Source organism: Streptomyces sp. NPDC019443 (assembly GCF_044389785.1).
In the GTDB taxonomy this organism is placed as follows: Bacteria; Actinomycetota; Actinomycetes; order Streptomycetales; family Streptomycetaceae; genus Streptomyces.
This window is the reverse complement of record NZ_JBIRYJ010000028.1, coordinates 1-48,022: the sequence shown is the minus strand read 5'-3', so window position 1 is coordinate 48,022 and position 48,022 is coordinate 1. Positions and strand designations below refer to the sequence as shown.

The following is a 48,022-nucleotide window of genomic DNA, read 5'->3' as shown; positions in this document are numbered from 1 at the left end:
GGTCCTGAGAGAGGTCTCGGCCGAGTTGCTCGCCGGTGCCCGCAACGGATACCGCGACGGACTCTTCCAACTCGACTGGATCACATCGCCGACACTCGACGCGCCCGCCGTGTCCGAGGGTGAGTGGGCTGTGGTCGGAGAGTCCGCGGCAGAGGACGGCCCTGCCCTGCAAGACGCGCTAGCTGTCCCCGTACAGGCGTGGGCCGACCTGGCCACGGTCGCCGACGACGAAGGGGATGCTCCTCAGACGGTTCTCTTCGTCTGCGGACTGCCTGCCTCCCGGACCGGTCTGGCCGAGGCGACCCATGCGGTGACCCGGCAGGTGCTGACGCTGGTACAGGAATGGCTGGCCGAGCGGCGTTTTGAGGACTCCCGCCTGGTCGTGGTCACCGAGGGCGCGGTGGCCTTCGATGAAGGTGCGCCCGATCCCGCCCTGGCCTCCGTCTGGGGTCTCGTACGGTCGGCACGGACCGAGAACCCCGGCAGGTTCGTTTTGGTGGATGTCGACGCGACAACGGAATCCTGGGGCGTGCTCCCGGCGGCGCTCGCCTCGGGAGAGCCGGAGTTGGCCCTGCGTGGTGGGTCCGTCCATGTGCCGAGGCTGGTGCGAGCCGGCTCCCGGCCGACGCCCGTGTCCCTGCCTGGCGCTGTCGGCAGCCGACCGACAGAAGAGAAGACCCGGCGCACCCTCTCCCACGGAACGGTGCTGGTTACCGGTGGGACAGGCGGTCTGGGCGCATTGGTGGCGCGGCATCTGGTGACCGAGCGGGAGGTGCGGCACTTGGTGCTGGCCAGTCGGCGCGGGGCAGACGCCCCGGGCGCCGGGGAGCTGGTGACGGAACTGACCGGCCTGGGCGCCGAGGTGACCGTCGCGGCCTGTGATGCGGGGGACCGTAAGGCCCTCGAAAACCTTCTGTCCTCGATCCCTTCGAAGCATCCCCTGACGGCGGTGGTGCATACGGCCGGCGTGATGGACGACGGAGTCGTCTCCTCGCTGACGGCGGAGCGTCTGGACGCCGTGCTGCGGCCGAAGGTGGACGCCGTGGCCAACCTCGACGAGCTCACGAGGACAATGGACTTGTCGGCGTTCGTGGTGTTCTCCTCTGCGGCCGGGACGCTAGGTGGTGCGGGCCAGGCCAACTACTCGGCGGCGAACGCATTCCTGGATGCCCTGGCGCAACGGCGCCGCGTTCTCGGTCTGCCGGCCACGTCGTTGGCGTGGGGCCCCTGGGCACCGGACGCAGGCATGACGAGTGACCTGAGTGAGGTGGATCTGCGCCGGATGGCGCGAGGCGGCGTCCTGCCGCTGAGCGGGGAACAGGGGCTGGGCCACCTCGACACCGTGCTGGACGGCGGACCGGACCTGGACCTGGATCTGGCACGGGCCGTACTGCTGCCGGTGAACCTGGACATAGTGGCGCTCCGGGAACTGGGGGAAGAGATCCCCGCGCTGATGCGGGGTCTGTTCCGCGCTTCACAGCGCCGTACCGCCGGATCCGGTGCACTGGGCGGCGGGGCCGACGACCTGGTCCAGCGCCTTGTCCCGATGTCCCCGGCCGACCGCGAACGATTCATGCTGGAACTGATCCGTGCTCAGGCCGCGTCGGTGCTCGGGTATTCCTCGGCCGCGGACATCGAGCCGGATCAGTCGTTCAAGGTTCTGGGCTCGGACTCGCTGACGTCGGTGGAATTGCGCAACAGGGTGAACGCAGTGACGGGGCTGCGGCTGTCGGCGACCTTGGTGTTCGACTATCCGACTCCGGCGGCGCTGGCTCGGCATGTGCTGGGCGAGTTGGTGGGCGGCAAGGAAGAGCTCTCCGGATCTGCACTGCCCGCCATGGCTGGGGTGGAAGACGATCCGGTGGTGATCGTCGGAATGGCCTGCCGGTACCCGGGCGGCGTGGAGTCTCCTGAGGATCTGTGGCAGCTGGTCGTGGACGGCGGTGAGGGAATCGGCGGGTTCCCGGGCGACCGCGGGTGGGACCTGGAGGGCCTGTTCGACCCGGATCCGGGGAAGCTCGGCAAGACATATGTGCAGAAGGGCGGGTTCCTCTACGACGCGGCGTCGTTCGACGCGGGGCTGTTCGGGATTTCGCCGCGTGAGGCGCTCGCGATGGATCCTCAGCAGCGGATGCTGCTGGAGACGTCGTGGGAGGTCTTCGAACGAGCCGGCATCGACCCGGAAACGCTCCGAGGGAGGCGGACCGGCGTCTTCGCGGGCGTCATGGGCCAGGACTACGGCTCCTGTCTGCGGGAGGGCGTGCACGAGTCCGACGGCTATCTGCTGACCGGCAACACGGGCAGCGTCGCCTCCGGCCGGATCTCCTTCGCCTTCGGTCTGGAAGGCCCGGCGATGACGGTGGACACGGCGTGCTCCTCGTCCCTCGTGACTCTGCACCTGGCCGCGCAGTCGTTGCGGTCGGGCGAGTGTGATCTGGCGCTGGCCGGTGGTGTGACCGTGATGTCGACGCCTGACACCTTCGTCGACTTCAGCCGGCAGCGGGGGCTGGCTGCGGACGGGCGCTGCAAGGCGTTCGGCGCGGGCGCGGATGGTACGGCGTGGTCCGAGGGCGTGGGTGTGCTGCTGGTGGAGCGGCTGTCGGACGCTCGCCGCAACGGGCATCGGGTGTGGGCGGTGGTCCGTGGTAGTGCGGTGAATCAGGACGGTGCGTCGAATGGTCTGACGGCGCCGAACGGTCCGTCGCAGGAACGGGTGATCCGGCAGGCGCTGGCTGGTGCGGGCCTGTCGGCGGCGGACGTGGACGCGGTGGAGGGCCACGGTACCGGCACGCCGCTCGGGGATCCGATCGAGGCGCAGGCGTTGCTGGCCACGTACGGGCAGGGCCGGCCTGAGAATCGGCCATTGTGGCTGGGGTCGTTGAAGTCGAACGTCGGTCACACGCAGGCGGCCGCGGGTGTGGGCGGCGTGATCAAGATGATCATGGCGATGCGGCACGGGGTACTGCCGCGCACCCTGCACGTGGACGAGCTGTCGCCACATGTGGACTGGTCCGCCGGGGCCGTGAAGCTGCTGGCGCAGAACACGGAGTGGCCGGAGGTGGACCGGCCGCGCAGGGCGGGTGTGTCCTCGTTCGGGATCAGCGGGACGAACGCGCACGTGATCATCGAGCAGTCCCCGGTCGAGGTCCAGGGAGTGCCGGAAGCACCGGAAGCACCGGAAGCACCGGAAGCACCGGAAGCACCGGAAGCACCGGAAGTACCGGAAGGGCCGGCAGCGACCGGGGACGGCCCGGAGCCGGAGGCCGAGTTCGAGCTTCCTGTGACGCCGGTAGTGATTTCGGCGGCCGACGTTTCAGCCTTGCAGGGCCAGGCAGAGCGGCTGTGGGCCCGGGTGGACGCCGACCCGGGGCTCCGGCTCTGCGATGTGGCGCTGTCGTTGGTCACGACCCGGTCGCTGACCGAGCACCGTGCGGTCGTCCTGGCCGAAGGCCGGGCGGAACTGCTGCGAGGTCTGCGGGCACTGGCCGTGGGGCAGCCCGATCCAGGTGTCGTCCTGGGGACGGGCGGGCCGTCCGGTCGCCGTACGGCGTTTTTGTTTGCGGGTCAGGGTTCGCAGCGGTTGGGGATGGGGCGGGAGTTGTACGGGGTGTTCCCCGCGTTTGCCCGGTCGTTCGATGAGGTCTGTGAGCGGTTCGAGGGTGAGTTGGGTTGTTCGTTGCGGGGGGTGGTGTTCGGTGATGATGCGGAGCTGTTGAACCGGACGGAGTTCGCTCAGCCTGCGTTGTTCGCGATCGAGGTCGCCTTGTTCCGGTTGGTGGAGTCGTGGGGTGTGCGGCCGGATGTGTTGTTGGGGCATTCGGTCGGTGAGTTGGCGGCGGCCTATGTGGCGGGGGTGTGGTCGCTGGAGGATGCGTGTCGTCTGGTGGCCGCGCGTGGCCGGTTGATGCAGGGTCTTCCTCCGGGCGGGGCGATGGTCGCTGTCCAGGCGTCGGAGGCGGAGGTGCTGCCCCTCCTCGCGGGCCGGGAGGGCGAGGTCGGCCTGGCGGCGGTCAACGGTCCGGATGCGGTGGTGATCTCCGGCGTTGATGAGGCGGTCGGGGAGATCGCCGAGTACTTCCGTGCTCTGGAGCGTAAGACGACGTTGTTGCGGGTGAGTCATGCGTTCCACTCGCCGTTGATGGACCCGATGCTGGAGGACTTCCGGCAGATCGCGGAGAGCATTTCGTACGAGTCGCCGCGGATCGCGGTCGTGTCGAATGTGACCGGCGAGCCGGCCACATCGGAGGAACTCACCTCGCCCGAATACTGGGTGGGGCATGTCCGCCACGCGGTGCGGTTCGCCGACGGCATTCAGCGCCTGGAGGAGCAGGGCGTCAGCCGGTTCCTGGAGTTGGGCCCCGACGGCACGCTGACCGCCATGGCCCAGGGGTGTGTTGAGGACGCCGAGCAGTTGCTCGTACCGGTCCTGCGCAAGGACCGGTCGGAGGCGGGCGCGCTGCTGTCGGCCGTCGCCGGGGTGTTCACCCACGGTGTGCGGGTGGACTGGAAGACAGTGTTCGATCGTGCGCGACCGTCGAGGGTGGACCTGCCGACGTATGCGTTCCAGCGTGAGCGTTTCTGGCCGGACGGCGCGCAGCCGGGTTCCGGACCGGTCGCTTCCGATGGGGCGGACGCGGGCTTCTGGGACGCGGTCGAGCGTGGAGACGTCGAGTCGTTGGCGGGTTCGCTGGGCGTCGACGAGCAGGTGCTGGGCGGCTTGGTACCGGCCCTGTCGTCGTGGCGGCGCGGGCAGCGCAAGCGGTCGCGGGTGGACGAGTGGCTCTACCGGGCAAGCTGGAAGCCCTTGGGCACGGTTTCCGGCGCCGTATCAGGGCGCTGGCTGGCAGTGGTTCCGGCGGGCCTGCAGGACGCCTGGGCCGGATCCGTGATCGAGGCCCTGGCTTCCAGAGGGGCCGGCCTGGAACTGGTGGCGTACGAGCCCGGCATGAGCAGGCCGGAGCTTGCCGCCGCCCTCGGTGCAGCCGGGAGCGAGGGGCCGGTCGTGGGTGTGCTGTCGTTCCTGGGGCTCTCCGGTGTCGGTGAGGACGGGGTGCCGGCGGGTCCGGCGGCAACGGCGGCGTTGGTTCAGGCGCTGGGCGACGCCGATGTCCGCGGGCGGGTATGGGTGCTGACGCGGGGAGCCGTGTCGGTGGGGCGCTCGGACGGGGCTCCGGATCCGGCCCAGGCGGCAGTGTGGGGTCTGGGCCGGGCGGCGGCGCTGGAATACCCGGACCGCTGGGGCGGTCTGGTGGATCTGCCCGAGGTGGTGGACCGGCGGGCGGCGGCTCGTCTGGCAGGGCTGCTCGCAGGTGCGGAAGGTGAGGACCAGGTCGCGGTCCGGGCGTCCGGTGTGTTCGGGCGTCGGCTCGGACGGGTCTCGCCCGGCGGCCTCGGTGGGGGATGGAGGCCGTCAGGGACGGTGCTGGTCACCGGTGGTACGGGTGCGCTCGGCGTACGAGTGGCGCGGTGGGCCGCGGCGGGAGGTGCGGAGCATCTCGTGCTGGTGAGCCGTCGTGGCCTGGAGGCGCCCGGCGCTCCCGAGTTGCGCGACGAGCTGGCCGCTTCGGGTGTGCGCGTGTCGGTGGTGGCGTGCGATGTGGCCGATCGTGACGCGGCGGCGGGTCTGCTGGCGGAGTATCCGGTGGATTCGGTGGTGCACGCGGCCGGTGTGCTCGACGACGGTGTGATCGAAGCACTGACGCCGGAGCGGTTCGCCGCGGTGCTGCGGGCAAAGACCGCTGTGGCCACGCACCTGGACGAGCTGACACGAGAGCGTGACCTGTCGGCGTTCGTACTGTTCTCGTCGTTCGCGGGAAGCATCGGTTCTCCGGGGCAGGGCAACTACGCCGCAGCGAACGCGTATCTGGATGCGCTGGCGGAGCAGCGCCGGGCGCTGGGGCTGCCGGCGACGTCGGTGGCCTGGGGACCGTGGGCCGATGGCGGCATGGCGGTTGACGAGGGACTGGGAGATTACCTGCGCCGACGGGGTCTGAGCGCGCTGGATCCGGAGTCCGCGTTGGTGGCCCTGGACCGGATCGCCGGCGGTGAGGAGCCTGCCGCCGTGGTGGCCCAGGTGAACTGGTCGCAGTTCATACCGGCGTTCACCGCCGGCCGGGTGAGTCCGTTGCTGGCGGATCTTCCCGAGGCGCGCGCCGCATGGGAAGTGGCGCGGTCGACGGCAGGAGCCGATGGGCTGCGGGAACGGCTGGCGGCATGCCCGGCAGAAGAACGTGGCCGCATGCTGGTGGATGTGGTGCGGGAGCAGGCTGCTCTGGTGCTGGGACACGCGAATGCTGAGTCGGTCGACGCGGCCCGTGCCTTCAGGGAATCGGGTTTCGATTCACTGACGGCGGTGGAGTTCCGGAACCGGCTGAATGCGGTGACGGGGCTGCGCCTGCCCGCCACCCTCGTGTTCGACCATCCGGCTCCGCTCGACCTCGCCTCGTTCCTGCACGGCGAGCTTCACGGTCCTGACACTGATACTCCGGAAAGCACCGGGGTCGTGGCCGACGTCGACAAGCTGGCAGCTGTGCTGGCCGCGGCCGGGCCGGCGGAGACGAACGGGGAAACGCACCTCAGGGTCACCGCCAAGTTGAGGGAACTCCTGGCCCTTTGGACGGGCGTCGAGGCTGCGGACGATGCGGGCCGCAAGGTGGCGAAGCTCGACGAAGCCACCGATGACGAGATGTTCGATCTCATCAACAAAGAACTGGGAATCTCCTGACCCCAGTCTCTGTAACGCTCGCTCATACCTCACCTCGGGAAAGTGGTAGACGATGGCGAACAACGAAGAGAAGCTGCGGGAATACCTCAAGCTGGTCACAGCAGATCTTCGGCAGACCCGCAGCCTCCTTCAGGAGGCGGAGACACGTCGGCAGGAGCCGGTCGCGATCGTCGGTATGGGGTGCCGGTTCCCGGGCGGAGTGGATTCGCCCGAGAGCTTCTGGCGGCTGCTGACCGAGGGAGAGGACGCGGTTTCGGAGTTCCCGGCGGACCGCGGGTGGGACCTGGACGGGATCTACGACCCGTCAGGCCGGCAGGGGACGACGTATACACGCCAGGGCGCCTTTCTCTACGATGCGCCGCGCTTCGATTCGTCCTTCTTCGGGATATCGCCGCGGGAGGCGGCGGCGATGGACCCGCAGCAACGGCTGCTGCTGGAGACGTCCTGGGAGGCGCTGGAGCGGGCGGGCATGGAAGCAGGCGCGCTGCGGGGAAGCCGCACCGGCGTCTTTGTGGGATCCAACGGCCAGGATTACCTGGCCCTCATGCTTAACCGGCCCGAGGACGCCGACGGGTATCTCGCCACGGGCATCACGGCGTCCGTGATGTCGGGCCGGATCGCGTACGTACTGGGTCTGGAGGGCCCAACGCTGACGGTGGACACGGCGTGCTCGTCGTCGCTGGTGGCGCTGCATCTGGCCGCACAGGCCCTGCGGTCGGGGGAGTGCGACCTCGCGCTCGCCGGTGGTGTGACCGTGATGTCGACGCCGAATGTGTTCGTGGAGTTCAGCCGGCAGCGCGGGCTGTCGGCGGACGGCCGGTGCAAGGCGTTCTCCGAAGACGCGGACGGCACGGGGTGGGGCGAAGGCGTCGGCGTGCTCGTGGTGGAGCGGCTGTCGGACGCGCGGCGCAACGGCCATCAGGTGCTGGCGGTGGTGCGGGGCAGTGCGGTGAACCAGGACGGTGCGTCGAACGGCCTGACCGCTCCCAACGGGCCGTCGCAGCAGCGGGTGATCCGGGCCGCCCTGACGGGCGCGGACCTTGCGCCGTCCGATGTGGACGCGGTGGAGGCGCACGGCACCGGCACCACGCTGGGCGATCCGATCGAGGCTCAGGCGCTGCTGGCCACGTACGGGCAGGACCGGGATGAGGACCGGCCGTTGTGGCTGGGTTCGGTGAAGTCGAACATCGGTCACACGCAGGCGGCTGCGGGTGTGGCCGGTGTGATCAAGATGGTGCTGGCGCTTCAGCACGGAGTGCTGCCCCGCACCCTGCACGCGGACGTGCCGTCCTCGAGCGTGGACTGGTCGGCAGGCGCGGTGGCACTGCTCCGGGAGAACACGGACTGGCCGGTGGACGGGCGTCCGCGCCGGGCCGGGGTGTCGGCGTTCGGGGTGTCCGGGACCAACGCGCACGTGGTCCTGGAGCAGGCTCCGGCCGATGTTCCAGCCGAGAGCGACGAGCAGAGCGACGAGCCCGCGGCGTCCGGGCCGCTCCCGGTGGTGCCGTGGGTGGTGTCGGGGCGCAGCCGTGCGGCGCTGCGCGCCCAGGCGGAGCGGCTGTCGGAATGGGTGGGTGCCCGCCCTGAGCTGGATCCGGTGGAGGTCGGCGGATCCCTGGTGACGACGCGGTCGGCGTTCGAGCACCGGGCGGTCGTGCTGGGCGCGGACCGGGCGGAGTTGCTGGCGGGACTCGATGCGCTGGCGGCCGGTGGGGCCGCGCCATCCGTGGTCACCGGTACGGCGGGTGGCGCGGGGAAGACGGCTTTCCTGTTCGCGGGAGGCGGGTCACAGCGGCTGGGGATGGGCCTGGAGCTGTACGAGGAGTTCGAGGTGTTCGCGGACGCCTTCGACGCGGTGTGCGCGCACGTGGACGTGGAGCTGGAGCGCCCGCTGCGGGACGTGGTCTTCGGCGAGGACGCCGGACTGCTGGACAGGATCGACTATGCGCTGCCCGCGCTGTTCGCCCTCGAAGTGGCTTTGTTCCGGCTCGTGGAGTCGTGGGGCGTGCGGCCGGATGTGCTGCTGGGGCACTCGACCGGTGAGTTCGCGCTGGCGCATGTGGCGGGGGTGTGGTCACTGGAGGATGCGTGCCGTCTCGTGGCGGCACGCGGCCGGTTGATGCAGGCCCTCCCGGCAGGCGGCGCCATGGTCGCTCTCCAGGCGTCGGAGGCGGAGGTGCTGCCGTTGCTGGCAGGCCGCGAGAGCGAGGTGGGCATCGCCGCGGTGAACGGTCCCGACGCGACCGTCATCGCCGGCACCGAGGACACGGTCACCGAACTGGCGGAACGCTTCCGTGAGCTGGGCCGCAAAGCGACGCGGCTCCGGGTGAGCCTTGCGTCCCATTCGCCGCTCATGGAGCCGATGCTGGAGGACTTCCGGCGGGTGGCGGAGAGCGTGACCTTCGAGACGCCGCGGATCGCGATCGTCTCCACCCTCACCGGGGAGTCCGCCAGGCCCGAGGACATCGCGTCTGCGGACTACTGGGTACGCCACGTCCGGCAGGCCGTGCGGTTCGCCGACGGCATCCGCCGGTTGGAGGCGGAAGGCGTCACCCGCTACCTCGAGGTGGGCCCGGACGGCACCCTGACCGCCATGGCCGCGCAGAGCCTGTCTTTGGACGGCGGGCTGCTGGTCCCCGCCCTCAGCAAGAACCAGCCCGAGGACCGGGCGTTCACGGCGGCGATGGCGGGCCTGTACGTCCACGGGGCGGCCGTGGCCTGGCCGGCGCTGTTCGCCGGGGCCGGGACCCATCCGGCCGGGACCCAGCGGGTGCAGCTGCCGACGTACGCCTTCCAGCGTCGGCACCACTGGCTGCCGACCTCGGGCCCCGCCTCGGCCGGGCTCGCGGCGGCGGGCCTGGGCGCCACGCGCCACCCGCTGCTGGGAGCCGCCGTCGAACTCGCCGATGCGCGCGGCATCCTGCTGACGGGCCGGCTCTCCCTGCAAGCTCAGCCCTGGATCGCCGATCGCAAGGTGGCGGGGGCGGTGGTGATGCCGGAGACGGCGCTGGTGGAGCTTGCGGTCCGGGCCGGGGACGAGGTGGGATGCGGCCTCCTCCAGGAGCTGACGGTTCAGACCCCGCTGCTGCTGCCCCCCAGGGGAACGGTCCAGCTGCAGATCCTCGTCGGTGCCGCGGACGAGGCCGGGCGGCACGCGGTGACGATCCATTCCAGGCCGGGCGACGAGGAGTTGGAGCCCGCCTGGACGCGCCATGCCGCGGGGGTGCTGGCACGCGAGGCACCGGTCCCCTCCTTCGATCTCGGTGTGTGGCCGCCGGAAGGCGCAGAGCCCGTCTCCGTGGACCGGCTCCACGACCGGCTCGCCGCAGCCGGGTACGAGTACGGCCCGGCGTTCCAGGGACTGCGGGCGGTCTGGCGGCTCGGCGGGGACTACTTCGCCGAGGTGTCCATGGAGGAGCCGGGGCAGGAAGCCGGTACGTTCGGGCTGCACCCGGCGCTCCTGGACGCGGCCCTGCAGACGATGCTGACGGCCCTCCCGGAGGCCGACGCCGCAGAGATGGCTCTGCCCTGTGCCTGGAGCGGCGTGTCCCTGTTCGCCTCGGGTGCCACGGCCGCGCGGGTGAAGCTCTCCGGCGTGGGGACGGACACGGTCTCACTCGCCCTCGCGGACACCATGGGCCGTCCCGTGGCCACGGTGGATGCGCTCTCGGTGCGGCCTGTCCCCACGGAGGCGCTGGCGGGAGCGGGAAGCGCCCAGCGGGATGCGCTGTTCACACTGGACTGGAAACCGGTGACCGTCGTTGCGGACGCCGCGCCGATCGAGACGGCGGCGGACGCATGGGCGGTCCTGGACACGGGCGGTGCGCCGATGGCGGCCGGGCTCGCGGGGTCCGGAGTATCCGCGCAGGCGTACGCGGACCTGGCAGCCCTGGGTGCGGCCCTGGACGCGGGTGCCGCGAAGCCCGGGGTGGCGGCGCTGGTCCTCGGGCCGGACGCAGACGCAACGGGGTCCGGTGTCGCTGCGGCGGCGCAGGAGGCCACGGCGGACGTACTGGCGTTTCTTCAGGCATGGTTGGGCGACGAGCGCTTCGACGCGACGCTGCTGGCCGTGGTGACCTGCGGGGCTGTTGCCGCCGGAGCGGACGACCCGGTGTCGGACCTGGTGCATGCCCCGGTGTGGGGACTGGTGCGTTCCGCACAGTCCGAGCATCCGGGGCGCATCGTGCTGGTCGACCGGGAATCCGCGGAGGAGCTGCCGACCCAAGCGCTGCTGAGCGGTGAGACGCAGGTCGCGGTGCGGGCAGGTGAGTTGCTGACGCCTCAGCTGGCCCGGATGCGCCCGCCCGCGGACGAGGGAACGGACCCGCGGTTCAGTGCCGAAGGGACCGTGCTGATCACGGGCGGCACCGGAGGACTGGGCCAGGTGTTCACCCGCCACTTGGTGAACGTGTACGGCGTCCGGCGTCTGCTGCTGACCAGTCGCCGCGGGCCGGATGCACCCGGGGCGGCGCAGCTCCGGGACGAGTTGACCGCCCTCGGGGCCGATGTGACGGTCGAGACCTGTGACGTGGGCGACCGGGAGGCGCTGGCGGCGCTGCTGGCGCGGATACCGGCCGAACACCCGCTGACCGCCGTGGTCCACACCGCGGGGACGTTCGACGACGGGTTGCTGACATCACAGACGCCCCAGAGCGTTGCCAACGTCTTCCGGGCGAAGGTGGATGCGGCGGTGAACCTGCACGAGTCGACCCGTGGGCTCGACCTGTCGGCGTTCGTGGTGTTCTCCTCCGTCGCCGGTCTGGAGGGGAACCTGGGACAGGGCAACTACGCGGCTGCGAACACCTTCCTCGACGCCCTGGCGCATCACCGGCGGGCGGCCGGCATGCCGATGACCTCGCTCGCGTGGGGGCCGTGGGAGCAGGCCACCAGCGGGATGACCGCGCAACTGGCCGAGGCGCACATCGCGCGTATGACCCGGGGCGGCGCGCTGCCGCTGTCGACCGAGCAGGGGGTGGCCCTGTTCGACGCCGCAACAGCGGCCGACGGGGCGTTGTTCGTGGCGACCCGGCTGGACATCGCGTCGCTGCGGTCGCGTGCGGAGGCCGGCGAACTGCCCGGTCTGCTGCGCGGTCTGCTGCGAGCCCCCACCCGTCGGGCCGCCGAGTCCGGCGTCGGGGCGGCTGATTCCGGGCTCGCCAGGCGACTGGCCGCGATGGGGCAGGCACAGCGGCGCCGGGTGGTCTCGGATCTGGTGCGTACGCAGGTGGCCACGCTCCTCGGATACGACACGGCCGAACTGGTCGAGTCCGAGCGGCCGTTCAAGGAGCTGGGTTTCGACTCGGTGACCACGATCACCCTGCGGAACCGGCTGAGCCAGGAGACCGGTCTCCGGTTGCCTGCCACGCTGGTGTTCGACCATCCCACCGCAGGCGCCCTGGTGGGGCATCTGCTGTCCGCGCTCGGTATGGACGGCGACGGCGCAGCGGAGGACGTGTCCGCGGCAATGCCGCCGCTCGTGGCGGTGAACGACGACCCGGTCGTGATCGTGGGGATGGGGTGCAGGTACCCCGGCGGAGTGGACTCCCCTGAGTCGCTCTGGCAACTGGTCGCCGAAGGCCGGGAAGGGCTCGGGCCGTTCCCGACCGACCGCGGCTGGGACATCGAGGCACTGTACGACCCGGATGCGGACCGGCCCGGCACGACATACCTGCGGCAGGCCGGATTCCTCTACGACTCCGGAGAGTTCGACGCGGAGTTCTTCGGGATATCGCCGCGCGAAGCCCTGGCCATGGACCCGCAGCAGCGGCTGATGCTGGAGACATCGTGGGAGGTGTTCGAGCGGGCCGGCATCGCCCCCGCCTCACTGAAGGGCAGCCGGACCGGGGTCTTCGCCGGTGTGACGTACCAGGACTACGTGTCGGGCATGCAGATGGGGACGGCCGGCAACGTGACAGCCGGGCGGGTGTCCTACGCCTTCGGCCTGGAGGGGCCGTCGGTCGCCGTCGATACCGCGTGCTCGTCCGCGCTGGTGGCACTGCACCTGGGTGCCCAGGCGCTGCGGTCGGGCGAGTGCGACCTGGCTCTCGCCGGTGGGGTCACCGTCATGTCGCAGCCCGATCCCTATCTGGCGTTCAGCCGGGAGAGGACGCTGGCCTTGGACGGGCGGTGCAAGCCGTTCGCCGCGGGCGCGGACGGGACGAACCTCTCCGAGGGCGTCGGTCTGCTGCTGCTCGAACGACTCTCCGACGCCCGGCGCAACGGTCACACAGTGCTGGCCGTTGTCGCAGGTAGCGCGGTGAATCAGGACGGAGCCTCCCACGGGCTCACCGCGCCGAACGGCCTGGCCCAGCAGCGGCTCATCCGGCAGACGCTGGCGAGCGCGGGGCTGTCCGCCTCGGACATCGATGCGGTGGAAGCCCATGGAACGGGTACGCCGCTGGGCGACCCGATCGAGGCGCAGGCACTGATGCTGACGTACGGACAGGGCCGTGAGCCCGGCCGGCCGTTGTGGCTGGGATCGATGAAGTCGAACTTCGGGAACAGCCAGGCGGCGTCGGGTGCGGGTGGCGTCATAAAGATGATCATGGCCATGCGTCATGAGCTGCTGCCGGAGAACCTGCACACGGACGAGCCCACGCCGCACGTGGACTGGTCCCAGGGCGACGTCCGGCTGCTGTCCGAACAGACGGCCTGGCCGAGCAGTGGCCGGCCCCGCAGGGCCGGGGTGTCGGCGTTCGGTATCAGCGGCACCAACGCGCATGTGATCATCGAGCAGGCTCGCGACGAGGACGGCTCCGCAGCCGGCTCGTTCGGTACGCAGAGCACGGGCGGGCAGTCCGGCTCGGGAGATGACTGGTCCGAGCTGTCGGTGGTTCCGCTGCCCGTCTCCGCCCGGAGCGCGGATGCGCTCCGGGGACAGGCGGCACGGCTGTGCTCGTTCCTGGAGGCCGATCCGAAGTTGCGGCTGAGCGATGTGGGCCTGTCCCTGGCCACGACCCGGTCCGCGCTGGAGCACCGTGCGGTGGTCCTGGCCTCCGGGCGGGAAGCGGCCCTGCGGGAGCTGCGGACGCTCTGCGAGGGCGATCCCGGCGGCACGGTGGTGCGAGGCAGGGCCAGATCCGGTGACAACGCCCCCGCGGTGGTATTCGTCTGCCCGGATCCGGGGCGGCGGGTGCCGGGCCCGCTGACCGCGGCGGCCGCGCAGCTGCTGGAGTCCTCACCCGCGTTCGCCGAGTCGATGGCCCACTGCGAACGCGCGCTGTCCAGTTACGTGGAGTGGTCGCTGCTGGAGGTGGTGTCGGGATCGGCGGAGCCGGGATGGCCGGACCGGGTCGACATCGCCCTGCCCGTCCAGTGGGCGGTGACGGTCTCGCTCGCCTCGCTGTGGCTCTCCTACGGAGTCGCGCCGGCGGCGGTGGTCGGCCATTCCCAGGGGGAGATCGCGGCGGCCTGTGTGGCCGGTGCCCTCTCGCTGGAGGACGGCGCGCGGGCGGTGGCACTGCACAGCAGGGCGCTCGCCTCCCAACGGCTGTGCGGGGGTGCGGTGTCGGTCGCCCTGCCGCTCGCGGAGGTGCAGGCCGGTCTGGCGCGGTGGGAGGGAAGGATCTCGGTGACCGAGGTGAACGGACCGGCCTCTGTTGTGGTGTCCGGCGAACCGGACGCACTCGACGAACTGCTCGCCCAGTGCCGGGCCGACGGTGTCCCCGCACAACAGGTGCCCGGGAAACGGCCGTTGCCCTCACAGGTCGAGCAACTGCGCGAGGAGCTCGTCGAGGCGCTGTCGGACATCCGGCCGGTGCACGCGCAGGTGCCGTTCTGCTCGACGGTCACGGGCGGATGGCTGGACACGGCCGGGCTGGACCCGGAGCACTGGCTCGCGCACCTGCGGGAGCCAGTGCGATTCGCGGATGCCGTACGCACGCTGCTCGACAGCCGGCACGGCGTGTTCGTCGAGCTGGGCACGCACCCGGTGCTGGCCGGCGCGGTCTGTGAGACCGCGGAGGAGGCCGGGGCGGCCGCGGTAACGGTGTGCTCGGAAGAGGCCGGCCAGGGAGGTGCCCCCCTGATGGCGGCGGCGATGGCCGAACTCCATGTGCACGGGGTCGAGGTGGACTGGCGCGCGGTGTTCGCGGGCTCCGGAGCCCGCCGGGTGGACTTGCCGACGTACGCCTTCCAGCGCCGCCACTACTGGATGAAGCCGTCCGCACTGCCGTCCGCCGCCGTCGGCGCGCCGCACGGTCCCGGGCGGGCCGACCACCCGTTGCTGGATACGGCGGTGGAACTGCCCGATGCGGACGGCTGGCTTCTCACCGGCCGTCTCTCGCTGACCTCGCACCCGTGGCTCGCGGAGCATGCAGTCGTCGGCATCGTGCCGCTGCCGACGTCCGTATTCGTGGAACTCGCGGTCCGGGCCGGTGACCAGGTCGGTTACGACCACGTGCATGAACTGACCGTGGAAACCCCGCTGGTGCTGCCCGAGCGAGAGGGCGTTCGGCTGCGGCTGACGGTCGGAGCGGAACAGGAACAGGAACAGGAACAGGAGCAGGGCCGGCGCACACTGCGCGTGTTCTCCCGGCCGGAGGCCGCGCTTCCCGGGGAGCCCTGGACGCGTCACGCCACTGCCATCCTGGCCCGGACCGCCCCGCACGTGCCGTTCGACCTCGAACTGTGGCCGCCCGCGGAGGCGGAGCCGCTGGAACTCGACGGCTTCTACGACGCCCTGTCGCAGGCGGGTGTTGTGTACGGGCCGGCCTTCCAGGGGCTGCGGGCGGCATGGCGCCGGGGCGACGACCTCTTCGCGGAGGTCGTACTGCCGGAGGAACAGCGCGAACAGGCGGCCCGGTTCGGTCTGCACCCCGCCCTGCTGGACGCCTCGCTGCATGTGCTGGCATCCGGGGCGGACGACGGCCGGGCGCCGGGGCTTCCGTTCGCGTGGCGCCACGTGGCGCTGTACGCCTCGGGCGCCTCCTCGCTGCGGGTGCGGCTGTCCTGGACGGAACCGGACGTGATCACGGCGGCGGTGGCCGACGACACCGGACTGCCGGTCGCGTCGATCGGCGCTGTCGCACTCCGGCCGGTCGCCCCCCGGCAGCTCAGGAGCGCTCGCGCGGAGCAGCGCAGCCGGTTGTTCCGGCTGGACTGGCTCGAAGCGGCGTGCAACACGCCTGAGTCCGGGGCCCGCTGGGCCGTGGTCGGCCATGACGCCCTGGCAGCCAGGCCGTCACTGATGAAGGCCGGGGTCTACACGGAGATGTACGCGGATCTGGCCGCGCTGGGCACGGCGCTCGACGCCGGAGTTCCTGCGCCGGAAGCAGTGATCGTCAGCGGCCTGCAGGAGTCTGCGGCATCTGCCGCCCGCCGGGCCCTGGAACTCGCCCAGGACTGGCTCTCCGACGAACGGTTCGCCTTCTCCAGGCTGGTGTTCCTCACCCGGGGGGCAGTGGTCGCCGGTGACAGCGCTGCCGGTCCGGATCTGGCCGCCGCACCGCTGTGGGGTCTCATCCGCTCGGCACAACTGGCGGACCCCGGGCGGTTCGTCCTGGCCGATCTGGACGGACACCGTGCGTCCTGGCGTGCGCTGCCTGCGGCGCTGGCGGCCCAGGAGCCCCAACTGGCGCTGCGCAAGGGCACCCTCAGGGTCCCCCGACTCATCAGGACGCAGGCTCCCGCGGCCTCGGTGGGCGCCGCCTTCCCGTCCGGCCCGGAAGGCACCGTCATGGTTACCGGTGCCACCGCGACGCCAGGTGCGGCCGTCGCCCGGCACCTGGTCGCCGAGCACCAGGTGCGGCGGCTGCTTCTCACCGTCCGGCCGGGCCTCGAAGACAGTGCCGACGTTGCCGCGCTCAAGAACCGGCTCACCGCCCTCGGGGCTCACGTCACGGTGACCGGCTGCGACCCGGCCGACCGCGACGCGCTGGCCGGGCTGTTGGCCGGGATCCCGACGGAGCACCCGCTGACGGCGGTCGTGCATGCGGCGGGCGCGCCGGACGGTGCCGAAGCTGCCGCAGCGACCCCCGGAGGCCTCGACGCGCTGCTGCGCCCGGGCATCGACGCGGCCCTGAATCTCCATGAGCTGACCGCCGATCAGGATCTCTCCGCATTCGTGCTGTTCTCTTCCGTCGAGGGGACTCTGGGAGCTCTCGGCCGGGGCGGCCACGCGTCACTCAGCGCCTTCCTGGACGCACTGGCGCAGCACCGGCGGGCGGGCGGCCGTGCCGGTCTGTCGCTGGGCTGGGGTCCGTGGGACGCGGGGGACGGCGCGGAGCCGGCGGGGGCAGACCCGCGCAGGGCGCTGCACGCAGGTCTGGCCGAGCTGTCCTGTGCGGAGGGCCTGGACCTGTTCGATACAGCCTGCCGTCTGGACACGGCAGCCGTCGCGCCGGTGCGGTTCGACCTCGCGGCCCTCGACCCGGAGGAGGTCACCGGTGAGGGTTCCGCTCTGCTCCGCGGTCTGCTGCGGACGCCGACCCGGCGCTCCGCAGGGCAGCCGGGCAGTCCGTCGGGAGTCCTCAGCCTCCTGAAGCGACGTCTGGCGGGTCTGCCCGACCCCGAGCGGGACTCCCTGCTGATGGACCTCGTACGGGCGGACGTGGCGACCGTACTGGAGTACCCGTCGTCCGACGCGGTGGAGATGACACGGGCGTTCAGGGAGATCGGGCTCAACTCGCTGACCGCCTTCGCCCTGCGCAACCGGCTGCGGGAGACCACGGGGCTACGCCTACCGGCGGCGCTCCTGTTCGATCAGGACACTCCTCAGCGGCTGGCATCGCACCTCAAGGAAGAGCTTCTGCGCCCCCGGGCCGCAGTGGACCCGCAACACTAGGGAAAGGCAGTAAATGAAGACAGACGGCGTCTACGTCGACACAGTCGGGGTGCACCTTCCGGACGAGTGGGTGAGTGCGGAGAAGGCAGTCGAGGAGGGCCTCTACGATGAATACTCGATTCAGTACGGCACCGGGCTGACCGGTGCCTACATCGCCGGCGACCTCCCGGCGGTCGACATGGCGGTCTTCGCCGCGCGGCAGGCACTCGGCCGGTCGGAAGAGGACGTCGACTCCCTCGACTTCCACATCCACTGCACCTCCGTACAGCAGGGGCCCGAGACGTGTCACCTGCCCGGCTACATCCTGCGGGAGCTCGGAGCAGGCGACGTTCCCAGCGTCGACGTACGCCACCATTCCAATGGGATGCTCGGGGCGTTCGAGATCGCCGTCGGGCAGATGACGGGTGCGGCGGCGGCCTCCTCGGTGCTGGTGACCGGGGCGGAGAACTTCACCTCCCCCATGATCGACCGCTGGAAGGGATTCGGCACGGGCTTCACCGCGAGTGACGCCGGCGCCGCCGTGCTCTTCAGCGGCGAAAGCGGCTGCGCGGCGCTGCGGGCGATCAATTCCGGCACGCTGCCGGAGCTGGAGCAGTGGCACCGCGGTGAGGAGTCCCTGCTGCCGTTCCGGGAGAAGACCAACGGTGCTTCGAGCGTTCTTGAGCTGCTCTCGTATTTCAACCAGCATGTCGTCCCGCTGGACAAATGCATGGAGATGATCCGGGACTTCGAACTCGAGATCGTGCACCGGTCGCTAGTCGATGCCGGTCTCAACGCCTCTGATCTCGCATGGGTGGTGGCGTCCAACACCGACGCGCGCATGATCGACCAGATGAAGATGCAGCCCCTCGGGCTGCCGATGTCACGCTCCAACTGGGAATTCGGCAGGATCTTCGGGCACATGGGTGGTTGTGACATGGCCGTGTCGCTCAACCATCTGCTGACGACCGGACAGGTGGCCCCGGGCGACCACGTCCTGATGACGAGTTCGGGGCCGGGCTGGGTCTCCTCCTCGGCAGTGCTCACCATCCTCGACGTGCCGTCCTGGGCCCGGCAGGAGGCTTCGGGCAATCCGGCCTGAGGCCACAACGCAACGGCCCGGCACCTCAGCCGAGGTGCCGGGCCGAGCTGTCGACGGGCGTCACGGCTGACGCGTGGCGTACACCATGAAGTAGTGGAAGACCTCGGGCAGGTCGGCGCGTTCGACGGTGACGGAGAAACCGTGGCTTTCCAGGATCCCGGTGATCGTGTCGAGTCGTCCGTCGAGGTCCTGGACCTCGATGACGGTCTGCCTGATCCGCTGCCAGTCGTCCGCGTCCAGGCCCTCCAGGACGTCCAGTTCGGCTCCCTCGACATCGACCTTGAGCAGATCGACCGGGCCGTCCGGAGCCCACTCGCGAAGGACCGTGGACAGCCGGTCGACCTCGACGTCGACCTCCACGCCCTGCATCACACGGTCGACGGCCTCCTGCCCGATCTGCTGGACGGTGACGTCCTGGCCGACCTTCTTCTGCTCCGGATAGCGGGTCGAGTTGCCGGGGATCGCCGGATAGAAGGTGAAGCGCACCCCCGGCTCGTGCTTCAGCCCGAGCGCCATCCTGCGGGTGTCGACGCCTTCGACGCCGTGGGCGTCGAGGTTCTTCAGCAGGGCCTCGTGGATGTCCGGGATCGGCTCCAGGGCGAGCACCTGCGCGCCGGGAAACTGCTGCTTGACGAAGATGGTGAATAGCCCGACATTCGCACCGGCGTCGACGATCCGCGACGAGTCCGAGAGCTCGATGCCGTGCCGGAGATAGGTGCGGTCCTCGAATATCTCGTTGTAGATGAAGCCGATCTCGGAGAACAGCACCCCCTCCGCCTGCGGTACGAAGAACGAGACGCCGTCGGCGACCTGTACAGACCTGATGTCGGTCATGAGGGATTCTCCCGGAACGGTGTGTAGTGCCGCAGGTCATTGGCGCCCGCTGTGGAAGCGTGCACCAATGAGCCCCGGCATTCTCCTAAAAGGGAACGTGGATTCAGGTTCGAAGGGCGGTTGATTCAGGCGTCCCGCTTCCGCAGCAGCACATAGCCGCCGATGACCGCCACGGCCACCCACAGCATCATCACGCCGAATCCGCCCAACGGGCCGTACGGCGAGTCGGAGTGCTGCACGACGCGCGCCATCGCCGCGCCCGCCTGGTCCGGTAGGTACCGGGAGACCTTCTTTGTGCCGGGCACGGACGCCAGGATCTGGGTGATCAGGAAGAAGAAGGGCATCAGGATGCCCATGGCCAGCATGGTGCTGCGCAGCATCGCCGCAACACCCATCGAGAGCAGGGCGATCAGCGCCATGTACAGTCCCGCACCGATCACCGCGCGCAGTACATGGTCCTCGCCGATCGTCGTGCTGTGGGTACCGAGCGCTGCCTGCCCGGCGAAGAAGGTGACTACGCTCGTCGCCAAGCCGACGACGGTCGCGACGACCGTCGCGACCGTGAGCTTGCAGACGTAGAAGATGCCGCGCCGCGGCACGGCCGCCAGTGAGATACGGATCATCGTGGTGGTGTACTCGCTGCCGACCACCAGCACACCGAACGCGACCATCGCGAGCTGGCCCAGTACCCCGCCGGTGAAGGCGGTACCGGCGGCGTCGAAGGACAGTTGGTCGGCCTTCGGCAGATCGTCGAACTGACTGTTGGACAGAGCGCAGATCAGGGTGCCGAATCCGACGGTGATCACAAAGGCGGCGGCCAGCGTCCAGCCGGTGGAGCGGACCGACTTGATCTTGACCCACTCCGAGTGGAGGACCGCGGACAGTGCGGGCATGTCAGGCATCCTTTCCGCCCGGCTCGGTGCGGTACTCGGCCGCTTCCCCGGTCATCCTCATGAACGCCTCCTCCAGCGAGGCGTGGTGTGTGCACAACTCGTGCAGCGGCACCTGCTGTTGCCAGGCCAGTTCGCCCAGCCGCTCCACCGGGACGTCGGACACCTCGAAGGCGCCCTCTGAGGTCGTCCGCGGCGTGATGCCGGCATCGGCGAGCGCGTCATGCAGCTTCTCCGGCTCCGGGGTGCGGATCCGGACGTACGAGTGGGAGTTACGAGCGATGAAGTCGGGCATGGGCGTGTCCGCCAGCAACCGGCCCCGGCCGATGACCACGAGGTGATCCGCCGTGAGCGCCATTTCGCTCATCAGGTGGCTGGAGACGAAGACCGTGCGTCCCTTGGCCGCCAGATCCTTCATCAGCGTGCGGATCCAGACGATGCCCTCGGGGTCGAGCCCGTTGACCGGCTCGTCGAACATCAGGATTTCCGGGTCGCCGAGCAGCGCGGCAGCGATACCCAGCCGCTGACCCATGCCCAGTGAGAAGCCCTTGGAGCGCTTTCTGGCCACCGAGGCGAGCCCCACCTCTTCCAGCACCTCGTTCACCCGGGTGAGCGGAATACGGTTGCTCACCGCCAGGCACTCGAGGTTGTCGTAGGCGCTGCGCCCGCTGTGCATCACCTTGGCGTCCAGCAGCGCGCCGACGTGCCGCAGCGGCTCCTTCAGCTCGGCGTAGCGCTTGCCGCCGATCCGCACATGGCCGGACGTCGGGCGATCCAGGTCGAGCACCATGCGCATCGTGGTGGATTTACCGGCCCCGTTGGGACCGAGAAAGCCCGTGATGGAACCGGGCCGGACCGAGAACGTGAGGTCGTCGACCGCCACCTTTTTCCCGTACCGCTTGGTCACGCCCGTAAGGTCGATCATTCGGCCAAGGTAGGGGGCCCGTCCAAGGCGTGTCTGGGGGGTTCCCAGGACCTTTAGGAGTTTGTTCAGTTGTTTTTCAGCGCCTCGCCCGGTCACCCGGGAGGTCCACGCCGAAATCTCGTAGAACTCGATCACACCGTCCGACTTGTAGCGCCGCGCATCGGTTCCGAAGATGGAGGCCAGGGTCACGGTTCCGCCTCGAGAGGAGAGTCCGGTGGTTGTCCCTTTGCGCGGCCCGCTCCCGATGCAGGCACGGGCGGCGGCCGGGCTCCCCGTACATCCAGCGGGTGCCCGGCTGCCGGCCGCCTTGGGGGCTACTCGGCCATGTAGGTGCAGCCCGTCCAGACGAACACCTGGAGCGTCTGGCCGTTCTGCCGGACGATTTCCGTCGTCGGCTCAAAGTGCTCGTAGCGGTTGCCGCATGCGAGCTTGAGCTTGGAGGTCACGTCCTTTACGTAGCGGACCCTCTCCTTGTCCGCGACCAGGTTGGGGCCACCGCGAAGCAGTACATTCATTTCGTTCATCAGCATGGCCAACTGCCCTTCTTCAAGGCCGTTCGACTGCTCACCGACCGATTTCCGGGAAGGCGATTCACTACAGGCCATTGGAGCAGCGGCAGCGCTCGGGAAACCCCTAAAGGGTTCCGTGAGGCAGGCCTCGCACGGAGTCCCGGTACGTCGGCCGCGGGGACGCCTAACCTCGATTCGTCAGCGGGATTTGGTCGCTGGCCTGCTCGGCAGTTCGCCCGTAATGTCCCCGGGCCGTTCGGGGTGGGCCGTCGCGTGATTACGTCAGCTAGTGGGCGAGCAGTTCACGGTCCGCGAGCGTAGGCTGGAGATCACGTTCCGCGAGCATGGCGCCGAGGCTTGCACGCGCGTCCAGGTAGCCGCAGGAGCGGGCGCCGGCAGGCGTGATCAACTACCGGTGCATCCCCTGGTGACGATGGTGTTCCGCCAGTTGCGGGCTTTCAGAGGCCATGAACCTAACCAGACAGCGGCATGGGAGGTCGTTATGGGCACCGCAAAGCAGGACGGCGCAACGGACGTCGATGAAGAGCCGACCATGGATATGAATCTTGAGGTCGTCGTGATGCCGGTGGCTGACGTCGATCGTGCCCTGCGCTTCTACCAGGGCTTGGGGTGGAGGCTCGATGCGGACTACGAGGCGGGCCCGGAATTCCGGATTGTGCAGCTGACGCCTCCGGGGTCGGGATGCTCGATCCACTTCGGCCGCGGAGTCACCCCTGCGGCAGCAGGCTCCGCCCAGGGCATGTACCTCGTCGTCCAAGACCTCGACCAAACCCGCGCCCGACTGATTAGCCAGGGTGTCGAGGTCAGCGAGATCTTCCACCGCGTCTACGACACCGGCGCCCAAGAACAGGTAGACGGCCCAGACCCCAATGGTCTCAGCTACGGCTCGTACGCGACGTTCAGCGACCCGGACGGCAATGGGTGGCTGCTTCAAGAGGTCCGAGTGCGACAGCCTGGACGATGACGGCCGCAGAACCGAGAAGATCACGCCACGGCGATCACCTGCGTGAGACCTGTCAAAGACCGAGGCAGGACAATCCCACGCCGCATCCCCCAGCGGCCGTGCGGCACGCGCTTCACGCGAGCGCACCGGCATAGACCATAGACGCAGTCACCACCGCTATCCGATCAGGACGGGCCGGGACGGTTGTTCACCCCGAACCGGGGGCTCTGCGGACGCTCCTACCGCTGGTCCCGCCGTCGTCCACTCACACGTCCTGTGATGCGGAGCGTCCACGGAAATGGGACTCTTGAAGCTCAGCCTCGGGGTACGGGTCACCGACTCGAGATTGCCTGCTCAGCAGGAGGACCGCCCATGATCAGAGTTATGCGGCCGCTTCTTCACGGCGCTGTTGCGGGACTCGCCGGTACGACCGCGCTCAATATCGCAGGTTATGCCGACATCGCGCTTCGAGGCCGGCCCATCAGCGATACACCTGAGATCACAGTGCGTAGCCTTGCCGCGAAGCTCCGTATTCGAATCCCCGGGGACGATCAGATCCTGGAGAACCGGATCGCTGGCCTTGGCTCCTTGACCGGATACACCGTGGGGCTGGGCATGGGGGCGGCGCTGTCATTGGCACAGGCTGCTGGTTGGCCTCCGACGAAGGCTTCCCGCTATGTCGTTGCGTCTCTCTTTGCCCTAACTGTCACAAATGCGCCGATTATTCTTTTGGGAATCACGGATCCACGGACCTGGGCAACCTCGGACTGGGTCTCAGACGTCATCCCGCATGTTCTCTATGCGGTAGTCACAGTCCGCGTCCTTGACAAGCTGGAAGCAGCGGGCCACCAGCTTTGATGGCCAGATCCCGCTATGACGCCCTCGGACAGTCCTTCACCCAAACCTCGATTCGTCAGGGGTGATCACTGTTCTCGCGCAATCTTGACCAGGACCGTGTCATCCATGCTGTCCAGCAGCCTGCGCAGAGTGCAATCCGAGGCCGGGGAGCCGAACACACCGGCCTGATGGGCGAGCAGGGCCTCCGCCTCGGACAGGTTTCGCGCCCCGAGCACCAGCGCCACCGCGAGCTGGACAAGCACCGCACCCCGCCCGAGGAAGTTCACCGCCCTGCGGCAGCACCCGCTCCAGCCCGTCCGTCAGCCCGGCCCGTACACCGGCGCAACAGCACCGCACCGGCTCAATAGCCAGGGCTAACTCCAGGAAGGGTGGCCCGCCGACGCCGACGCCGACTTCGCAGTGAGCAGCGCGTCGCGCAACTGGACCCGACCGGTGATGCCCAACTTGCGGTAGCTGCTGGTCAGGTGAGTCTCGACGGCCCGGGGCGTGACGAAGAGTGCTTGCGCGATCTGGTGGTTCGAATGCCCCGTGGCCGCCATCCCGGCTATCTGGTACTCGCTGGCTGTGAGCGGCTGCCGTTCCTGCCGTTGCCCACGTCGTGGCCGGGCACCCGTGGTGCGCAGGGCCGCTCTGGTCTTCTCCGACAGGGCGGTCGCGCCGCACTCTTCCGCCAGGTCGAACGACCGGCGCAGCGTCGTACGCGCCGTCCCCGTGTCCCCCGCGCGCAGTTGCGCCGCTCCGAAGTCGTAGAGTGACTTGGCCAGTTCCAGGGGTGCGGGGGAGTCCTCCAGCAGGTCCACGGCCTGGCCGAGAAGGTCGAATCCGGCGTCGCCCCCGGTGACCAGCCCCAGATGTCGCAGGCTGACCCCGATCACGCGTGCCGTGCCCCAGTTGCGCGAAAGACGCAGTTCCTCGGTGGCCATCTCGATGGCCTCCTGTCGTTTGCCCAGGGCCGCGTACGCGAGCGCGGCCTGCGACCGCCAGGCGGTCACCGCCGGGTTCACCAGTCTCACCGCGTCCTGGCGTCCGCCGCAGTAGAGCAGGGTTTCCAGCGCGGCCTCGGTGTCTCCCGAAACGAGCTGCCAGCGGCCCTGGGCCAGCAGATACGGACCGCGGTCCCACACCGCGTCGGGACTGTCGTAGCGGCGGTTCGCCGCCAGCACCTCTCCGGCCGCTCGGAGGTCCCCCAACTCGATCAGGTTGTTGACGATGAGAGCCGCTATCGGAAGGGTCGAGTAGCCGAGGTCGGGTGAACGGTCGAGCAGCGCCTGCGCCTGCATCAGCGCGTCCACCACCCGTCCCTGTCGTGAGGCCGCCGAGGCCTTCCCGTACGACGCACCGATGGAAATGCGCTGGGCCCCGCAGCGTGTGGCCTGGTCGCTCAACTGGTCGTACCAGGTGACGGCTTCCTGCAGCCGGTCGGTCGTGATCAGCCCGAGGGTCGAGAGGACGAACAGCATCTCCGTCGGCCCACTGAGATTGATGCCGCCGCGCAAGGCGCGGTCGGCCAGTTCGTTGGCGTGCGCCGCGCTCTCGTGGCCCGCCATGGCGTGGATCAGTGAAGCCGCCAGCACTGCGCGTTCGCCCGGGGTGTTCCCGCGCAGCGAGGCAGGGGACACACTCGCGATGAGCGGGCCGACCAGATCGATCGTCGTCTGGTCCTCGTACGCCACCTGGATGAGCTGTGCCTTGAGATGAAGCAGCAGTTCGCGCTGCGGGCAGTTCTCCGCCGGGTCTTCGAGACCGGCCACCGCCTGCTGGAGCACCGTGACGGCCTCCGGGCCGCGCTGTGTCATCTGCAGCGCGGCTGCGAGCATCGCCGAGACCCGCCCGCGGACCGCCGGATCCTCGATGATGAGCAGGCTCTCGCGCAGCCGGCCCACCGCGGTATGCGGCACCAGCATCAGTTCGTCGGTGCCCAGCTCGACGAGGACCGCGGCCCGCTCGTACTCGGACAGCGGTTCGCCCAGGGCCCGTTGCAGATAGCGGACCGCGGCGTCGGGCGCGCCACGGTGCCGCGCGACGCGCGCCGCGTCCTTCAGCACCTCGGCCGGCCAGCTGCCCCCCGCGCCGGGCTCGCAGTGCATGAGGTGCGCGGCGACCTGCTCACTGGAGGCGCCTTCCTGGTGAAGAATGCGGGCGGCCCGTACGGATCCGGCGGCCAGGTCGTCGGGGGTCATCGTGCCCTCGATGATGGCGGTCCGGATCAGCGGGTGCCTGAACCGCGTCGGGGCGTCCTCGTGCAGTACGCCGATGCGGCGCAGCACCAGCTCGTGCCTGGCCACCTCGGACGCGCCCAGCCCGGAAAGTGCCGCGGCGACGCGGGTGGGAGTGTCGTCGCCGAGAATGGCCAGGGCGCGGGCGAGTTCGACCGTATCCTCGATCTGGCGGCCGACGCGGTGGAGCACGGTGCGGGCGAGGACGTGCCCTCGGAATTCCTCCACGGCCGCGATGTGCTCCGCGTAGGGCGGCACCCGGTTGTCGACGAGGGTGCGCAGCAACTCCACCAGCAGCAGGGGGTTCCCCTCGGACGCCTGCTCGCAAGCATGGCAGAACGCGTCGTCCGCGTCGCCGTCCGTGGCAGCGCGCACGATCACGGCCACGTCCGGGCCGGTGAGTGGTGAGAGGGGGATGAGCCGGCAGTCGGGCTGGGTGGCGATCTCCGTGAGCTGGGGGCCGGTCGGGTGTTCCTCACCCGACCGTTCCGTGAGGACCAGCAGAACGGGCAATCCTTCGATGCGGCGGGTGATGTAGGAGATCCAGCGCAGCGACGGCGCGTCGCACCAGTGGGCGTCGTCCACGACGATGACGAGCGGGCCGCGGGCTGCGAGATGGATGAGGAACCAGTACAGACCGTGCAGCAACGCGAACGAGGCATCGCTCCGTACCGGGCCCTCCTCCGGACTGCCGTCGTCCGTGCCCAGCGTCCGGGCAGCGAGCTCCGCGGGCCCGGCGAGCAGTTCTGCGCGCTCCTTCTCGTCAGCGTCGGCAAGGACCGGGGCGAGTAACTGGCGTACCAGCGAGAACGCGAAGTCCGTACGCGTCTGGCCGCAGGTCGAGCGCAGGACGCGCATGCCGTTCCGGCGCTCGATGCCGACCCAGGCATCCACGAGTGAGGTCTTGCCGATCCCGGCCCCGCCCTGGACGACAGCCACACCGGCGCGGCCGTCGCGCGCACCTGCGGCGAGGGTTCGCAGAACTGCCAACTCGGCATCCCGGCCGACCAGCCCGTCAGTACCGCTGCCGTCGGAATCCCGGGAGGGCTGAGTCGGGTCTGCCATCGTCGCCGCCGTTTCTGCATCGTCCCCCTCGGAACGCCACGCTGCGTGCCGGGCAGGTGGCGACCACCCTAGTTGCAGCGTGTGTTCCGCTTGTGGCGGGAACGAAAATTCGACCGCAGCTGCCCGGGCGGGACCGCGGAGGGCGGCGCCGGCCTGCTCAGCGGGGACCCGTCACCTCAGTCCCGGAAGTGTCCAGGGCCTCGGCGCGGTCTCTGCCGCCTCGTCGGCGTTGGAGTTCAGTCAGGTGATCACGACGCACGGCCGGACACGGCGGTGGAGGCGAAGTGATCGCCGAGCAGCCTCATGACCTCGGTCTGCTGATCGGTGAGATAGAAGTGCCCGCCCGGCAGGACCTGTAGGTCGAATCCGCCCCTGGTGTGATCTTCCCAGGCCAGGGCCTCCTCGAGGGAGGTCTTCGGGTCCTCGTCCCCCACGATCGCGGTCACGGGGGAGTTCAGCACCGCCCCCGGCTCACAGCGATAGGTCTCGATCGCCCGGTAGTCGCAGCGCAGTGCCGGCAGGACCATCCGCAGCATCTCCTCGTCGCCGAGGACTCTGGCGTCCGTACCGCTGAGCGTCTTCAACTCGGAGACGATCCCGTCGTCGTCGCGCTGGTGCACGTTCTCGTCGCGGTAACGGGAGGGCGCCCGGCGCCCGGACGCGAACAGCCGCAGCGGCGCCACGCCTTGGTCCTCCAGGCGCCGGGCGACCTCGAACGCCACCAGTGCGCCCATGCTGTGGCCGAAGAAGGTCAACGGCCGGTCGGTCCAGGGCCGGAGGGCGTCGACGACGTTGTCGGCCAGCTCACCGATCGTGTCGATGCCTGCTTCCGTGCGCCGGTCCTGCCGGCCCGGGTACTGCACGGCGAGTACGTCCACGGCCGGGCTGAGCGCGGAGGCCACCGGGAAGTAGAAGCTCGCCGAGCCCCCGGCATGGGGAAAGCAGACCAGGCGGTCACCCGCGTCAGGAGCCGGATGGAAGCGCCGGCACCACAGACCCTCGTCCACAGAGGATGAACTCATGGGGCTGATCCGTCCTTTCCAGTAGACCGGCGCCTCGGGAGTCGGTACGAAGCGGGCGACGGTTGTCCCGAGCCGATCGGGAGATGCGGGCTGTTGCCCTGGACATATCCAGGCAGTGCGGGCTCCGCGGCGCAAGGGCTGTCCGCAGGATGCGGGGGAAGTCTGGTCATTTCCCCCGTACTTCACGGGCGGTCTTCGACTTCGGTGGTCCGCTGCGCGGGCGCGACCTAGTCTCACCCTGGCCAAGCACGGCGAGTGGCTGCTCTGCGCCGAAGTCTCGCGAGGTCAACCACCACAGGTGCACCGACGGGAGACCGCGATGATCGACGAGCTGCTGCCCGACTCGGCCTCCGTGGCGGAGCTCTTCGGCGACCCGCCGGCCGGAGCGCTTCTGAGCCAAGAGGAGTCCTTCGTCTCTCGCGCGGTTGACAAGCGCAAACGGGAGTTCGCGGCAGGCCGCTGGTGCGCCCGCCGGGCAATGGCCGGGATCGGCGTGCCGCCCGCACCGATTCTGCCGGGGCCGCGTGGGGAACCGCGGTGGCCGTCCGGGGTCTTGGGGGCCATCACCCACTGTGACGGGTACGCCGCCGCCGTCGTGGCGCGGCAGGGGGACGTGCTCTCTCTGGGTGCCGACGCGGAGCCCGCGAGTCCACTGCCGGACGGGATCCTGGAGGCCGTGGCGCTGCCCGGGGAGCGTGCCGGGCTTCTCCGGTGCCGTCGCCACGATCCGTCGTTGCCCTGGGACCGGCTCCTGTTCAGTGCCAAGGAGTCCGTGTACAAGGCGTGGTTCCCGATGACCGGGCGTCCGCTGGAGTTCGAGGACGCGTTCATCACCTTCGACCCGGACGGCGGGACCTTCACCGCACAGCTGCTGGTGCCCGGATGGCGGCTCGGTGACTCCGTGCTGACCGGATTCGAGGGGCGCTGGGCCGTGCGGGCGGGCCTGGTCATGACGGCAGTCGCCGTACCCTCCGATCGCTCACGCCCGGCGCACGGAGCCGGGATGGCGATGGGGGCACGGCGCTGACAGTCTGCACACCCTGACGCCGACGGCCCACGTGGCGAAGCCGTCGGCGACGTGGTTCCGCGGTCGGGGCGTTACTGCGCCGCCCGCCCGGCGCCGAAGAAGGTATCGAGACCCCGGCGCCCGGACACCCCGAGCTTGCGGTACACGGATGTCAGATGCAGCTCCACCGTGCGCTGGGTCACGAACAGTTCTTCGGCGATCTCCCGGTTGGTCTCGCCGGCGGCGGCCAGTTGAGCCACCTGGGCTTCGCTCGGGGTCAGCGACTCCACGCCGCTCGACGTGACGGTGCGCGGTCGGGCACCGGTGGTCAGCAGCGCGTCATTGGCCTCGGCGCGTAGCACTGCGGCGCCGATCGAGTAGGCCAGATCGAGCCCCTGGCGGAGCGTCTCCCGCGCCGCCTCGGTGCGTCCGCACGCATGGAGCGCAGAGCCGTAATCGACCAGCACGTGGGCCCGTTCGAGCCGCGCGGGGGAATCCTCGAGGACGGACAGCGCTTCCTCGAGGAGGGGTAGTTTCCCGGGGCCACTCTCCGTTTCCGCGAGGAGCCGCAGACCGGCGCCGAGCGCGTCGGTCAGGTTCCCCTTCCGGGCTCGCGCCACAGCGGTCTCGGCGAGCTCCCGGGCGGGTGAGAGGGCCCCGAGCGCGAGGTGCGCACGGCCGGCCCAGGCCCACCAGGACGAGACGGCAGGGCTCGTCCTGGTCCACTGGTGCTGTCGTCTGCCTGCCTCCAGGAGGTACACCAGCGCCGCCTGCGGTTCGTGGCGGGCGAGCCGCAGCCGTCCCCTCGCACACAGGAACTCGTTCCACTGCCAGGTGTCCAGGCTCGTCGGCGGGAATTCCTGTGCGGCCGCCGCGTCGGCACCCGCGAGGTCACCGGAATCGATCAGCGCGTGTATCTGTGTCGCGATGGGCAGCGCCAGTGTGCGGCCCCAGGTTTCGGGCGGTACCACGTTCAGCGCCGATCTCGTGGCCGCCACCGAGTCGGACAGCGCGCCCACCCGGTACAGCGCCTCGGCCCGCAACGCCAGGCACAGGCCGTACAGCTGGCGCTGGCTCTCCCGGGTGCTGTCGATGACCCGCTTGTAGGCGGCATCCGCCTCGTCCGACAGGCCCGCGTACAGCAACGCCGTCGCAGCCGTGGCCAGGAAGAACGGCGAGTCGATGCCGGGCACGCTGCGCTCCAGCATCCGGCGGGCCGCGGCAGCCGACTCCTCCGCCCGGTCCTCACGTACGGCGCTGAGGCCGGCCCCGGCGGCGATCAGGGCCCGTTGACCCGGGGAGTCGCCGGGCAGGCTGATGTCGAAGGGGTACTCCTTCAGCGTCGCTCCGAAGCTCTGCAGGTCCTCCGCAGAGGCCAACAGCCGCTGCCCCTCCAGAAGCCGCTGCAGATCGCCCGTGACGTCGCGGACCGTCGGCGCCTGCTCGGCGAGCAGGCGCACCGCCTGGAGGGACTGCTCACTGCGGATCAGGCCGCTGGCCAGCGAGGTGAGCACGAAGAAGCGCGGCAGCGGTTCGTTCACGTACTCGAGAGCCGACTGCAGATGCCGGACACTGGCCTGAGGGTCCACTCCCGCCTCGGCCAGCCCCAGTTCCACGAGTACGGCCGCGTCCTCGGGCACCTTCACCTGCTCACGCAGGCAGTGCCGCAGCAGATCCACGGCCAGTGCGGGCGCGCCGCGGAACGACGCCTCGCGAGCGGCCTCCCGCAGCACGGTGACCGCCCAATCCTCGGTGGCCGGCAGCGCGGTCATCAGGAGGTGTCCGGCCACCTGCTCGGCGCGGGCGCCCACGTCCAGCATCAGGCGCGCGGCGCGCTGGTGTGCCTCCGCACGCTCCTCGGGCGGTATGTCCGCCACGATGACTTCCCGTATCAGGCCGTGGTTGAAGGACCATGTCCGGCCGTCGTCGACCTCCGAGACCAGGCCGTTGGACTGCAGTGCCTGCATCGCGGCGAAGTGGGTCGCGTCATCGAGCCCCGCCAGCCGTGCGCATACCTCCGTCATGGCCTCGTCACCCATGACGGCCATCGCGCGGGCCGCGGCCACAGCGGACTCGGGCTGTCGCCGCAGGACGGACCGGACCGCCTCGTTGAAGAACGCACCGTCGTGGGCGGTGACGTACTCCAGTCCGCCGACGCTCGGCGGCTCGCCGCCGAGCCGCAGGACGGTCAGCAGGGAGTGGACGAGCAGGGGGTTGCCGCCGGTGATCGCCAGACACGCGTCGTGGAACTCGTCGTCCGCCTCGTGGTCGAAGACGGTCTTCACCAGGTGGGCGACTCCGTCGGCGGTCAACGGACCGGGCCGCAGGATCCGGCAGAGCGGCTGTCCGGCGATGTCGTCGAGGAGCGCGGCGTCGGTCGCCTCGTCGCCGGTGCGCCGGGACAGGGCCAGCAGGATGGGGAGCCCTTCGATCCGCCGTGCGAGGTGGGTCAGGAAGCGCAGCGAGGCCAGATCGGCACAGTGCGCGTCGTCAACGACGATGACGATCGGCGCCTCATCCGCCAGGTTGCAGGTGAACCAGTACAGCCCGTGCAGAACGGCGTACGACACATCCTCGGTCAGGGGCATGACATTCCCCTGCAGGGCCTCGCTGCTGAGCGCCAGCGCGGCCGTACGGGCGCTGCCGGCCAGCAGACGTGTCAGCTGTGGTTCGTCGAGTGTGACGAGCAGCGGCTCGAAGAGCTGCCGCACCACGCCGAAGGGGAAGTCGCGCTCCAGGGCGTCGCAGCGTGCTTCCAGCACGCGCAGGCCTTCGATGTGAGGCGCGGACGTCAGGCTGCGTAGCAGCAGACTCTTGCCTATGCCGACGGGGCCCTCCAGCAGGGCGATACCGCCTGACCCTGCGCGGGCGTTTTGCAAGAGGGAGGAGAGGGCGGACATTTCCAGCTCGCGGTTGACGAGAGTCAACTGGTCCCGCTGGCACTCGAACGTTCCGATCGGCATCCCGTCGGTCATCGGGAGTCTCCTGTCCGCTACTGCGCCCGGCACGGCCGTGCCCGGCGGTCCGCCGGATGGCAAGCGTGGCCCGTCCGGTCAATTCGGGCCCGCGCGTTCTCTGTTCTGCCGGCTGGAACGCAAAGGGCTGAATGCCGGCAGCAAGGGGTGGGGCCCCGCGCGGGGACACCCGTAGGCCCGTAGCCCGGGGCAAGGCCGCTCTGTACTGTGCCGAGGTCATCCGGGGCCTAGCCGGTACCAGCCACGCCAGGGTCACCCCCGGGTGCGGTCTTGAGCCTCGGCAGGTCGGCGCCGTCCCGTACGTGGCGGCGTACGGAGGCGGCCTGGCGTGTTTCCGGGAGGACTTCGGCGCGGTGCGCCACATTCGCCGAGCGCCGCGGCCGGTCGGAATTCGCCAGGCAGAGCAGTGCGGCGAGGCATGCGCCCCGCGGGGACAGGTCTGCACCCCGCACTTCTTCGGGCAGCTGACGATGTATATCGGTCATGAAAAGCGCCCCCCATCAACATCGCGCGCCACATCTGATACGACCTTAGCCGGATCCCCCGGTCGGCAGTGGGCCATGTGCACAGCGGAAACCGGACACACTGTGTCGACGGCACATTTGCTCTGCCATCAGAGGTGTCATTCGGCGCAGCACCGAAGTGGCCATGGTGCGTATCGCTGCAGATGGCCTGAAATACGGACTGGGAAAGGGGTCGATGGCCGCGCATTCTCCGCCCTTCAGTGGTGCTCCCCGTAGATCCTTCAGTGTTACGCCCCTTCTGGCCTGGCCTGAAGGCACCGCCGACAACAACGCCGAATGGGTGCTACTGCCCGCGGCCAGGATCGCCACCTGCCGTTGAATCCCCGGCTGAGCTGACGTGGCATCAATTTGTCAGTGATGCGCTGAAGCCGGTGGGTTTCTCAGGTGTTCAGCAGCGTGTAGCACGCCACATGGAGGGCGAGCCGCTGATCGGGCGACTCGAGGTCCACCCCGCAGGCCCGGATACGCTCGATCCTGCCGAGCATGGTGTTGCGGTGCAGGCCGAGCCTGGCAGCGGCCTGGCCGGTCGAGCCCCCGCAGTCCAGCAGGGTCGCCAGCGTGGTGATGAGGACATCCGCCTTCGGGTCCGCGATCAGATCGGCGAGCAGCACCCGCGCCGCCGTCGCGACATCCGCCACCGGCAGGCAGGCCAGGACCGCGCGGGGGCCCAGTTCGGCGTACAACTCGATGGGGCCGCCACCCAGCTGCCCCGCCGCTGCCGCGGCCAGCTCCGCCTCGCCCACGGAGCGCCGGATACCGTCCATGCCCTCGCCGACCCGGCCGATGCCGACAGCCAGGCGGATGGGGACGCGGGCCGAGGCCCATTTCCGCCTGACCTGCTCCGCGACCTCGCGCGGCTCCATCCCCTCATCGGTGAACCAGGCCACCCAGCGGTTCCCCCGAGGCACGATCGGTGCGTACGGGAAAGCCTCCTGCCAGGCCGTGACCACCACGGGGACGGCCGCTTCGAAGACGGACACGTCCGGATCGGCGGGCCGCAGGGCCACGGCGACATGGTTCCCCTCGACGCGCCATCCCGCTTCGCGAGCCAGCTGTTCGGGGTCGTTCGTCCCGTCATCCCCGGAAGGCGCCTTGGCACCGTTCGCGCCGGGCACCGAGTGGGAACCCCGCAGCAGCGTCTCCAGGAGCAGGCGGTCCTTGCTCGCCTGCTGCGCGAGGGAGAGTCGCAGCCCGGCGACGGAGGCGACCAGTGGCGCCCGCGCCAGGCGCAGGATCGTCTCGACCGTCTCCACCCAGGACGGGGACCAGGCGGCGAGCTGTGCCACGAGAGCCGCCCAGGGGCGCCCGTCGGGACCGGGCACCGCGACCCGTACCCGGTACGCTTCGTTGTCCGGCCGGCCGGCGGCCGACCGCCCGGCGAGCACATGCCCGTCCTCGGTGACCAGTGCGGCGCTCACCCCCGGCACCTCCGTGTTGATCACTCCGACGATGTCCCGCAGACGCCCGTGCTCGCCGAAGAGGACGGCGCAGCGCGCCATCAGGCGGGCCCGCGCAGCTTCGGTGTCCGCGATTGCCGCCGCCAGCTCCAGCGCCTGCTGCGCCGGGTCGGCCACGGTGAAGAGGGGAATCCGCAGCCGCTCGGCGAGCTGGATCGTCGAGCTGGTCACGGCGATCTCCGCAGGGGCCACGACGCACGAGGCGTTCCGTTCCCAGGCGTGGCGCAGCACCGACTCCAGCGCCCAGATGCCGTGCGCCGCCGCCGGGTGCACAACCAGCGCCGTGTTCGGCTCGCACCGCTGCGCCTTCTCCAGCTCGGATATCAGGCTCACTCCGGTCACCGGCCGGTCCTGGTGGCGAGTGGCGAAGGAGCCTGCCCGGGCCAAGGGGCCGCAGCGCACCAGCTCCGCCACGGTCAGCGGCTCGGACGAGCGGGTGCGGTTCACCGCGGATCATCCTCGGTGGGGTGACGTACCGGGATGCCGAACGCGCGCGGTCCGGCCAGAGCGAGCCCGGCGGGCGTATGCCACTTCGGCGCCGCGGGTACCACGAGTACGTCCACATCATCGGCAACGGCCACCCACTCCAGGCCGACAATACGCAGCTTCTGACGGTCGAACAGGCACAGGTGATCCGGCACCGCGGCAGCGACCGCCCCGTCTGTCAGCGCGAGCAGTAGCTCGTTCTGCGCCTCGAGGCGGACGATCCGGTCGGTCCCGCCATGCTCGGCCACCACGATGGTGCTCGGCATGGACGGGTAGTGACGCGTGCCCTCCGATCGGCTGGCGCGCCCGATTTCCACGACCCGGCCGCTTGCCAGCACGCCCGCACCCACCGTCCGGGCCAGGTCGCCGAGCAGCGTCCGGCGGTCGGAAACCGCGGTCAGGAGTTTGCCGACCCGCATGAGCCGACTGGTGGACCCCACGATGGCGGACCGGCTCAACTGCCCGGCGGTCGCGGGGTACATGGCACAGATCATGAAACCGCCCGAGGCATCCACGACACCACGCAGCAGCGGATCCGCCCGAACCGAGCCGGTCTCCAGCACTACCACGTCGCCGGTCTGGCTCACCGCCGCGAGCGGCGTGACGGGAAGCCCTGCGAGCGCGTACGTCGTCTGGTGGATCAGCGGCAGGATCCGCCCCATACCGTCGCAGTCGACCAGCGGAAGCCCCAGCGCGGCCGCCGCGGCGATGGGGAAGAGGGCGTTGGGCCCGGCCGCGTTGAGTGACACCAAGGCGTCTATCCTGCGGCCGACACGCGCCTCCAGGGCTCGTACCACCAACACGAACTCGTCACCGCATGGGGGGAGTTCGATCAGCGGGGCGAATCCCCCGACCGCGCCCACCGCGGCACACAGGGCGTCGGGCGGGAGGTCGTCGATGTCGACCAGCGACACCGGGCCGTGCCGCTGGAGCAGCTCCTCGACACAGACCGTGACCCCGTCCACGCCTGCCGCGCCCGTGGCCGAGCACATCAGCTGGTTGCCCGCCACCATGGCCGGCAGATCCTCGGCGGATATCCGCACCGGTTTCACCGGATCGAGCGCCGTATCGTCGTTCACCGCTCGTCCTTCGGCTCGGGCCTGCTGCTCGCACGTACTTGCAGGCGGTAGAGGCTGGCGCGGAGGTAGCCGACCACCGTGGCCGCCGATCTGACGATGCGCTCGCTTCCCGGACTGGCGCCGTTCGCCGCGACCAGGGTGCGCGCCTGCTGCTCGGCCCGTGTCTGCAACTGATCGAGCTCGTCGGTGCCCTGGACCGCGACCAACAGGTCGAGCCAGGCGCCCGGTTCCGTGCAGGCAGCGCCGACGGCCCTGAGGTCGGCGCCCGGATCCACCAGCACCGGCACCTTCTCCGCGGCCCTGTGGATCTCTTGCGCGACGTGCGACCAGCCCTCGTCGAGCACGGCCACCACATCCGTAGTACGGCGGCTGTGGTCGTTGAGCAGGGTGGCGACGGCGGACGCCCCGTCCACCCGGCTCACGGTGAGTACGGGCTGCGGCGCGGACATCCGCACCCCGAAGGGCCCCGCGAGGTCGGACTCCACATGAGGCAGGCCCTCGCGTATCTGCCCCAAGGCGACGCCCGACGCGCCGGTCAGTACCACCAGCGCGTCCGCGCTGCCGGACAGTGTGGCCGCTCCGATCAGCGCGGTAGCGCCGCTCGCGGTCAGTCCGGAGACGGGGGACCGGCGCAGCCGTTCGGCGGGCACCCGGCCGCCGTCCCCCGTGGCGAACCAGCAGGACGTCCGGCCGGAGCCGAGCGACTTTGTGGCGCGCTCGCTCCGGCCGACCAGCTCCTCGGCCACATTCAGCAGCGCGGCGTTGACCACCGTCGTCGCCTCGCGCTCGAGCAGCCCCAGCCCTCCGCCCTCGTGCGACAGGCACAGCCGCAGGTCGGGGCAGCGCTCCAGCAGCCGGGCCGCGACGGCTTCTTCGTGGGTGGCCAGTGCGGCTGCCCCCGTCGCGGTGATCGCCAGTGTGGTCAGCCCCGCCGACCGGGCGTTTTCCGCGCACCGGTCGGCAGCCGCCAGATCGAGTTCGGCGAGTTCGTTGCCGAACAGGTCGTGCCCTCCGATGACGGTGTCACGCCAGGCGACCAGTGCCCCCACCAGCGGCGCAGGGTGTCTGCCGGCTCCCGGGAGGCTGCGGCGGGGCACGACCCGCACCGCTGCCACCGGCTGGGCTCGCAGGCGGCGTATCACCGTTCCGGATTCGGAGCGCGGCAGGGTGCCGGCCCCCGCAGCCTGTTCGAGGGAGGCTTTGAATACGGCGGAGACATCCCAGGTGACCGAGTCGACGGCGGCCGGAGCCGCAACGCTCAGTTCGTGAAGCAGGGTCGCAAGCGGCTCCGTCCATACCGTGGCGAGCGGAACCGAGGCCGAGGCGAGGACGTGCTCCTCGTCCACGAGCGCGGCATGTGCCCGCGAGGGAGTCAGCCGGATCCCGATGCGCATGCGGTCTCCCAGGCGTTCTCGGCGGGCGGACGGAGGCGATCCACCACATCCTGCCCGAGGAGCGCCGAAAGGGGCATGGCCTGGATGGAAGCGTCCATCGAAGGCACCTGCTCGTCGGGAGCCGATATCGAGAAGCGGCCGCCTGTGCGCTCTCCGAGCCGCACACCGACCCCGCGAGGATTGGGCCGTCCTCGCGGAGCCGGGTGCGCCTCCGGCCGGATATGTACGGTGCCGGCCTCGCCGCCGTCCTCGCTGCTCCCGGCCGCCGGAGGGGGTGTGCGGACCATGAACAGCCGCGTCAGCGGCATCCCCATCTTCGCCGGACTCCCTCTGGGGAAAACCCCACACACGGGAGCGGTCTACTGGTGGGGATGGTGCACAGCGGTCCCGCCGCCGGCTCGTCGCGGCCGGCGCGGTCGGCCGCGCGCGATATGCCGCGGCCTAGGGGCGCGCCGCCGCCGGGCGTTGTGCGGGGGTGTCCGGCCTGCGACCGCGCCGGTTGTCCGCGTCCTTGACGAACTCGGAGATGACCCGGGGCGGCCAACTGCCGACCGTGAGCATGCCCATGGAGTGCGCCCGCGCGACCAGCGCGGCGCGGTTGGGCGCTTTGAGCCTGCGCAACATCAGGCCGACGTGGTACTCCACGCCCTGCCTGCTGAGGTAGAGCCGGGCGGCGAGCTGCACGGTGGAGGCGCCGCTCGCGACGCCCTCGAGTATCTGTGCGTCGAGCTGGGTGAGCAGCTGCCTGCGCTGGGCCGGCGCGTCGTCCTGGCCGGCGAGGGATGCCGACTCGTCGTCGGGCCGGATGACCACGACGAACGACGGTGCCTGTTCGGACTCGCTCTGCACTGCTACGCCGGTGAGTTCGCCCGAGAAAGGCGCCGCATCGTTCCGGATCCCCACCATCCGCTCCACGAACCGTGCGCGGCGTCCCTCAGCCAGGCGGGCGAAGTGCCGGTTGAGCAGCCCGGGAGCACTGGGATGCAGAAGCGTGTAGAGGCTGCGGCCACACATTTCGGCGGCGTCATGGCCGAAGAGCCGGAGAAAGTCCGCGTCGGCGGCAACGATCGCCAGCGAGGCGTCGAGGCTGGCCATGCAGGCCCGCTGATGCTCGGGGCGCCGTCCCACCCCGAGGGTGGGCTGGTCGGGCGCGGCGGCGGTGTGGGGGACTGCGGCGTGAGGGGCCGCCGCAGGGGTCATCGGGTCCGCGTAATGATGGGTCAAGGGAGCTACCGTCTTTCTGCGGTCGGCACACCAGGGAAATCTGACAGATCGGATGAGGCATTTTGACCGTCTCCGCTCCCTCAATATCTGGAGCGAAGTGCCTTTCTGTGCAGTGGTATTCCGCGGACCAGAGCGTAGGAACGTCGCGTCCCGAGAGTCAACGCGACATGTGCTAATGAGCAAAACACTGTGGTGTCTCGGTGCGATGGTTCGGTACCCGTTGCGGGGTTCGGTGCGGTGGTTCGGTATCAATACGGTGGAGTAGCAATAACTCTTTGTTGCGACTGGATTACGGAGGCGAGGCGACGCGGCGAAGTGAAGCCTGCGGTACGGCAAAGGGAGGCGCGCGCACGGATGCAGCGGGTAATGTGAGAGCAGGCCCGATCCGATTACTCACCAGTCAGTAAGTTGCTGACCACTCAGTAAGATTACCCACCGGTCAGTAAGGGGTGGCCGTCCAGGGAGAGCCGGACTACTGGTCGAGTTCCCGCAATGAAGCAGCGAGAACTGCCCGTCCTTTGATTGACATCTTCCGGTAACAATTCGTCAGATGTTTTTCCACGGCCCGGCAGGTGATGTTCAGGTCGTCGGCGATCACCTGGTTCGTCAGCCCCGAGGCGGCCAGCTCGGCGACCTTCCGCTCCGCCGGGGTCAGTTGACCGCGCGTGGCTCGGGTACTCGGCGTTGCCTCGGCGAGCCGCGCCTCCGTGCGGCGGGCCAGCCACGGGGCGTCACACTCGACCGCTTCCGCATGAGCACGGTCCAGAGCCGCCCTGCCATGGACGTCGGCCGGGCCGCACCGCTCGCCGAATTCCAGCAGCGTCAGGCACAGTTCGTAGCGGTTGGCGGACAGATCCAGCACGTCAACCGCCTCCAGCAGCAGTTCCGTGCTCCCCGGGCCTTCGACGATCCGGCTGTGCACGCGCAGAGCCCGGCCGAGAGCCGCCGGCGCGCCCCAGACACGGGCCTGTTCCAGCTCCTGGGAACTCAGCTCGGCGGCATGCTTCAGGTCGCCGAGGCGCAGGTGCACGAGCGCGGCGGACGACGCCCAGGGGAGCAGCACAGGATTACGCCAACCGCACTGTTCAAGACAGTGACCGACGTCGAGGAAGTGGGAGAGGGCCGTGCTCAGATCGCCCTGCCGGGCCGCGCTCTTCGCCCTCAGCATGGTGAGCGCCGACCACAGGTACGGTTCCTCCGCGGCCCGGTACCTGCCCGCGAGCAGCCACTCGGCGAGCTTGGAGTCCTGGGTATGGATCGCGACCGAGGCGAGGGCGATCGCCGAAACGGTGAAGACTTCCTTGTGCTCCGCCCCCGCCAGGTCGTGGGCCGCGAGCGCCCGCTCCTTTGCCTCCGCGACACGGCCGCGGCCCAGTGAGACGAGCGCCTGCTCGGCGCCGATCAGCGCCTGTTCCAGGGGTGTTTGCCGCCCGGCCGCGTTCTGCTGGGCCGCGTCGAGCCAGGAACCGAGGGTCTCGATGGAGTCCGCCGCCACGAGGTTCGTCACCAACATGGGCAACGTGGTGTGCACATACGCGGGGAAGGCGGGCTCCCGTTCCAGGATGCGGTTCGCCAGCCGCGCCACCTCCTGCGCGGGCAACGCGTTGGCGAATGTCGCGGCCCCGAGCAGCGTCGCCAGTAGTTCCCGCTCCGCCCGGGTGCCGGTGTTCGGTTCGGGACCCAGACCGACGAGACGGGCCACGGAATCGGCCAGTTGCACCGGGACCGACAGGGCCGATTGCCTGATACGGGCCTCGAGGCGCAGCGCCAGCTCACGGTCGGGCCCACGCATCCGGTCGGGCCCCAGAGCGTCCGCCACCTCGCGCAGCAGCTCATGGATGGGCCGCACCGTGGAGGAGAACGCGGTCGGCGCCAACCGCACCACGGCCTGGGCGCGCTCCACCGGTTCATTGAGCAGCGTTACAGCCTGCGCTATGTGGCGTACGGATGCGGAGGGGGCGAAACTCCGCTCCGAGGTGCCCAGATCGACCAGCAGCTTCGCCCGGTCGCTGCCCGGTGGGCTGACCAGCAGCGCCCGCCGCAGATAGCGGGCGGCGGCCTCGGGTGCGCCCCTGCTCTGCGCGGAGTAGGCCGCTGAGCGCAGCACCTCGATGGCCCAGGCGTACGTGGGTGCGGTGAGGGCCATGAGATGCTTCGCCACCTGCTCGGGCGGGCGGCCTGCCCGGTGCAGTAACTCGGCCGCGAGCGCGTGCATGGCGGTCCGTTCCGCCAGGGGCATGCCCTCTTCCACGGCCTCCTGCACGACGGGGTGTACGAATCGGGGGCGCCGCCGGTCGGTCATCAGGCCGAGCGACGAAAGGTGCCGCAGGGCTTGGTCCCGCCCGACCGTGTCCAGCTCGGCCAGCCTGCTCAGCAGCTCGGGGTCCGCGTCGTCGCCGAGCACGGCTATGGCCCGCGCCATTCGCCTGACCTGCTCCGACTGCGCGTCCAAGCGCAGGAGTAGCCGGTGCCGCAGCGGTGAGGGCCGGAGCGCGGCGGCGGCTTGCGCATGTTCCGCGGTCGGATGGAGGCCCCGGGACGCGGCGTCCGCCACAAGGGACCCGAGGAACAGGGGGTTGCCGCCGGAGGCCGTGTGGCAGGCCATGACGAACGACTCTTCCGCCTCTTCCCGGTAGTGCTGCCGGATCAGCTCGCGAGAGTTGTCGACAGTGAAGTTCCTTGGGCGCAAGGAGTGCGTGGCGTACCCGATGACTCCCTGGACGGCTGGATGCTCGGTGAGCGTGTCGCCCTGGCGAACAGCACAGACGAGCAGGACCGGCATGGAGGCCAGCCGCCCGCCCAGGTGCCGCAACCAGTGGAGGGTCGCGGGATCCGCCCACTGCAGTTCGTCGACGAGCATAAGAATCGGCCGGTCGCGACCGATGTTCTCGATGAGCGCGGTGAGGCCGCCCAAGACGGTCTTGTTCGGTTCCGCGCCGCCGAGCCAGCCGGCATCGAGGGCTGTGCGAGCGTGGCGCGCCGGCCCAGAGGTCCACCGCACCAACGCCTCCCGTGAGGCGTGCCGCAGGGCCGGTTCGAGGAGCTGGCGGGCCACCCCGAGGGAGAAGTCACGCTCCATCGGCGCCGCGCTCGCCCGCAGGCGCACGACCCCCTGAGCTGCACCGAGTTCGCCGATGGCGTCGAGGAGGGCCGATCTGCCGATGCCCAGCGGTCCGCTGACCAGCATCAGAGCGCCCCGCCCAGTCCGCGCGGTGTACACGGCGGTGGCCGCCAGGCCCAGCTCGGCCTCCCGGTCCAGCAACATCAGGTTCAGATCCCTCCAGGCCGCGAGGTGATGTCGCAGCGGTGCATGCGGAGCGTGTCTACCCTGTGTGCGCAGTGTGGAGACGGTGGAAGGGCGGTGCAAGTCCGTTGTATTGAATGCCGCACCGGGGCGCACGAAATCCACAGGGCGCGCAGGGATACGGGCATGGCACCGCGATGGTGCCCGCACGGTTCGCAGGTGGGGCTGGGAAGAAGGAACTGCGGATAGCCAAGTCCCTTGGCGCTACCCACTGGTTCACCAGTCAAATAGAGTTTGCTGTGCGGGGTTTTCTTCACTCTCCGCGACAAGGCTGTCCACGTCGTTCGACGAAGCCCGCTGGAGGGGTGGCGAACTCTTCGTGAGGGCGTCAATCGAAGAGCTGCCCTTCCGGCCTCGGAAGGTGCACACGAAACGCCCAACGGCAGGGCTTTGAGGGAGAATTGAGGGGCGCCCAGCATGAATTTCTCGTGGGGATTCATACTTGGTGATGCCCCGGCTCCGGGCGGCGCCTGCGTACCGCGGATCACGCGGTAACAGCAATCAGAAATCCGGCTTCGGGACTGCTGAGGTGTAATCGACGTGCCCCATGATGCGCACGAAACTCGGGTGCGGTGCAACGCTCTTGAGGAAGATCTGAGGATCCGCTTTTGCCGGGAGGGTACTCGGCGGCTTGCGGTCGGCCCGCGCGGGCACGCTGAGGGGTGGGAACGGGCGGTCGCATCCTCAAGACCCTCGGACTCCTGTCTGGCTGTCTGACAAGTTTAGGAGTCATCGTGGAACCCTGGGGCGGAGGTGTCAAGCGCATCGCCGAGCAGCGTCGGAGGAGGGGTGTGGAACCGGTGCCGCAGAGCGGTCGGCTGCCCCCAGGCCCGAGGTCTGCCGCAAGGTGTCAGGTCCAGGGAAAACCCCAGTGCAAACGCCCTCAGAATCGGGTCAACTCGCAGACATCTTCGATCCCGCCACGCGGACCGCGCCCTGGCCGGCGTCGGCCGGCCTCGCACGGTCGAAGAACGCAAGGAGCGCACATGACTTCGGCACGCCAGGACAACCCGGTACCGGAACGGAGCAGCGACACCACCGCTTCCCCGGGCGGGACGTTCGGGCGGACCGTCCTGTTCGATGTGGTGCTTCCGGTCGGGCTGTACTACATCCTGCGTGCGGCGGGCCTGAGCGAGTTGGTTTCCCTGCTCCTCAGCGGAGCGTCGCCCGCGCTGCACACCGTGCATACGATGGTGAGGCACCGCAAGGTGGACACCATCGGGCTGTTCGTCCTTACCGTCGTGGTCGCCGCCGCCGTCGGCTCGCTGATCAGTGGCGACCCGCGTCTGGCGCTGGCCCGGAGCGGCTGGATCACCGGCCTGGCCGCGCTGTGGATGCTCGCCACCCTGACCTTCAAACGGCCCTTCACCTACCGTGCTCTGGAGGCGCTTGTGCCCGGAAGGGTGCAACTCCTCGACCGGCTGTGGTGCACCACTCCGCTCTTCCGCAGGGTGTGGCGGGGACTGACCTGGCTGTGGGGCCTGGGGCTGATCGTGGATGCCGTGCTACGCGTCGTCTTCGCGTACACCCTGCCCGTCGACACCGTTCCGGCGCTCGACGGAGCCCTGTACGGCGTCACCTATGTCGTCCTGCAGGTGATCACGCAGATTGTCCTGGCGCGGACAGGTACCCTGCGGATGATCTTCGGGGAAGCGGGCGAGGACGAGCCCGGCCGCGCTCACGATGTCGGCAGTGACGCGTAGTACGGCAGGTAGGCGTCCAGCATCCGCTCCAGATATCCAGTGCCGACGCGTTCCAAGCCGAAGCCCGGTACGAGCTTCTCCAGCTGCTCCGTCGACACCAGTGTGCGCACCACGCTTCCCTGAGCCGGCACCTGCACCCGCCGGGGGGAGAGGCCGAGACGCTCCTCGATGCCGTCCACGAGCCGGACCACCGGCACCGGCGTACCGGACACCACGTTCACGGTGTCGCCTTCTGTCCCGTCCTCCAGCAGCCGCCCGATCACGTACACCAGATCGCGGACGTCCAGCAGATCGCGGTAAGCGCTCTCGTAAACCGAGACGGAACCCGACTGCACCTGCCGGGTCATCGCGGGCAACAGCTGATGGGCGCGCTGGTGACGGCCCACCAGATGGCTGACCCGAAGGATCAGATGCGGTACCCCCGCCGACCGGACGCTGGACTCGAGCGCCAGCTTGTGCCGCCCGTACGTCGTCGGCGGGAAGAGCGGCCCGTCTTCAGCGGCCGGCTCCTGCTGCGACCCGTACATCGCGAACGAGGCCGTGGAGAAGAACAGCAGCATGCGGCGTTGCTCCCGGCATCGCCGCAGCACCTTGTACAGCAGTGCCGCCTCGCGGTCGAACTCCTCCGCCGCCGTCACCGAGGTGCTCGACACCCCGGCCGCGAATGCGGAGACCTCGGGAAATCTCCCTGAGAACGCCTCGGAGAGGTGACGCGCCAAGAACCCTCTGCCGACGATGTCCATCGCTACTCCTCACCTTCGACAGCGACCTGCACAGCCCGCTCTCGGATCGCGTCCACCAGCTCCATCGTGGCCACCGCCCCCGCGTGCCAGGCCGCCTCCCCGGGTGAGGTGCCGGCGCCGGTGCGTACGGCCGCAGCGAACGACGAGAGGCAGCGGGCGAGTTGGTCGGCCGGCGGCAGCCGAAACGTCTCCTCGTGATCCTGTTCCTCGAGCACCACCGAGGGCTGAAAGGACGCGGGCGGAGTGAAGGCGCGGTCCACGGTGATCCGGGCGCGGCTGCCCCACAACGCGTACCGCGAGCCGTAAGCGTGCTCGAAGCCGAAGGTGAGGCTCGCCAGCACCCCGGACGGGGAGTACACCAGCGCCTCTCCTGAGAGATCGAGCCCGTCAGAGGGCCGCACCCGCAGCGCCGCCCCTGCCACGCCGAGACCCGGGCCGAGCATCGACAGTGCGGCGCGCAGCGGGTATACCCCGACGTCGAGCAGCGCCCCACCGCCCAATTCCGGCACATAGCGGATGTCCGACGCCGGGAGCGGCGGGATGCAGAACGAGCTGCTGAAACCGCGCAGTTCGCCCAGCCTGCCCGAAGACACCATGTCGCGGACGGTGTCATGCTGCGGATGGTGCAGGAACATGAAGTTCTCCCGAAGCACCAGTCCGCGGGCCTCGGCGAGCCGCACCAGTTCGTACGCCTCGTCCGCCGTCGTGGCGATCGGCTTCTCGACCAGGACGTGCTTGCCCGCCGCCAGCGCCCTCGCGGTCCACTCGGGGTGCGTGGAAGTCGGCGTGGAGACGTACACGGCGTCGATGTCGGCTCGGCCGAGCAGCGCCTCGGCATCGGCATCGGCACAACTGCCGAACGGGTCGGCGAAGCTCCGGGCCTTCGCATGGCTGCGCCCGGCCACCGCGACCAGGTCGATGTCCTCATTCGCGGCCATCGCCGGCAGCACACGCCGCCGGGCGATGGACGACGTACCGAGGACGCCGAACCGGACCGGCACGGCTACAGCAGCGTCCTCATACCTACGACCAGGGTCCTGGCCTGCACGTTCAAATGGTGGCTGTACTTCAGAAGTTCGTTGATCTGGCACAACGTCACCCAACGGAAGTCCTCGGGAGTGGCGGTCGGGAAGTCCTCGTCCACTTCGATGATCAGGTAGCGGTTCTGGGCGTGGTGGAAGCGGCCTCCCTCCTCCGACAGCACGGCATCGAAAAGCGTCCGCTCCGGACGGCGGTCCAGTACGGCATCCAGATACCTGGGGCGGTCCTCGGACGGAAGATGGGCGTAGCTCTCCGGGGTGCATTGGACGGTAGGACCGAGCTCCACCACATCGAGGAACCCCGGCTCGACCCGTGCACTGAACAGGGCGTGCGGCACGCCGCGGATCCGCTTCACCAACAGCGCGGCCACTGCCAGCCCGTGCGGTTCGAGCAGTGGCTGCGACCAGGCGGGAACCTCGCGCCGGTGCGAGCTGACATCGACAGCGACGATGCTGAAGAAGCGCCCGCTCTCGTGCGAGATCGCCTTCTCCGAGCGGTGCCAGCCCTCCGTCTCCCGCAGGGGTAGCGGCTCGGTGGTGATCTGGCGCGTGGCTCGCCGCCCGGTGACCCAGCTGCGGATCTCCGTATCGGAGTGCAGGCCCGTACCGGCTCCCGCCGTCCCCGAGTCGGCCCGCCAGTCGGGAAAGCAGGACAGCACCGTACGGGCATCCATGTTGACCAGATCGGGGTGGCGCAGGAGCGCGCCTAGCTGTCCCAGAGTGAGCCAGCAGAAGTCCTCGCCCGCCTCGACCTCGGGGCCCACCTCGACCACCATGTTGCGGTTGCGCTTCCGGAAGAACCACGAACCCTGTTCTGACTGAAGCACATCGGCCACGACCCGCAGCGGATCAGGGTCGATGAAGCAGTCCAGGTACGGGACGGCGGAACCGCCGTGCACCCGGGTGTAGTTGCTCTTGGTGGCCTGCACCGTGGGGGAGAGCTGTACCGCGTTGACGTTCCCCGGCTCAGGCTTGGCCTGCATCAGACAGTGCAGCACTCCGTCGATTTCGCGGACCGCGATGCCGAGTATGCCGATCTCCGGTTGGTGGATGATCGGTTGGCACCATTCGCGGACCCGCCCGTAGTCGGAGCGGACCCGGATGCCTTCGACAGAGAAGAAACGCCCGCTGTCGTGCCGCAGGTTTCCGGTTGCGGGATCGAAGTTCCAGCCCTGCAGTTCATCGAAGTTGATGCGGGTGACGCGGAGCGCATGTTTGCGCTGCCGCTCCTCGAACCAGGCGTGGAACGCCTCGTCGCTCATCACCTCGCCCCCCGTGGCCAGGGCGGAGGCGGCCAGTCGGGAGGACAGCGAGGCAGCCGGGTGGAACGACAGTGCGGAGCCGGGTGTGCGCAACAACTCCGCTGCCCTGTCCATATGCATCGCTGTGCCTCTCCGTGCCGGCGTGTGTACGGCAGTTGGACTGCCGCCCTCTCCCGTTGCAGCCTGCACCGGGGTGCACCGGCATTCACCTAGTCTCTGCGGCTTGTCCGCCGACGGCCGCACGGCTATGGAGCCGAGCGGTATCCCGGTGGTCCGGGTGCGCACGACCCCCGGGCCGGGGCCGCGTATCCGGTCTGGAAGCCCTGTTCAGGGCCGTGCGGAAAGTGTCTCCGCCCCGCCTAGGAGTTCCCCTAGAGCCTGCCTTCGACCCCCTTTTCGAAGCCGGCGCTGTGGAACGGTGACGTCAAGCCGTGACCGTGTGTCGCTTCGGGTGTTGGGAGTGCGATTGATGAACGGGTCGGAAACCGCGGGCTCCACGATTCCATCGCCGCACGGCGAACCGATCGCTGTCATCGGCCTGTCCTGCCGCTTGCCCGGGGCGGGCGACCCCGCTGCCTTCTGGGAACTCCTCCGCGAAGGCAGGAGCGCCATCACCGAAGCACCCCCGGACCGGTGGACTGCCGAACTCCTCGCACAAACCGGGGTTTCCGAGCCCGCACGAGGTGGGTTCCTCGACGACGTCGCCGCGTTCGACGCCGGATTCTTCGGGGTGTCACCGCGCGAGGCGCAGGCGATGGACCCACAGCAGCGACTCGCCCTCGAACTCGGCTGGGAGGCCCTGGAGGACGCCCGCGTCCGGCCGGAGCAGCTCAACGGCCGCCGGGCCGGGGTATACATCGGAGCCACCGTCGAGGACTACGCCATACTCGTGCACCAACAGGGCACCGAGGCCCTCGACCACCACACGCCGACCGGCCTCAACCGCGGACTCATCGCCAACCGCCTCTCCTACTTTCTCGGTCTGCGCGGGCCCAGTATGACCCTGGACACCGCCCAGTCCTCGTCGCTCGTCGCGGTCCAGATGGCATGCGACAGCCTGCGCCGCGGAGACTGCGAAGTCGCCCTCGCGGGCGGCGTGCACCTCAACCTCGTACCCGAGAGCACCATCGCCATGGCCCGGCTCGGCGCGCTCAGTCCGGACGGCCTCTGCCATACGTTCGACGCCCGGGCCAACGGGTTCGTACGCGGCGAGGGCGGCGGTCTTGTCGTCCTCAAACCGCTCGCCAAGGCGCTGGAGGACGGCGACCACATCCGCTGCGTGATCCGCGGCGGAGCGGTCAACAACGACGGCGGTGGGGACGGCCTCACCACCCCGGACGTCTCCGCGCAGGAGGAAGTGCTGCGCCTGGCCTGCGAACGCGCCGGTATCCGGCCCGGCGACGTCGACTACGTAGAGCTGCACGGCACCGGCACCAAGGTCGGCGACCCCATCGAGGCGGCATCGCTCGGCGCCGCTCTGGGGACCGACCCGCGACGCAGCGCCCCGCTGCGGGTGGGGTCGGTCAAGACGAACATCGGCCACCTGGAGGGCGCCGCCGGGATCGCGGGGCTGCTGAAGGTGGTGCTGTGCGTGGAGCAAGGCCGACTCGTGCCGAGCCTGAACTATGCGGCGCCCAACCCCGACATCCCGCTCGACAGGCTGAACCTGCGCGTGCAGACGGAGTCGGGCGAGTGGCCGGCGGGGGATGGGCGGCCGCTTGTGGCGGGCGTGTCCTCGTTCGGCATGGGAGGAACGAACTCGCATCTGATCGTGGAGCAGGTGGGGTCGACGGAGCATGCTGACGGGGGGGAGTCTGCGCCGTCGTTGGGTGTTGTGGTGCCGTGGGTGGTTTCTGGGCGTTCCCCGGCGGCGTTGGTGTCTCAGGCGGGTCGGTTGGCGTCGTGGGTGGAGGGTGCTGGGCTGTCGCCGGTTGAGGTGGGGCATTCGCTGGTG

Annotated in this window: 24 protein-coding genes and 2 pseudogenes; 8 read left to right on the top strand and 18 right to left on the bottom strand. The window is 69.8% G+C overall.

What is annotated here, in order from left to right:
* Positions 1-295: 295 nt before the first annotated feature.
* From ACH492_RS38390 to ACH492_RS38380, 3 genes and pseudogenes are all read left to right on the top strand, one after another.
* Positions 296-6,724, top strand: a pseudogene (locus tag ACH492_RS38390) (type I polyketide synthase); the annotation flags it as partial.
* A 97-nt stretch (positions 6,725-6,821) separates the two neighbouring features.
* Positions 6,822-17,507 (top strand): annotated as a pseudogene (locus ACH492_RS38385) (type I polyketide synthase); the annotation flags it as partial.
* A 13-nt stretch (positions 17,508-17,520) separates the two neighbouring features.
* Positions 17,521-18,588 carry a ketoacyl-ACP synthase III family protein gene (locus tag ACH492_RS38380; RefSeq protein WP_398993836.1) on the top strand — a complete coding sequence of 356 codons (1,068 nt, stop codon included), beginning with the start codon at positions 17,521-17,523 and terminating at the stop codon, positions 18,586-18,588.
* A 60-nt stretch (positions 18,589-18,648) separates the two neighbouring features.
* Here the strand turns inward: ACH492_RS38380 and ACH492_RS38375 are convergent, their stop codons facing one another.
* From ACH492_RS38375 to ACH492_RS38360, 4 genes are all read right to left on the bottom strand, one after another.
* Positions 18,649-19,422, bottom strand: a complete 774-nt coding sequence (locus ACH492_RS38375) for an FkbM family methyltransferase (protein WP_398993834.1) — start codon at positions 19,420-19,422, stop codon at positions 18,649-18,651.
* A gap of 125 nt (positions 19,423-19,547) precedes the next feature.
* A complete protein-coding gene (locus tag ACH492_RS38370; protein WP_398993832.1) occupies positions 19,548-20,315 on the bottom strand; it encodes an ABC transporter permease in 768 nt (255 codons plus the stop codon).
* A 1-nt stretch (position 20,316) separates the two neighbouring features.
* Positions 20,317-21,237 carry an ABC transporter ATP-binding protein gene (locus tag ACH492_RS38365; protein ID WP_398993830.1) on the bottom strand — a complete coding sequence of 307 codons (921 nt, stop codon included), beginning with the start codon at positions 21,235-21,237 and terminating at the stop codon, positions 20,317-20,319.
* Between the two features lie 314 nt (positions 21,238-21,551).
* A complete protein-coding gene (locus ACH492_RS38360; RefSeq protein ID WP_398993828.1) occupies positions 21,552-21,767 on the bottom strand; it encodes a DUF5988 family protein in 216 nt (71 codons plus the stop codon).
* A 268-nt stretch (positions 21,768-22,035) separates the two neighbouring features.
* Between ACH492_RS38360 and ACH492_RS38355 the strand changes: the two genes are divergently transcribed.
* Positions 22,036-22,731 (top strand): VOC family protein, encoded by a 696-nt coding sequence (locus tag ACH492_RS38355; RefSeq protein WP_398993826.1) that lies wholly within the window; start codon positions 22,036-22,038, stop codon positions 22,729-22,731.
* Between the two features lie 351 nt (positions 22,732-23,082).
* Entirely contained in the window at positions 23,083-23,568 is a 486-nt protein-coding gene (locus ACH492_RS38350; protein ID WP_398993824.1) for a hypothetical protein, read from the top strand.
* Between the two features lie 65 nt (positions 23,569-23,633).
* Here the strand turns inward: ACH492_RS38350 and ACH492_RS38345 are convergent, their stop codons facing one another.
* The 3 genes from ACH492_RS38345 to ACH492_RS38335 form a co-directional block, all read right to left on the bottom strand.
* Complete coding sequence (locus ACH492_RS38345; RefSeq protein ID WP_398993822.1) at positions 23,634-23,834, bottom strand: hypothetical protein; 201 nt, start codon at positions 23,832-23,834, stop codon at positions 23,634-23,636.
* 87 nt (positions 23,835-23,921) lie between these two features.
* A complete protein-coding gene (locus ACH492_RS38340) occupies positions 23,922-26,849 on the bottom strand; it encodes an AAA family ATPase (RefSeq protein WP_398993820.1) in 2,928 nt (975 codons plus the stop codon).
* Positions 26,850-27,097: 248 nt separating this feature from the next.
* Positions 27,098-27,871: a thioesterase II family protein gene (locus ACH492_RS38335; RefSeq protein WP_398993818.1), complete on the bottom strand. Its 774-nt coding sequence runs from the start codon at positions 27,869-27,871 to the stop codon at positions 27,098-27,100.
* A gap of 319 nt (positions 27,872-28,190) precedes the next feature.
* Here ACH492_RS38335 and ACH492_RS38330 point away from each other — a divergent pair, with 319 nt between their 5' ends.
* Positions 28,191-28,898, top strand: coding sequence for a 4'-phosphopantetheinyl transferase (locus ACH492_RS38330; RefSeq protein WP_398993816.1), 708 nt, complete (start codon positions 28,191-28,193; stop codon positions 28,896-28,898).
* A 71-nt stretch (positions 28,899-28,969) separates the two neighbouring features.
* Here ACH492_RS38330 and ACH492_RS38325 read toward each other — a convergent pair whose 3' ends face one another.
* From ACH492_RS38325 to ACH492_RS38290, 8 genes are all read right to left on the bottom strand, one after another.
* Positions 28,970-31,852, bottom strand: coding sequence for an ATP-binding protein (locus tag ACH492_RS38325; RefSeq protein ID WP_398993814.1), 2,883 nt, complete (start codon positions 31,850-31,852; stop codon positions 28,970-28,972).
* A 227-nt stretch (positions 31,853-32,079) separates the two neighbouring features.
* Entirely contained in the window at positions 32,080-32,337 is a 258-nt protein-coding gene (locus tag ACH492_RS38320) for a hypothetical protein (protein ID WP_398993812.1), read from the bottom strand.
* A gap of 419 nt (positions 32,338-32,756) precedes the next feature.
* Positions 32,757-34,280: a PucR family transcriptional regulator gene (locus ACH492_RS38315; protein ID WP_398993810.1), complete on the bottom strand. Its 1,524-nt coding sequence runs from the start codon at positions 34,278-34,280 to the stop codon at positions 32,757-32,759.
* On the bottom strand, positions 34,277-35,398 hold the full coding sequence (locus tag ACH492_RS38310; protein ID WP_398993809.1) for a DUF917 domain-containing protein: 1,122 nt from the start codon (positions 35,396-35,398) through the stop codon (positions 34,277-34,279). Before ACH492_RS38310 ends, ACH492_RS38315 begins: the two co-directional genes overlap by 4 nt.
* Positions 35,395-36,792, bottom strand: coding sequence for a hypothetical protein (locus ACH492_RS38305; protein WP_398993807.1), 1,398 nt, complete (start codon positions 36,790-36,792; stop codon positions 35,395-35,397). Before ACH492_RS38305 ends, ACH492_RS38310 begins: the two co-directional genes overlap by 4 nt.
* The gene (locus ACH492_RS38300) at positions 36,771-37,106 is read right to left on the bottom strand and encodes a hypothetical protein (protein WP_398993805.1); all 336 of its coding nucleotides are present in this window, start codon (positions 37,104-37,106) and stop codon (positions 36,771-36,773) included. The genes ACH492_RS38305 and ACH492_RS38300 overlap by 22 nt, the downstream gene beginning before the upstream one ends.
* A gap of 127 nt (positions 37,107-37,233) precedes the next feature.
* A complete protein-coding gene (locus ACH492_RS38295; protein WP_398993803.1) occupies positions 37,234-38,016 on the bottom strand; it encodes a LuxR C-terminal-related transcriptional regulator in 783 nt (260 codons plus the stop codon).
* Between the two features lie 472 nt (positions 38,017-38,488).
* Positions 38,489-41,281: an AAA family ATPase gene (locus tag ACH492_RS38290; protein WP_398993802.1), complete on the bottom strand. Its 2,793-nt coding sequence runs from the start codon at positions 41,279-41,281 to the stop codon at positions 38,489-38,491.
* Positions 41,282-42,306: 1,025 nt separating this feature from the next.
* Here ACH492_RS38290 and ACH492_RS38285 point away from each other — a divergent pair.
* Entirely contained in the window at positions 42,307-43,023 is a 717-nt protein-coding gene (locus ACH492_RS38285; RefSeq protein WP_398993800.1) for a VC0807 family protein, read from the top strand.
* Here ACH492_RS38285 and ACH492_RS38280 read toward each other — a convergent pair.
* The 3 genes from ACH492_RS38280 to ACH492_RS38270 are packed head-to-tail and all read right to left on the bottom strand — an operon-like array spanning position 42,999 to position 46,182.
* On the bottom strand, positions 42,999-43,766 hold the full coding sequence (locus ACH492_RS38280) for an NAD-dependent epimerase/dehydratase family protein (protein WP_398993798.1): 768 nt from the start codon (positions 43,764-43,766) through the stop codon (positions 42,999-43,001). The genes ACH492_RS38285 and ACH492_RS38280 overlap by 25 nt on opposite strands.
* Before the next feature lie 2 nt (positions 43,767-43,768).
* Positions 43,769-44,767, bottom strand: coding sequence for a Gfo/Idh/MocA family protein (locus ACH492_RS38275; protein WP_398993796.1), 999 nt, complete (start codon positions 44,765-44,767; stop codon positions 43,769-43,771).
* Positions 44,768-44,769: 2 nt separating this feature from the next.
* Positions 44,770-46,182 (bottom strand): NDP-hexose 2,3-dehydratase family protein, encoded by a 1,413-nt coding sequence (locus tag ACH492_RS38270; RefSeq protein WP_398993794.1) that lies wholly within the window; start codon positions 46,180-46,182, stop codon positions 44,770-44,772.
* A 355-nt stretch (positions 46,183-46,537) separates the two neighbouring features.
* On the opposite strand from ACH492_RS38270, the gene ACH492_RS38265 reads away from it, so the two are divergent.
* A partial coding sequence (locus ACH492_RS38265; protein ID WP_398993792.1) for a type I polyketide synthase occupies positions 46,538-48,022 on the top strand: 1,485 nt, incomplete at its 3' end.

What these genes read in the sequence shown, in the direction of transcription:
- ACH492_RS38380 (WP_398993836.1), top strand. Translation starts at nt 17,521, where the DNA reads ATGAAGACAGACGGCGTCTACGTCGACACAGTCGGGGTGCACCTTCCG.
- ACH492_RS38375 (WP_398993834.1), bottom strand. Translation starts at nt 19,422, where the DNA reads ATGACCGACATCAGGTCTGTACAGGTCGCCGACGGCGTCTCGTTCTTC.
- ACH492_RS38370 (WP_398993832.1), bottom strand. Translation starts at nt 20,315, where the DNA reads ATGCCCGCACTGTCCGCGGTCCTCCACTCGGAGTGGGTCAAGATCAAG.
- ACH492_RS38365 (WP_398993830.1), bottom strand. Translation starts at nt 21,237, where the DNA reads ATGATCGACCTTACGGGCGTGACCAAGCGGTACGGGAAAAAGGTGGCG.
- ACH492_RS38360 (WP_398993828.1), bottom strand. Translation starts at nt 21,767, where the DNA reads ATGCTGATGAACGAAATGAATGTACTGCTTCGCGGTGGCCCCAACCTG.
- ACH492_RS38350 (WP_398993824.1), top strand. Translation starts at nt 23,083, where the DNA reads ATGATCAGAGTTATGCGGCCGCTTCTTCACGGCGCTGTTGCGGGACTC.
- ACH492_RS38340 (WP_398993820.1), bottom strand. Translation starts at nt 26,849, where the DNA reads ATGGCAGACCCGACTCAGCCCTCCCGGGATTCCGACGGCAGCGGTACT.
- ACH492_RS38335 (WP_398993818.1), bottom strand. Translation starts at nt 27,871, where the DNA reads ATGAGTTCATCCTCTGTGGACGAGGGTCTGTGGTGCCGGCGCTTCCAT.
- ACH492_RS38330 (WP_398993816.1), top strand. Translation starts at nt 28,191, where the DNA reads ATGATCGACGAGCTGCTGCCCGACTCGGCCTCCGTGGCGGAGCTCTTC.
- ACH492_RS38325 (WP_398993814.1), bottom strand. Translation starts at nt 31,852, where the DNA reads ATGACCGACGGGATGCCGATCGGAACGTTCGAGTGCCAGCGGGACCAG.
- ACH492_RS38320 (WP_398993812.1), bottom strand. Translation starts at nt 32,337, where the DNA reads ATGACCGATATACATCGTCAGCTGCCCGAAGAAGTGCGGGGTGCAGAC.
- ACH492_RS38305 (WP_398993807.1), bottom strand. Translation starts at nt 36,792, where the DNA reads ATGCGCATCGGGATCCGGCTGACTCCCTCGCGGGCACATGCCGCGCTC.
- ACH492_RS38300 (WP_398993805.1), bottom strand. Translation starts at nt 37,106, where the DNA reads ATGGGGATGCCGCTGACGCGGCTGTTCATGGTCCGCACACCCCCTCCG.
- ACH492_RS38290 (WP_398993802.1), bottom strand. Translation starts at nt 41,281, where the DNA reads ATGTTGCTGGACCGGGAGGCCGAGCTGGGCCTGGCGGCCACCGCCGTG.
- ACH492_RS38285 (WP_398993800.1), top strand. Translation starts at nt 42,307, where the DNA reads ATGACTTCGGCACGCCAGGACAACCCGGTACCGGAACGGAGCAGCGAC.
- ACH492_RS38280 (WP_398993798.1), bottom strand. Translation starts at nt 43,766, where the DNA reads ATGGACATCGTCGGCAGAGGGTTCTTGGCGCGTCACCTCTCCGAGGCG.
- ACH492_RS38270 (WP_398993794.1), bottom strand. Translation starts at nt 46,182, where the DNA reads ATGGACAGGGCAGCGGAGTTGTTGCGCACACCCGGCTCCGCACTGTCG.